Source organism: Rothia sp. L_38 (genome assembly GCF_050689125.1).
Taxonomy (GTDB): Bacteria; Actinomycetota; Actinomycetes; order Actinomycetales; family Micrococcaceae; genus Rothia.
The window spans coordinates 1-56,801 of sequence record NZ_JBOEQD010000013.1; the positions used below are offsets into that span (position 1 = coordinate 1).

Annotated in this window: 52 protein-coding genes and 5 tRNA genes (1 of these 57 running past the window's edge); 20 read left to right on the top strand and 37 right to left on the bottom strand. The window is 59.8% G+C overall.

The genetic code is table 11. From position 1 onward, the window contains the following. Positions 1-25: 25 nt before the first annotated feature. The 9 genes from rplA to ACRCJM_RS09970 all read right to left on the bottom strand — a co-directional run bounded on the left by rplA (position 26) and on the right by ACRCJM_RS09970 (position 7,433). Complete coding sequence (gene rplA / locus ACRCJM_RS09930; protein WP_185174246.1) at positions 26-718, bottom strand: 50S ribosomal protein L1; 693 nt, start codon at positions 716-718, stop codon at positions 26-28. A gap of 141 nt (positions 719-859) precedes the next feature. Further along, complete coding sequence (rplK, locus tag ACRCJM_RS09935) at positions 860-1,291, bottom strand: 50S ribosomal protein L11 (RefSeq protein WP_283490448.1); 432 nt, start codon at positions 1,289-1,291, stop codon at positions 860-862. A 189-nt stretch (positions 1,292-1,480) separates the two neighbouring features. Further along, on the bottom strand, positions 1,481-3,481 hold the full coding sequence (locus tag ACRCJM_RS09940; protein WP_237184876.1) for an ABC transporter ATP-binding protein/permease: 2,001 nt from the start codon (positions 3,479-3,481) through the stop codon (positions 1,481-1,483). Continuing rightward, complete coding sequence (locus tag ACRCJM_RS09945; protein WP_237184877.1) at positions 3,478-4,482, bottom strand: hypothetical protein; 1,005 nt, start codon at positions 4,480-4,482, stop codon at positions 3,478-3,480. Before ACRCJM_RS09945 ends, ACRCJM_RS09940 begins: the two co-directional genes overlap by 4 nt. A gap of 135 nt (positions 4,483-4,617) precedes the next feature. Then, a complete protein-coding gene (locus ACRCJM_RS09950; RefSeq protein ID WP_237184878.1) occupies positions 4,618-5,478 on the bottom strand; it encodes a hypothetical protein in 861 nt (286 codons plus the stop codon). Between the two features lie 135 nt (positions 5,479-5,613). Next, a complete protein-coding gene (locus tag ACRCJM_RS09955) occupies positions 5,614-6,039 on the bottom strand; it encodes a peptidase inhibitor family I36 protein (RefSeq protein ID WP_431464782.1) in 426 nt (141 codons plus the stop codon). Positions 6,040-6,154: 115 nt separating this feature from the next. Then, positions 6,155-6,901 carry a transcription termination/antitermination protein NusG gene (gene nusG / locus ACRCJM_RS09960; protein ID WP_431464783.1) on the bottom strand — a complete coding sequence of 249 codons (747 nt, stop codon included), beginning with the start codon at positions 6,899-6,901 and terminating at the stop codon, positions 6,155-6,157. 101 nt (positions 6,902-7,002) lie between these two features. Further along, entirely contained in the window at positions 7,003-7,266 is a 264-nt protein-coding gene (secE, locus tag ACRCJM_RS09965) for a preprotein translocase subunit SecE (protein WP_237194772.1), read from the bottom strand. Between the two features lie 94 nt (positions 7,267-7,360). After that, positions 7,361-7,433, bottom strand: a tRNA-Trp gene (locus tag ACRCJM_RS09970). Positions 7,434-7,684: 251 nt separating this feature from the next. On the opposite strand from ACRCJM_RS09970, the gene ACRCJM_RS09975 reads away from it, so the two are divergent. Next, complete coding sequence (locus tag ACRCJM_RS09975) at positions 7,685-8,887, top strand: pyridoxal phosphate-dependent aminotransferase (protein WP_431464784.1); 1,203 nt, start codon at positions 7,685-7,687, stop codon at positions 8,885-8,887. A 497-nt stretch (positions 8,888-9,384) separates the two neighbouring features. After that, complete coding sequence (locus ACRCJM_RS09980; RefSeq protein WP_237184882.1) at positions 9,385-10,416, top strand: 6-phosphofructokinase; 1,032 nt, start codon at positions 9,385-9,387, stop codon at positions 10,414-10,416. Between the two features lie 122 nt (positions 10,417-10,538). Here ACRCJM_RS09980 and ACRCJM_RS09985 read toward each other — a convergent pair whose 3' ends face one another. The 3 genes from ACRCJM_RS09985 to ACRCJM_RS09995 all read right to left on the bottom strand — a co-directional run bounded on the left by ACRCJM_RS09985 (position 10,539) and on the right by ACRCJM_RS09995 (position 13,458). Further along, positions 10,539-11,681: a YgfZ/GcvT domain-containing protein gene (locus tag ACRCJM_RS09985; RefSeq protein WP_431464785.1), complete on the bottom strand. Its 1,143-nt coding sequence runs from the start codon at positions 11,679-11,681 to the stop codon at positions 10,539-10,541. Then, entirely contained in the window at positions 11,681-12,346 is a 666-nt protein-coding gene (locus tag ACRCJM_RS09990; RefSeq protein ID WP_237184887.1) for an FABP family protein, read from the bottom strand. The genes ACRCJM_RS09985 and ACRCJM_RS09990 overlap by 1 nt, the downstream gene beginning before the upstream one ends. Positions 12,347-12,705: 359 nt before the next feature. Beyond that, a complete protein-coding gene (locus ACRCJM_RS09995) occupies positions 12,706-13,458 on the bottom strand; it encodes a hypothetical protein (protein WP_431464786.1) in 753 nt (250 codons plus the stop codon). Positions 13,459-13,607: 149 nt separating this feature from the next. On the opposite strand from ACRCJM_RS09995, the gene ACRCJM_RS10000 reads away from it, so the two are divergent. The 6 genes from ACRCJM_RS10000 (at position 13,608) to ACRCJM_RS10025 (ending at position 20,165) form a co-directional block, all read left to right on the top strand. After that, on the top strand, positions 13,608-14,294 hold the full coding sequence (locus tag ACRCJM_RS10000; RefSeq protein WP_431464838.1) for a response regulator transcription factor: 687 nt from the start codon (positions 13,608-13,610) through the stop codon (positions 14,292-14,294). 35 nt (positions 14,295-14,329) lie between these two features. After that, positions 14,330-15,301, top strand: a complete 972-nt coding sequence (gene mshD, locus ACRCJM_RS10005) for a mycothiol synthase (protein ID WP_431464787.1) — start codon at positions 14,330-14,332, stop codon at positions 15,299-15,301. Positions 15,302-15,336: 35 nt separating this feature from the next. After that, entirely contained in the window at positions 15,337-17,565 is a 2,229-nt protein-coding gene (locus tag ACRCJM_RS10010) for an RNA degradosome polyphosphate kinase (RefSeq protein ID WP_431464788.1), read from the top strand. 126 nt (positions 17,566-17,691) lie between these two features. Continuing rightward, positions 17,692-18,693 (top strand): NUDIX hydrolase, encoded by a 1,002-nt coding sequence (locus tag ACRCJM_RS10015; protein ID WP_237199094.1) that lies wholly within the window; start codon positions 17,692-17,694, stop codon positions 18,691-18,693. Positions 18,694-18,700: 7 nt separating this feature from the next. Next, entirely contained in the window at positions 18,701-19,522 is an 822-nt protein-coding gene (locus ACRCJM_RS10020) for a thymidylate synthase (RefSeq protein ID WP_431464789.1), read from the top strand. Positions 19,523-19,538: 16 nt separating this feature from the next. Beyond that, positions 19,539-20,165 (top strand): dihydrofolate reductase, encoded by a 627-nt coding sequence (locus ACRCJM_RS10025; protein ID WP_431464790.1) that lies wholly within the window; start codon positions 19,539-19,541, stop codon positions 20,163-20,165. Here the strand turns inward: ACRCJM_RS10025 and ACRCJM_RS10030 are convergent. Next, the gene (locus ACRCJM_RS10030; RefSeq protein WP_237194803.1) at positions 20,153-21,439 is read right to left on the bottom strand and encodes a HipA domain-containing protein; all 1,287 of its coding nucleotides are present in this window, start codon (positions 21,437-21,439) and stop codon (positions 20,153-20,155) included. The two genes, ACRCJM_RS10025 and ACRCJM_RS10030, sit on opposite strands and share 13 nt — an antisense overlap. Further along, positions 21,436-21,675, bottom strand: a complete 240-nt coding sequence (locus ACRCJM_RS10035; RefSeq protein ID WP_237184912.1) for a helix-turn-helix domain-containing protein — start codon at positions 21,673-21,675, stop codon at positions 21,436-21,438. The genes ACRCJM_RS10030 and ACRCJM_RS10035 overlap by 4 nt, the downstream gene beginning before the upstream one ends. A gap of 140 nt (positions 21,676-21,815) precedes the next feature. Between ACRCJM_RS10035 and asd the strand changes: the two genes are divergently transcribed. Then, positions 21,816-22,955 (top strand): aspartate-semialdehyde dehydrogenase, encoded by a 1,140-nt coding sequence (gene asd, locus ACRCJM_RS10040; protein ID WP_431464791.1) that lies wholly within the window; start codon positions 21,816-21,818, stop codon positions 22,953-22,955. A 9-nt stretch (positions 22,956-22,964) separates the two neighbouring features. Further along, on the top strand, positions 22,965-23,390 hold the full coding sequence (locus tag ACRCJM_RS10045) for a GntR family transcriptional regulator (protein WP_237184926.1): 426 nt from the start codon (positions 22,965-22,967) through the stop codon (positions 23,388-23,390). On the opposite strand, the gene ACRCJM_RS10050 is transcribed toward ACRCJM_RS10045, so the two are convergent. The 12 genes from ACRCJM_RS10050 to ACRCJM_RS10105 form a co-directional block, all read right to left on the bottom strand. Beyond that, positions 23,387-23,944: a PIN domain-containing protein gene (locus tag ACRCJM_RS10050; RefSeq protein ID WP_431464792.1), complete on the bottom strand. Its 558-nt coding sequence runs from the start codon at positions 23,942-23,944 to the stop codon at positions 23,387-23,389. The genes ACRCJM_RS10045 and ACRCJM_RS10050 overlap by 4 nt on opposite strands. After that, on the bottom strand, positions 23,944-24,453 hold the full coding sequence (locus ACRCJM_RS10055) for a helix-turn-helix domain-containing protein (protein ID WP_431464793.1): 510 nt from the start codon (positions 24,451-24,453) through the stop codon (positions 23,944-23,946). Before ACRCJM_RS10055 ends, ACRCJM_RS10050 begins: the two co-directional genes overlap by 1 nt. A gap of 36 nt (positions 24,454-24,489) precedes the next feature. After that, the gene (locus ACRCJM_RS10060) at positions 24,490-24,891 is read right to left on the bottom strand and encodes a PGPGW domain-containing protein (RefSeq protein ID WP_431464794.1); all 402 of its coding nucleotides are present in this window, start codon (positions 24,889-24,891) and stop codon (positions 24,490-24,492) included. A gap of 12 nt (positions 24,892-24,903) precedes the next feature. Next, positions 24,904-25,995 carry a UDP-N-acetylmuramate dehydrogenase gene (locus ACRCJM_RS10065; protein WP_431464795.1) on the bottom strand — a complete coding sequence of 364 codons (1,092 nt, stop codon included), beginning with the start codon at positions 25,993-25,995 and terminating at the stop codon, positions 24,904-24,906. A 101-nt stretch (positions 25,996-26,096) separates the two neighbouring features. Beyond that, on the bottom strand, positions 26,097-27,326 hold the full coding sequence (locus ACRCJM_RS10070; RefSeq protein WP_431464796.1) for an MFS transporter: 1,230 nt from the start codon (positions 27,324-27,326) through the stop codon (positions 26,097-26,099). 146 nt (positions 27,327-27,472) lie between these two features. After that, positions 27,473-27,934, bottom strand: coding sequence for a MaoC family dehydratase (locus ACRCJM_RS10075; protein ID WP_431464797.1), 462 nt, complete (start codon positions 27,932-27,934; stop codon positions 27,473-27,475). A 3-nt stretch (positions 27,935-27,937) separates the two neighbouring features. Beyond that, positions 27,938-28,384 (bottom strand): FAS1-like dehydratase domain-containing protein, encoded by a 447-nt coding sequence (locus tag ACRCJM_RS10080; RefSeq protein WP_431464798.1) that lies wholly within the window; start codon positions 28,382-28,384, stop codon positions 27,938-27,940. A gap of 55 nt (positions 28,385-28,439) precedes the next feature. Next, positions 28,440-28,511, bottom strand: a tRNA-Thr gene (locus tag ACRCJM_RS10085). Position 28,512: 1 nt separating this feature from the next. Next, positions 28,513-28,586, bottom strand: a tRNA-Met gene (locus ACRCJM_RS10090). A 26-nt stretch (positions 28,587-28,612) separates the two neighbouring features. Next, positions 28,613-28,684 (bottom strand) — tRNA-Thr (locus ACRCJM_RS10095). 80 nt (positions 28,685-28,764) lie between these two features. After that, positions 28,765-30,753 carry a DEAD/DEAH box helicase gene (locus tag ACRCJM_RS10100; protein WP_431464799.1) on the bottom strand — a complete coding sequence of 663 codons (1,989 nt, stop codon included), beginning with the start codon at positions 30,751-30,753 and terminating at the stop codon, positions 28,765-28,767. 314 nt (positions 30,754-31,067) lie between these two features. Next, positions 31,068-32,672, bottom strand: a complete 1,605-nt coding sequence (locus tag ACRCJM_RS10105) for a DUF2079 domain-containing protein (RefSeq protein WP_431464800.1) — start codon at positions 32,670-32,672, stop codon at positions 31,068-31,070. A gap of 117 nt (positions 32,673-32,789) precedes the next feature. On the opposite strand from ACRCJM_RS10105, the gene ACRCJM_RS10110 reads away from it, so the two are divergent. After that, a complete protein-coding gene (locus tag ACRCJM_RS10110; RefSeq protein WP_431464801.1) occupies positions 32,790-33,788 on the top strand; it encodes a DNA-3-methyladenine glycosylase family protein in 999 nt (332 codons plus the stop codon). 62 nt (positions 33,789-33,850) lie between these two features. On the opposite strand, the gene ACRCJM_RS10115 is transcribed toward ACRCJM_RS10110, so the two are convergent. The 3 genes from ACRCJM_RS10115 to ACRCJM_RS10125 form a co-directional block, all read right to left on the bottom strand. Further along, on the bottom strand, positions 33,851-34,231 hold the full coding sequence (locus tag ACRCJM_RS10115; RefSeq protein WP_135012472.1) for a thioredoxin family protein: 381 nt from the start codon (positions 34,229-34,231) through the stop codon (positions 33,851-33,853). Positions 34,232-34,353: 122 nt separating this feature from the next. Continuing rightward, positions 34,354-34,435 (bottom strand) — tRNA-Tyr (locus ACRCJM_RS10120). Positions 34,436-34,589: 154 nt separating this feature from the next. Then, the gene (locus ACRCJM_RS10125; protein WP_431464802.1) at positions 34,590-35,000 is read right to left on the bottom strand and encodes a hypothetical protein; all 411 of its coding nucleotides are present in this window, start codon (positions 34,998-35,000) and stop codon (positions 34,590-34,592) included. A 182-nt stretch (positions 35,001-35,182) separates the two neighbouring features. Between ACRCJM_RS10125 and ACRCJM_RS10130 the strand changes: the two genes are divergently transcribed. Continuing rightward, positions 35,183-35,674, top strand: coding sequence for a YajQ family cyclic di-GMP-binding protein (locus ACRCJM_RS10130; RefSeq protein WP_237184942.1), 492 nt, complete (start codon positions 35,183-35,185; stop codon positions 35,672-35,674). 125 nt (positions 35,675-35,799) lie between these two features. Here ACRCJM_RS10130 and htpX read toward each other — a convergent pair whose 3' ends face one another. Both htpX and ACRCJM_RS10140 read right to left on the bottom strand, forming a co-directional pair. Continuing rightward, entirely contained in the window at positions 35,800-36,693 is an 894-nt protein-coding gene (htpX, locus tag ACRCJM_RS10135) for a zinc metalloprotease HtpX (RefSeq protein WP_431464803.1), read from the bottom strand. 128 nt (positions 36,694-36,821) lie between these two features. Further along, complete coding sequence (locus tag ACRCJM_RS10140; RefSeq protein ID WP_431464804.1) at positions 36,822-39,884, bottom strand: sigma-70 family RNA polymerase sigma factor; 3,063 nt, start codon at positions 39,882-39,884, stop codon at positions 36,822-36,824. 950 nt (positions 39,885-40,834) lie between these two features. On the opposite strand from ACRCJM_RS10140, the gene ACRCJM_RS10145 reads away from it, so the two are divergent. Together ACRCJM_RS10145 and ACRCJM_RS10150 are read left to right on the top strand one after the other, a co-directional pair. After that, positions 40,835-41,383, top strand: coding sequence for a Fur family transcriptional regulator (locus tag ACRCJM_RS10145; protein WP_431464839.1), 549 nt, complete (start codon positions 40,835-40,837; stop codon positions 41,381-41,383). Between the two features lie 85 nt (positions 41,384-41,468). Then, positions 41,469-42,971 (top strand): catalase, encoded by a 1,503-nt coding sequence (locus tag ACRCJM_RS10150; RefSeq protein ID WP_431464805.1) that lies wholly within the window; start codon positions 41,469-41,471, stop codon positions 42,969-42,971. Between the two features lie 136 nt (positions 42,972-43,107). Here the strand turns inward: ACRCJM_RS10150 and ACRCJM_RS10155 are convergent, their stop codons facing one another. Together ACRCJM_RS10155 and ACRCJM_RS10160 are read right to left on the bottom strand one after the other, a co-directional pair. After that, positions 43,108-45,564 (bottom strand): MMPL family transporter, encoded by a 2,457-nt coding sequence (locus tag ACRCJM_RS10155; RefSeq protein ID WP_431464806.1) that lies wholly within the window; start codon positions 45,562-45,564, stop codon positions 43,108-43,110. A gap of 31 nt (positions 45,565-45,595) precedes the next feature. Then, on the bottom strand, positions 45,596-46,903 hold the full coding sequence (locus tag ACRCJM_RS10160; RefSeq protein ID WP_431464807.1) for an SseB family protein: 1,308 nt from the start codon (positions 46,901-46,903) through the stop codon (positions 45,596-45,598). A gap of 244 nt (positions 46,904-47,147) precedes the next feature. Between ACRCJM_RS10160 and ACRCJM_RS10165 the strand changes: the two genes are divergently transcribed. Together ACRCJM_RS10165 and rarD are read left to right on the top strand one after the other, a co-directional pair. Next, positions 47,148-48,527, top strand: a complete 1,380-nt coding sequence (locus tag ACRCJM_RS10165) for a DUF6882 domain-containing protein (RefSeq protein ID WP_431464808.1) — start codon at positions 47,148-47,150, stop codon at positions 48,525-48,527. Between the two features lie 163 nt (positions 48,528-48,690). Next, positions 48,691-49,653: an EamA family transporter RarD gene (gene rarD, locus ACRCJM_RS10170; RefSeq protein ID WP_431464809.1), complete on the top strand. Its 963-nt coding sequence runs from the start codon at positions 48,691-48,693 to the stop codon at positions 49,651-49,653. An 81-nt stretch (positions 49,654-49,734) separates the two neighbouring features. Here the strand turns inward: rarD and ACRCJM_RS10175 are convergent, their stop codons facing one another. The 3 genes from ACRCJM_RS10175 to ACRCJM_RS10185 all read right to left on the bottom strand — a co-directional run bounded on the left by ACRCJM_RS10175 (position 49,735) and on the right by ACRCJM_RS10185 (position 52,233). Beyond that, positions 49,735-50,496, bottom strand: coding sequence for an amino acid ABC transporter ATP-binding protein (locus tag ACRCJM_RS10175; protein ID WP_431464810.1), 762 nt, complete (start codon positions 50,494-50,496; stop codon positions 49,735-49,737). A 30-nt stretch (positions 50,497-50,526) separates the two neighbouring features. Beyond that, complete coding sequence (locus ACRCJM_RS10180) at positions 50,527-51,321, bottom strand: amino acid ABC transporter permease (protein WP_431464811.1); 795 nt, start codon at positions 51,319-51,321, stop codon at positions 50,527-50,529. 141 nt (positions 51,322-51,462) lie between these two features. Continuing rightward, positions 51,463-52,233, bottom strand: a complete 771-nt coding sequence (locus ACRCJM_RS10185) for an ABC transporter substrate-binding protein (RefSeq protein ID WP_431464812.1) — start codon at positions 52,231-52,233, stop codon at positions 51,463-51,465. 123 nt (positions 52,234-52,356) lie between these two features. On the opposite strand from ACRCJM_RS10185, the gene ACRCJM_RS10190 reads away from it, so the two are divergent. From ACRCJM_RS10190 to ACRCJM_RS10205, 4 genes are all read left to right on the top strand, one after another. Continuing rightward, on the top strand, positions 52,357-53,091 hold the full coding sequence (locus ACRCJM_RS10190; RefSeq protein WP_431464840.1) for a demethylmenaquinone methyltransferase: 735 nt from the start codon (positions 52,357-52,359) through the stop codon (positions 53,089-53,091). 99 nt (positions 53,092-53,190) lie between these two features. Beyond that, positions 53,191-54,231, top strand: a complete 1,041-nt coding sequence (locus tag ACRCJM_RS10195; RefSeq protein ID WP_237204809.1) for a polyprenyl synthetase family protein — start codon at positions 53,191-53,193, stop codon at positions 54,229-54,231. 140 nt (positions 54,232-54,371) lie between these two features. Beyond that, complete coding sequence (locus ACRCJM_RS10200; RefSeq protein ID WP_377129962.1) at positions 54,372-55,988, top strand: sodium-dependent transporter; 1,617 nt, start codon at positions 54,372-54,374, stop codon at positions 55,986-55,988. 1 nt (position 55,989) lies between these two features. Further along, entirely contained in the window at positions 55,990-56,154 is a 165-nt protein-coding gene (locus ACRCJM_RS10205) for a methionine/alanine import family NSS transporter small subunit (protein WP_431464813.1), read from the top strand. A 282-nt stretch (positions 56,155-56,436) separates the two neighbouring features. Here ACRCJM_RS10205 and menD read toward each other — a convergent pair whose 3' ends face one another. Continuing rightward, positions 56,437-56,801: the end of a 2-succinyl-5-enolpyruvyl-6-hydroxy-3-cyclohexene-1-carboxylic-acid synthase gene (gene menD / locus ACRCJM_RS10210; protein WP_431464814.1), read on the bottom strand. It continues 1,363 nt past the right edge of the window; 365 of the gene's 1,728 nt are visible here — the last part of the coding sequence; the start codon falls outside the window, past its right edge; it ends in the stop codon at positions 56,437-56,439.

Sequence of the window (56,801 nt, forward strand, 5' to 3'; positions counted from 1 at the left end):
GTTTAACCGTTAGGGTCTAAGAAACTTAGGCTACGGTTGAGGGGTCAACGGGAACGCCAGGACCGAAAGTGGTGGCGATGGTTGCCTTTGAGATGTAACGGCCCTTAGCTGATGAGGGCTTGAGGCGGTTAACCTCTTCGAGAGCTGCTTCGAAGTTCTCGGTCAGCTGCTCAGCGGTGAAGGAAGCCTTACCGATGATGAAGTGCAGGTTTGAGTTGCGGTCAACGCGGAAGTCGATCTTACCGCCCTTGATGTCTGCAACTGCCTTAGCAACGTCCATGGTGACGGTGCCGGTCTTGGGGTTGGGCATGAGGTTACGGGGACCCAGAACCTTACCCAGACGGCCAACCTTGCCCATCATGTCGGGGGTTGCAACTGCTGCGTCGAAGTCGGTCCAGCCGCCAGCGATCTTTGCGATCAGGTCGTCTGAGCCAACGAAGTCGGCGCCAGCTGCTTCTGCTGCTTCAGCCTTTTCACCGGCTGCGATAACGACGACGCGGGCGGTCTTACCGGTGCCATTGGGCAGGTTGACGGTACCGCGTACCATCTGGTCTGCCTTACGGGGGTCAACGCCGAGTCGCAGTGCGACCTCAACGGTTGAGTTGGGCTTGTCTGCCGCGATGTCCTTTGCTACTGCAATAGCCTCGGCGGGTGCGTAGAGCTTGTCCGCTTCAATCTTGGCTACAGCTGCCTGGTACGCCTTGCTGCGCTTTGCCATCTGCTTTTCTCCTTTGCAGGTGTGGTCTTTGGTGAGCCGCGCTCGGCTCTGCCACATGCCTCCCGGGTGGGAGACTCTAACAATTGTCTTTGGGTGAGGTGTGAACCTCGGTTCCCCTGTTGTTTCAGGGGTGGAAGGGTTTTAGCCTTCGACTGTGATGCCCATGGAGCGGGCGGTGCCGGCGATGATCTTCGCTGCGGCGTCGATGTCGTTAGCGTTGAGGTCTTCCATCTTGGTCTGGGCGATTTCCTTGACCTGATCCATGGTCAGTGAGCCGACCTTCTGGGTGTGGGGAACGCCGGAGCCCTTAGCAACGCCAGCTGCCTTCTTGATGAGCTGAGCTGCGGGAGGGGTCTTGGTGATGAAGGTGAAGGAGCGGTCCTCGTAGACGGTGATTTCTACGGGGATGATGTTGCCGCGCTGGGATTCGGTGGCTGCGTTGTAGGCCTTGCAGAATTCCATGATGTTGACGCCGTGCGCACCGAGTGCGGGGCCAACGGGGGGCGCGGGGTTAGCGGCGCCTGCCTGGATCTGCAGCTTGATGAGGCCTGCGACCTTCTTCTTGGGAGCCATTTGTGTTTGGTCCTTTTCTTAGCTGGTGGACCGGCACACAGGAGTATGTACCGGGCGGTGGTGCTGCCATGGCGGCGGCTGCACCGTGTAGGGGCACACCGGCGTGGGTGCGCACATACAGTCTTCTATCTTAGTACGGTCTGGGCTTTAAAGCTATTGCGGGGCGGACGCCCGCCCCTGGGTGTTTGCTCACAGGCGGGTAAGGGATTCGATAGGGTCGATTCGGGCGGCTTTGCGGGCCGGGTAGATTCCGGCCAGAAGGCCTAGGACTAGGCCAACTCCCACCCCCAGGCCGATTACTGCCGGGCTGATGATGGGGGTCCAGGAGTTGAAGAGGCTGATGAGGGCAATGGCGTTGATGGAGAAAAGCACGCCGGCAAAGGAACCCAAAAGGCTGGTAATGATAGTTTCAACCGCCAGTTGCAGGGTAATACCCGCCGGTTTGGTACCAATGGCTAGGCGCAAACCTATTTCTTGGCGGCGTTCCATAACCCCTACCAGGAAGGTATTCATGGTACCCACCGCACCGATGACCAGGGTAATGAGCGACATGGCGATCAGCAGAGTTTTCTGTTGCTCGTCTACAGCATTTTTAAGGGTTTCGGGTGCAGGCGGGATAGTGGCGCTGTAGGCAGAAGGCTTATTGGGCGACACCGCATAAGGGGCTTCTTGGCCCACCTGCTGGGCGGCACCCGGTTGAACGCTCAGCACGATGTCGAGGGATTTACTGTCGGGATAGGAGTCAGTGTTGAAGGGAAGGTAGATGGCTCCGTAGTAGGAACCTGAGGCGCTGTTCTCGGTGACTACCCCGATTACCGTCACTGGGTTTCCGTCCAGGTAAATCACTAGGCCCTCTTGCCAGTTCACGCCGAGCTTTTTGAGCAGGCTCTCGCCCACCACGGCTACAGTCTCACCGCGTTCGTTGTGCCCACTATCAAAGAGACGGCCCTGGACCAGGTTTTGTTCCTGCACAGCAAAGACTGTTTCTTGGGCGGCAATGACCGGGGCAGATATATTTTCTTCGCTGTGAAGGGTGGAGCGAACGCCCATGACCTCGTTAATGACGCGGTAGGCAGATTGCCCGGTCACACCGTTAATATCGGCTAGTTTCTGGTAGCCGGGGCTATCCACTAGGCTCTGAGCTTGCTGGGCGGTCAGGGCTTCTTGCCCGCTGTAGTGCAGGGTGACTTTCTTAGCCTGGTAGATGTCAAAGGCATCGGAAATCTGCCCGGCGATGGTGTTGGAGAGCCCCACTGTCAGGGTCAGCGCCGCAACACCCAGAGCCACACCCAGCATGGTGAAGAGGTTACGGCGCAGGCGAGAAAAGGTAGCCTGCCAGGCCTCAACCAGCGCGGGTTTGACCCAGGGGAAACGGGGTATGCCCTCTACCGCCGCATCCCGAAAAATATCGGGTTCCTGCTCGGCCTCTGGGCTAGGGTCAGCAACCGCAGGTAACCTGCTCTGTTCCGTAGCTTGTTCTCGGACTGTAGGAGGTTGTTCCATCGAGCGGGTTTCTTCAATAATCAGACCGTCTTCTATGTAGAAGCTTCGGTCACAGCGGGCGGCAATGGCAGGGTCATGGGTGACGACCAGGGTAGCTTGGTCTTCGCCAGTGACCTCGCGCAATAGGTCCATGACCTCTTGTGAGCGTTTCTGGTCCAGGGCACCTGTTGGTTCATCGCATAGGAGAACGGTGGGTCGGGTCACTACGGCGCGGGCAATAGCTACCCGCTGTTTCTCACCGCCGGAGAGGGTTTCTATACGGGCAGTTGCCCTGTGCGTTAGCCCCAGCCTGTCAATAACTTCGCTAGCCCTGCGGCGACGCTCTGCTTTGGGTACGCCCTGGTAGAGCAGGGGTAGTTCTACGTTTTCCGTGACGTTCTTGTGGGCAATCAGGTGGAAGGACTGAAAGACGAACCCTACCTGGGAGAGCCGGACATCGGCCAGCCGTTTGGCCTCCATCTCGGAGATATCGGTTCCACCCAGAGTGTAGCTACCGGAACTGGCCCGGGCCAGGAGCCCTAGGATATTGAGCAGGGTACTTTTACCCGAGCCGGAGGTGCCTAGCAGGGCAGCCATTTCTCCGGCCTGAATGGTCAGGTTAATCCCGTGCAGAATCTCCAGTGGGTTCTCGGCGGTGCCAAATTGCTGGCGAATCTCGCGAGTTTCGATCAGGGGCTGGGGGCTCATGATGTACCGGTGGAGATCACAACCTGGCTACCTTCGGTCAGCCCGGTGCTGGGGTCTGCTTCAATCATGCTGTAGCCGTTAGCACTAAAAGTGACGCGCACGGTGATATCCCGTGTTTCAGTGCCCTCTTGGAGTTTGACGATGCTCCCCTGCCCCGTGGTGAAGAGAGCGCTGGAAGGAACAACCAGCCCGGCCTGGGGCGATGAGTCCAGAATCAGCTCAGCGTTGAAACGATTCAGCCCGCCCAAATCGCTCTCGGGCACCTGAACGGCAACGTACTTAGTACCGGTATCAGTTCCAGTCTGTGTGTTAGGGACGGCCGGTGCCTCTGAACCTGAACCTGCATTGGCTCCGGTGCTTGTCTTTTCGCTCTTGACTTCTACGAGATAGGTTACTGTGGCACCGGTATTGAGGCGGAGCCTCTGACCGGTGGCAGCGTCTGGGCTCAGAGTGCCGGTCGCTGGTTTGCAGGCGAGTTCTTTCTGCCCGGAACTCAACAGGGCAAGCGCCTCAAAGCTGACGTCCCCGGTTGAGCGGGGCTTAGATATAACGGTTGCGTGGTTGTTAAGCACAATAAAGGAACTTGCCGGGATTGCCTCCTCTTTGCTCAGGGGCTTGTAGCCGAAGCTGGTGTAGAGAACTCCCAGCGCCCGGTAAGTTTCCTCGGTGACGGTATCTATGTCAGCGCCAACCCGTGGGAGCTGGTAGCCCAGGGCTACCAGTGCATCGTTGAGGAGCTTGGCGTCGGGCCCTTGGGCGTCCAGGGTGAGGTCGCGGTAGAGGGAGAAGCCACCCAGGAGGGTAAAGACCGGTGCGCCGTTAACCTCGGCGACCAAGCTCCCGTTGCCCAACTCTTCGCCCTGGACGATGTCCACGCTGGTGTACTGGGCACCGGGAGCAGCGTTAGTGACAGTGAGCTCGCGCTGGTCGGTGTAGTCAACCGAGCAGACTAGTGGAAGAATGTTCTCGAGGGTTCGGTTTTCTACACTAGCGGTAATCACGCTAGCTTCTGGCGTTTGTGCTTCAGCGGCTTTCTGCTCGCTAGTTTTAAAGGAAGAGGCTATATATACCGTCGCTCCGGTAACTACCATACAGAGTAAGGTCAGTAAAACCCAAATTTTTTTGTTCACCATATCTTATGATTTGCTCAGAATCTCGGGAGCATTTTTCTCCGCTATCCGTTTAGCTTGGGTGAGCTGGTCAATAACGCCCTCATTATCAGTTAAGAAGGTAGTCAAGTAAGCATTGAGAATATCTTCAGTGATTTCCTCATAGTTTACTTTCTGCCGGCATTTAGCATCGTAAATAGCTAATTGATGTGAATCCATGCTAGTGTCCACCGAGGCTAGGTCTGGTGTTTGTATTTCGATACTATAGTTGTCTTTCATACAGGCCGACCACCGCTGATTTAATTCCTCCTGTTTCGAATCCATCTGAGCTGCGCCTATATAAGGCAGCGGAAGGTTTTGGATACCGCTTTCAAAAAGAACTCCAGCCTCAGCGCTCCCAAAGACAGCCTCATAAGACTGAGCCAGACACCCGTCGGCAGCAATCGCCCCTGGAACTCCGTCAACGCTGATGCCTCCGTTTTCAGGGTTGCCCATATAGGCAGCCCAGGTTGCATCATCTATATCGGGGTTGTTCTGTTCTAAGGTAGTAGAAGCTTTTTGGTAGCCGTGCTCTTGAGCATCTTCCACGCTCAGGGGTCGTGGTGAGAGGTCTAATCTGATGTCGTAACGTTCAGAGGTAGATCGCAGACTCCAGCTATACCCCTGAGCTTGTAGGCACTGAGCTACCGTTACTTCTTTAGCTTGCTGGGCGGCAGGACTCATGCTGAATAGAGTATTTATTTTCTCTATCGCTTGTGAATCAACCTGAGTAGCAGGAGCAATTCCACTCTCATACTGTTCCGCTTCGGTACTTGTAGCTTCGTTAGCGGAACAACCAGAGAGTACCAGCATAGCCACACCCATGAAATAGCTGATACGAGGCCTCATCTTGTCTTCCTTTTGACATGCAGAGTCGCCAAACCTATTAAACCTATTAAAATTGTCATTCTAGAATAAATATTTTATTTACGACAAGGGCAGTAGTGTTAAAATTTATGTTCATCCTCCTGCCCTCGCTAAGCTTTAGACCATCACAATGAAATCCGCCATATTATTAAATGAGGGTTTGACACCATATCTAAGGTCTGACTCATACCAGCCAGGAGGGAGTTTCTGAGCAATAAAACGCGACCCATTACGCCATTCGCCAATTCCCATCGTTGCCCATCGGTTGGCATTAATCCAAGAGGTAGTATTATCATGCTGAGCTGAGTTCACATTTGCATATTGCGAGTAGCCGCTAATATCTTGCCGCTCACCAGTAAACCAGTTACCAGTGAATAAACATACCGTTGAAGTAGGGCAACCATAGACACCTGCATTGGCAGAATCAGCCCCCGGCCCTAAAAGTAAACCAATACCAAGAGCAGTAGTAGCAGCTAGAGCTGCTCCCTTGCTAACTGTAGCTAAAGACATTTGTCTTCTCTCTTTCAAATCATAGTTAGGCACCTTTACCCAACGAAAGAAGCATAACACAGCACATTTTTTGCAATCAATCCCCTTACCCAAAAAATCGCCCCCTACCCAAAGGTAAGGAGCAATTCCTTGTATAGTCCACAGAGGGCTACATCTTGGTGACCTGTGAGAAGTTCAGGGTCACGGGGGTCTCGCGTTCGAAGACGGAAATCAGCACAACCATTGATGAGGCCGCGGCGTTGATCTCTGAGATAGTTGCGGGCATGCCTTCGAAGGGGCCTTCCTTAACGGTGACGGCCTCGCCAATCTCAAAGCCGGTCTCAACAGCGGGGGCAGTCTTAGGAGCGGCGCCTGCTTCTGCCTGCTCAGCTTCAAAGACGGGAGCCAGCATGTCGACGACCTCATCGAGGCGCAGGGGAACCGGGTTGTAGGCGTCCTGCCCAACGAAGCCGGTCACACCGGGGGTGTGGCGCACAACGCCCCAGCTCTCGTCGGTCAGGTTCATACGCACCAGAGCGTAGCCGGGGACGCGCACACGGCGAACCAGCTTCTTGGTGGTGTTCTTAACTTCCATGACCTCTTCCATGGGGACCTGAACCTCGAAGATGTCATCTTCAGCGTTCATGGTCTGGGCACGGGATTCGAGGTTAGCCTTGACCTTGTTCTCGTAGCCAGCGTAGGTGTGAATGACGAACCATTCACCTTCCTGGCGGCGCAGCTTAGCCTTGAACTCTTCGAGAGGGTCAACGGCGGGCTCGCCAGCTTCTTCAGCTTCAGTGACTTCTTCGACGACCTCAGCGGCTGCTACTTCAACAGCCTCGTGGCCCTCTTCGGTTGCCTGCTCTGCAGGTTCTACGACCTCTTCGGTTTCAGGTGCAACTTCCTGCTCGGACACGCTTTCCTGCTTTCGTCATTGGGGTTTACTTGAAGGCGCGCACGCCCTACATACACAAAAGATTCTACGGGTTAGGCCGCCGTCGGCCTAGCTTCGTGCTTCTAGTTGATGCCGTTACCAAAAATCCAGAAGGCTCCCTGACCGAAAACGTAATCTAGGCCCGAGATGAAGAGCATCATAAAAGCAACGAAGAAAAGAACAATAATCACATACTGCACCAGTTCTTTACCGGTGGGAGTGGTGACTTTTTTGAGTTCTGCGATAACTTCGCGTAAGAACTGGAAAATGCGGCCGAAGAAGCCCAGCTTCTTCTCTGCGCCTGGTTCTTCAGAATCGGCGGTCCTGGCGGCGATTGATTTAGCCATGGTAGGCCCGCCCCTTTCTAGACTCATCATGAATTTCTAGACTCATCATGAACATGAACTGTTCGATTGACAAATAAACCTGTGAGGCTTGAAGCAGGGCGGACAGGACTCGAACCTGCAACCTGCGGTTTTGGAGACCGCTGCTCTACCAATTGAGCCACCGCCCTTTGAAGGTTATCCCTTCAAGGAGGCTTGAGACCCTTGCGGGCACAAACCTAAAGCTGTTCGGTTGCGAACAACGTTATCTACTGTAGAACATATTTTTTGCTTTGGCAATTTGGTGCGCGCCAGCCCCTCTCCCAGCTGCCGTCCGACCTATGATTTAAGGGGTAGGTGCCAGCTGCCGCGCTGGTGTCCGCGCCCTTCATTTGCCCCACCCCGACGGTCCTGCCCGCAGGACGGAAGCGAGAACCTCCCCATGACTGCCCGCGTATCACGCCGCATCGGCGCTATCGCCCCCTCGGCCACCCTGGTCGTTGACGCTAAAGCTAAGGCCCTGAAGGCACAAGGACGCCCGGTGATTGGCTTCGGTGCGGGCGAGCCTGACTTCCCCACCCCCGACTACATCGTGGACGCTGCCCGTAAGGCTCTCGACGACCCCGCTAACTTCCGCTACACCCAGGCCGCAGGCCTGCCCGCCCTCAAGCAGGCAATCGTTGAGAAGACCAAGCGCGATTCCGGCATCGATATCGACGCCTCCCAGGTTATCGTGACCAACGGCGGCAAGCAGGCCGTCTATCAGGCCTTTGCCACCGTCATTGACGAGGGCGACGATGTGCTGCTGCCCGCCCCCTACTGGACCACTTACCCCGAGGCTATCCGCCTGGCTGGCGGCAACCCCATCGAGGTCTTCGCGGGAGCCGACAAGGAATACAAGGTCACCCCCGACATGCTGGAGGCAGCCTACACCCCCGCCACCAAGGCTCTGATTTTTGTGTCCCCCTCTAACCCCACCGGTGCGGTCTACACCCCCGAAGAAACCAAGGCTATTGGCGAGTGGGCACTAGAGAAGGGCATCATCGTGCTCACCGACGAAATCTACGAGCACCTCACCTACGACGACGTACCCTTCACCTCCATCGTCAAGGCCGTACCCGCCCTGGCTGAGAACACCGTTATTCTCAACGGCGTTGCTAAGACCTACGCCATGACCGGCTGGCGCGTGGGCTGGATGATTGCCCCGGCTGATATCACCAAGGCAGCGACTAACCTACAGTCCCATATGACCTCCAACGTCAACAACGTCGCCCAGCTGGCAGCGCTTGAAGCCGTCTCGGGTTCCCTTGACGCCGTTAACGAAATGCACAAGGCCTTCGACCGCCGCCGCAAGACCATCGTTGAGGGTCTCAACGCTATTGAGGGCGTCCACTGCCCCACCCCCAAGGGCGCCTTCTACGCCTACGCCGACGTCACCGGCCTGCTGGGCAAGACCATTGCGGGTAAGACCCCGCAGACCTCCGCTGAGCTTGCCGAAATCATTCTGGAAGAAGCCGAAGTAGCAGTTGTTCCCGGTGAGGCCTTCGGCCCCTCCGGCTACCTGCGCCTCTCCTACGCCCTGGGCGATGAAGACCTCGCCGAGGGCCTGGCTCGCATGCAGAAGCTGCTGGCAACCGCAGAGTAGTTTGCCTGATTCGGGCATACCCCAGCGGTACGCAGGACGCCCCTTTGCCGACTAACCTTCTTGCTGGTTCGCTGGCGCTCACAAGCAATTCATGCCAGCCCCAGCCAGTCGGCTCCAGGGGCGTCCTGCGCACCCCATGGAGGCACCAAGTAAGCGCGGCATATGAACCGCAAGCAAGCTGGCTCGGCGGCTGGCGTGAATCGCACCTGAGCGAAGCGAAGCTGCGAGAGGGTCGCTTGCGAAGGTTCATATGCCGCGCTATCTGTAATATCCGGAGTGCCAGAAACTAGAATCCCTCCCGCCCCTAAAGTCGCATTTGACTCTTACTCAGCGACCCAAAACATACAGCGCAACCTACCCCACAGCTACCCAACGCAACCCCTCTTTACTACAATAGAAACCAACAAAGACCCACACTTTGGACTGCCTAAACGGGCAGAAACCCAACAGGGTCACCACCATCATTCCCCACCAGGAATAACACAAGGAGTTTCTCCATGAAGATCGGTCTGCTCACCTCCGGCGGCGACTGCCCCGGCCTGAACGCTGTTATCCGTGGCGCTGTGCTCAATGGCGTCAAGACCTACGGCGACGAGTTCGTTGGCTTCCGCGACGGTTGGCGCGGTGTTGTTGAAGGCGACTTCATGGATCTGCCCCGCACCAAGGTTCGCGGCCTGGCTCGTACCGGTGGCACCATCCTGGGTACGTCCCGCACTAACCCCTTCGATGGTCCTAAGGGTGGCCCCGAGAACATCGAGATCATGATGGAGCGCAACGGTATCGACGCTATTGTCGCTATCGGCGGCGAGGGTACCCTGGCTGGTGCTAAGCGCCTGGCTGACGCGGGTCTGCCCGTGGTTGGTGTTCCCAAGACCATTGATAACGACCTGCAGGCAACCGACTACACCTTCGGTTTCGATACCGCAGTTTCTATCGCAACCGATGCCCTGGACCGTCTGCGCACCACCGGTGAGTCCCACCACCGCGCCATGGTTGCTGAGGTCATGGGCCGTCACGTTGGTTGGATTGCCCTGCACTCCGGTATGTCCGGCGGCGCTCACGCTATTCTGATTCCCGAGGTTAAGGTCTCGATGGAAGAGGTTTCTGGCTGGGTCAAGGAAGTTCACGACCGCGGCCGCTCCCCCCTGATTGTTGTTGCTGAGGGCTTCATCCCCGAGGGCTTCGACGATGTGATGGCTGGTAAGGGCCAGGAGAAGGACGGCCGCCCCCGCCTGGGCGGTATCGGCGACTGGGTTGCGCAGGAGATTGAGCGCATCACCGGCATTGAAACCCGTAACACCACCCTGGGCCACATTCAGCGCGGTGGCGCCCCCACCGGCTTTGACCGCGTGCTCTCTACCCGTCTGGGCATCCAGGTTGTCGATATGATTCACGACAAGGAGTGGGGCAAGATGGTTGCCCTGCAGGGCACCGAGATTAAGCGCGTTGACTTTGCTGAGGCCCTTAACGGCCTGAAGACCGTTCCGGTCCACCGCTACGAAGAGGCTAAGGTTCTCTTCGGCCGCTAGGCCACACGCCTCACACTAGAAACGACTGCCTCCCCAAGGATTCTTGGGGAGGCAGTCATTTTTATGGGCACTTGTTTTACCGTGTCTGTGCCGTATCTACCGTGGTGTGGGCTCAGAGAACTCTAGCGCAGAAAGTCCCCCATGTTCCGGCGTCCTGCCACCTGGCCGGCGTCCGGAGCGACAATCACGGTCTGGGCGGCGGCGTACTGGCTGGTTGCGGGGTTGCCGTCGGCGTCCGTATCTCCCCCGTCCACCACGCGCAGGGTGGCGGTGGGGTCAACCGAGCGCTTCAGGACGGCCAGGGCGATAGGCCCAGCCTCGTGGTGCAGGGACACCGAGGTCACGGTGCCCACCTTCTTCTCACCGTTCATCACGGCAGAACCGGCAGCGGGCAGGGTGTGCTCGGAGCCGTCCAGGTCAAGGAAGGTCAGGCGGCGGGGCGGGTGCCCCAGGTTGTGCACGCGGGCCACGGTCTCCTGGCCCTTGTAGCAGCCCTTCTCCAGGTGCACGGCGGTACGCAGCAGGTCGAGCTCGTGGGGGATGGTCTTCTCATCGGAGTCCACGCTCACGCGCGGGCGCCAGGCCTCAATACGCAGAGCCTCAGCGGCCCAGACCCCGGCCAGCTGGGATCCCTCCACCGCATCGAGTAGGCGGTGGGCGGGCACGATGGTCAGGTAGCGCCGATAGGCGGACGCCGGGTGCTCATCTTCCCCAGCGGACGCGTAGGTGTAGCCCCCGGGGGCAATACCGGCGCCCCAGGGGTCAGTCCAGACGATACCGCCTGCCAGCACGGCGTCCGCCCCATCGACCTCGCGCGGGTCAAGGGTGGAACCCAGCACCGCGTGGGTTTCAGTACGGTCGGTAATCTCAACGCGCAGCATGAACTTCATGCGGTTCAAATACTCGACCAGGGGCGCAGCCTGGTCCCGTTCGGTGATCAGCCAGACCGCGCCGTCCTTCTCAACAGCAAAAGCAGAGAACTCGATGCGGCCCTGCGGGGTCAGCAGAAGAAGCTCGGTAGAGTCCCCCTCCCCCAGCCCGGCTAGGACCTGGCTTGAGAGGGTGGTCAGCCAGCTCAGGCGGTCCTCGCCCGCAACCGTTACCACGCCCAGGTTGGAGTGGTCAACCAGGGCAAGCCGGGTACGGCGGGCCAGGGCCCGCTGCTCAGCAACCGGGTCGCCGTAGTGGGCAGCGACCCCGGCGTCCGCCCCGGACGCCGCAAAAGCACCCGGGCGAGACAGCAGGGGACTACGGTAGGCAGTCACTACTGGTCACCTGCAAGGTTTTCGCCGCCGAACATGGTAGTGCCCAGGTCTTCACCGGTCATGGACGAGGTCTTACGCAGCTCAGCCGAAGCGTGCTTCTCAAGCTTGCGGGTTTCGGGGTTAGCGGTTTCCCAGTCCCACATGAGGTTGCCGTTGACCAGGCCCCAGAGGCGTACAGAACCGGCGTAGTCCTTAGTGATGTCATCCTTAAGCATGTTGCCGGTCTGCATACGCACCACCGGGCCCTTAATCATGCCCACGTAGTTTTCGGTCAGACCGCCGGGGTGGGCGATGGTCGCCAGCAGGTTGAAGCCGCCGTCCTCGTTGCGCAGGGACTCAACGGACTCGGCATCCTGGTGCACGGGAACCACATCAGCAGGCACCAGACCGGGGCCGACGTCGCCGTCCACCTGGGGGCGGTCAATCTGCCAGAATCCGGTCTCAACGGTGATGGTGCGAAGCTTCTGGCCCTGGTCATCAAGCAGGAAGCTCTCGGCGCGGTATTCAATGAAGGGCAGACCGTCCTGGCTGAAGGTAATAATCTGCCCGAAGGGAGTTGATTCTGCCCCCTCGTACCAGAGGGAGCCGGTACCCTCCCAGGTGCCCAGCAGCCAGGAGAAGGGTACGAGTTCGGGGGTAAGGTTGGTGGGAATTTCAATAGCCATACATACCAGTGTAATCGGCAAGCCTGTCTGAGGAGAGGGGCAGTTATGAGCAGCGGGGCGCCCCTCTGACGACTAACCTTCTCGCAGGCTCGCAAAGCTCGCACGCGATTCATGCCAGCCCCAGCCAGTCGTCTGCCGGGGCGCCCCCGCTGCTCCCTTCACCTTAGGCGCCCGAAACATAAAGAAAACCGGCCCTCGCGCAACAGTGCGCGGGGCCGGTGCTGAGAAGCCTGTGGGTTGCTTACTTCTGGCCACGGAAGAGGCCGGTGAGTACGAAACCGATGCAGGTGAAGATAGCCAGACCTGCCAGGCCCAGAAGGACGAGGAAGAAAATTTCAAGTGCAAGAATACTCATACCGCTACCCTACCACGCGAGTGAGGAAAGTCGCACACACATAGGCGATGACGCCGATAAATGCTACGGGTGTTACGCCCAGGGTGACAGCGCCACGGCGGGGCCCTTCCTTGGGGCCTGCCGAGACAACCCGGATGCCGATAAGTCCCAGCAGCAGACCGACGGCCAGGCCGATGGTGATGACGGGGTAGGCGGTTTCAACGTCCCTGGCCAGGATGGCTAGACCCACCCAGCCTGCCACAGAGACTGAGGCCAGCACACCCGAGACGCAGCTGATGACCGACTCCAGGCGCCCCACAGCGCCTTCGCCGCGGGCAAGTTCTGCCATGAAGCTTGCGACCACGCCCACCGCTGCGATAGCGGGCAGGAAGGCCAGGGGGGAACTGCCGGGGTTGAGCCAAGAGTAGAGCAAGGAGGCTACGCCCGATACCAGCACGATGACGGAGTGGGAGGTAATGCGGCGGCGTCCGCGCAGTTCGGCGATGCCGGTGGCTGCGGGCCAGCCGCCGGCGATGAGAAGGACGGCGCCCAGCCCGGTGAGTGCTGCGAGGTCGGGTGAGGTAGCTGCGGTGATGACCAGGGCTATAAGGGTGACGAGGGCGGAGAACGCCACCAGCGTGTAGCGAGAACGGCGGGTTGTGCCGATGCGCCCGATGGGCCCTTCGTAGACGGTTTTCTGCCTGGCCCGGCGGAGCTTGGTGAGCTCGGGGACGAAGGTGCGGATAGCTCGGGTGTGGGTGGGGTCTTTAGTCGTCACTCTGGGGTTTCATCTCGCTGTGTGGTGGGCCGGTGGTGTGGGTTCCGGGCTTCTTCTTATCTTCCCGTATTACGAACCTGTTTATCAACGTCTGTGGCCTGCGTTTTATACTGGTGCTTGAGTTGACCTGTTCTAGGGAGTGTATGAGCGTGCTGCATATTGTCGTATTGAGTGATTCTGCGACCGATGGCGCCGATGTCACTCAGTCGCTGGGGTTGTTGGCTCATCAGATATCTGTTCTTCCTCTGGGCGCTGCGCCGTCGATGGTGCAGGCCGCTGGGCCCGACGTGGTCTTGGTGGATGCCCGTGAGCAGTTGGTTGCGGCCCGTAACTGTGCCCAGTTGTTGAAGGGGTCTGGTTTTACTACGCCGCTGTTGATGGTGCTTACCGAGGGCGGTATGGCTGCGGTGGCGCCGCACTGGATGGTGGACGATATCGTGCTTGAGTCGGTGGGCCCGGCTGAGCTTGAGGCCCGTTTGAGGTTGCTGACGGCGCATGTGGCTGAGGAGGCTGAGCCTGAGAGCACGGTGATTCGGGCCGGTGGTATCACGGTCGATGAGGCCTCGTATTCGGCGCGTTTGCAGGGGTCGCCCCTGAACCTGACCTATAAAGAGTTTGAGTTGCTGAAGTTTTTGGTGCAGCACCCCGGGCGGGTTTTTACGCGTGCCCAGCTTCTCTCTGAAGTGTGGGGTTATGACTACTACGGTGGTACGCGCACGGTTGATGTGCATATTCGTCGTCTGCGGTCGAAGCTGGGCCCTGACCATGAGCAGTTGATTACGACGGTTCGCAATGTGGGGTATAGCTTTAACTCGGCGCGGTCGGATTCTAGGTAGGCTTAGAGGAGCTGCGATGTGTGTAGGAGGCGCGTGTGGTCTATGAAATTGTTTCACCCAAGGTTTCGGGTGTTGTGCTAGCTGATTTTGAGCGGTTGGCTGAGCTGGCCCGGCGGCAGGACGGCGCCTCCCCCTTCTCTGAGCAGACCTTTGTTGAGCTGCGCAAGGCAGCTGCGGGGGCGGACGCCGGTGTGCGGCTTTTTGAGGCCCGGCAGGCTGGTGCACCCCTAGGTTTCGCCGCCCTGGTGAGGGAGGGCGAGCTCTGGGTGCTGGAGGCCACTGTCGCCCCCGAGGCCCGTGGCCAGGGCCTTAGCTCGGCCCTGATAGGCGCGGCGGTTGAGGCTGCCGGTGATGAGCCGCTTCGGGCCTGGGTGCACGGTGGTTCTGATACGTCTAGCCCTGCCCTGCAGGCGGCAACCCACCTGGCCGATAAGCTGGGTTGGCGCCCTACCCGCGAACTCTACAAGCTGGGTCTGGCCCTGACCGACGAGGCGCGGGCGAGCGTCCGCGCCGCTGCCCAGGCCCGCCCCCTCCCCGCTGGCCTAACGCTGACCACCTATACCCCCGACCTGGCTGGGGCCTGGGTGCAGGTCAATGCCCAGGCCTTTGCCCACCACCCCGAGCAGGGGCGGCTAACCCTCGATGACCTTGCGGCCCGCACCGACTCTGACTGGTTCCGGGCAGAAGGGTTCTTCCTGGCTGTAGAAAAGGACGGGCAGCTGGCAGGCTTCCATTGGACCAAGATTCCTACCGGCCAGGGCGAGCACCCCGAAGGGGAAGTCTATGCGGTGGGCATCGCGCCCACCTGGCAGGGTAAGGGGCTGGGGAAGGCTCTGACCCTAGCCGGCATGGCCTATCTAGCCGGGGCTACCGACGAGTCCGGCACGCCCCTTGACCGCATCGTCCTCTATGTCGATGCCGACAACACCGCCGCTGTAGCCCTCTACCGCTCCCTCGGCTTTACCCCCCTCACCATCGACCGACAGTACGCACCTGCCCACCCCTAATCTTTACCACCGCCCCTCGCATTGAAAGGCACACCATGACCACTACACCGGCAGAAACCCCGGCCCACCCCCATATCAACGGCGATATTAACAAGCTCGAACGCGCCGAAACCCGCGTAGACCGTATCGACGTGGGCGAAAAAATCAAGCAGCCCAACCTCGAAGGCGATTTCGGCAGTGACCGCTTCCTCGACCGCGAAATCAGCTGGCTTGAGTTCAACACCCGCGTGCTCGAACTGGCCGAAGACCCCAACCTCTACCTGCTAGAGCGCCTGAACTTCCTCTCCATCGTCACCAGCAACCTGGACGAGTTCTTCATGGTGCGCGTGGCCGGCCTCAAGCGCCGTATCGCCACCGGCATCGCCGTGCCCTCAGCAGCCGGGCTCTCCCCCGAAGAACAGATGGAAGAAATCTCCGAGGCCGCCCATGCCCTGCAGGAGCGCCAGTACCGTGTCTTCCACGAGCAGGTCTACCCCGAGCTGGAAAAGGAAAACATCCGTATCGTCGGTTGGGCAGACCTCTCCTCCAGTGAGCAGGAGCGCCTCTCCCGTTTCTTCCGCGCCGAGCTCTTCCCCGTGCTCACCCCCCTGGCTGTTGACCCGGCCCACCCCTTCCCCTACATTTCTGGCCTGTCACTCAACCTGGCCGTCATCGTCCGCAACCCCCAGACCGGCAAGGAGCTCTTCGCCCGCCTCAAGGTGCCCGAAGCCATCGAGCGCATGGTGGCCGTTGACGGCGCCCGCGCGGTCAAGTCCTCCTCGGGCGAGGTCCGCTTCATCCCCCTTGAGGTCATTATCGCCGAGCACCTCGACATGCTCTTCCCCGGCATGGAGGTCGTGGAGCACCACGCCTTCCGCGTGACCCGCAACGAGGATCTTGAAGTTGAAGAAGACGACGCCGAGAACCTGCTCAAGGCCCTAGAAACCGAGCTGCTACGCCGCCGCTTCGGCCCCCCGGTGCGCCTGGAGGTTGAAGACACCATCAACCCCACCATCCTTGACCTGCTCGTTTCAGAGCTGCGTATCGACGAGCACGAGGTCTACAAGCTCCCCGCTCCCCTCGATTTGCGCGGCCTGTCCGATATCGCCAAGACCAACCGCCCGGCCCTGCACTACCCCAAGCACATCGCCCACACCTCCCGCTGGCTCAACGCCAACGAGACCTCCAAGGCAGCCGACGTCTTTACTGCAACCCGCGACCACGACGTCCTGCTGCACCACCCCTACGACTCCTTTGCCACCAGCGTACAGGCTTTCCTGGAGCAGGCCGCGTCCGACCCCGCCGTCCTCGCCATTAAGCAGACCCTCTACCGTACCTCCGGCGACTCCCCCATCGTGGACGCCCTCATCGAGGCAGCCGAAGCCGGCAAGCAGGTGCTGGCCCTGGTTGAGATTAAGGCCCGCTTCGACGAAGAGGCCAACATCAACTGGGCCCGCAAGCTCGAACGCGCGGGCGTGCACGTGGTCTACGGCATCGTGGGTCTCAAGACCCACTGCAAGCTCTCCCTGGTCGTGCGTAAAGAGGCGGACGGGCTGCGCCGCTACTGCCACATCGGCACCGGCAACTACCACCCCTCTACCGCCCGCTTCTACGAGGACCTCGGCCTTATCACCTGCGACCCGCAAATCGGTGAGGACGTCTCTCGTCTCTTCAACCAGCTCTCCGGCTACGCCCCCAAGACCACCTACAAGCAGCTACTGGTTGCCCCCCGCTCCCTGCGCTCGGGCCTGATTGACAACATCAACAAGGAAATCGAGCACAAGCGCGCGGGCCACGCCGCCAAGATTCAGATCAAGTGCAACTCCATGGTCGATGAGGCTATCATCGACTCCCTCTACCGCGCCTCCCAGGCAGGGGTTGAGGTCAACGTGGTCGTTCGCGGTATCTGTGCCCTGCGCCCCGGCGTCCCCGGTCTCTCCGAGAACATCAAGGTGCGTTCAGTCCTGGGCCGCTTCCTCGAGCACTCCCGCGTCTTCACCTTCGAAAACGCCGGGACCCCCAAGGTCTACATCGGTTCAGCAGACATGATGCACCGCAACCTCGATCGCCGTGTTGAAGCCCTGGTGCATGTGAAGGCAGAAGCCCACATCAAGTACCTGCTAGAGATGTTCGACAACTACCTCTCAGAGAAAACCAGCAACTGGCACCTGGGGTCAGACGGCACCTGGGAACGCCACCACCTGGCAGCCGACGGCTCACCCCTGCGCGATGTGCAGGCCTACTACCTGGCTAGTCGCGACCAGAAACGCAACAAGCGAGCCTAAGCCGGGCGCAGACGTCCGCGCCTTGTCCACCGCTCACAGCTAAGAGGCATAGAATGTCCTTGGGTTAACATTCGGTTAACTCAAGGACATTCTCAATGCCCGCCCCACCCCCACGGAGCTTCCCACATGCCGCACACCGAGACCTTCTACGCCGCCCACACCCACGACGGAGCGCTCTCGCTCAGCCGGGGCCCCCACAACCGGGCAGCTGTCAACGCAGCAGGCGCCATTATCTGGCGCTGGCACCACGACCAGGTGCAGGTCCTCATCATCCACCGCCCCCGCTACGATGACTGGTCCTGGCCCAAGGGCAAGCAGGACCCCGGCGAAACCCTGCCCGAAACCGCCATCCGGGAAATCCGCGAAGAGGTCGGGCTCAACGTCACCCTCGGCGCCCCTCTGGCGGTGACCGCCTACGAGGTCAAGGGCAAGCCCAAGGAGGTCTACTACTGGGCAGCCGAAGCGCCAGCCGGGCAAAAAGCCGTTGCTGACGAGGGCGAAGTGGACGAGCTGCGCTGGGTCACTCCCAAACAGGCCCGCACCATGCTCACCAACGCCACCGACAAAGAGCCCCTCGACGCCCTGCTGGCCTTGGCTCATGCGCAGAACCTGCGCACCCGCCCGGTGATTATCGTCCGCCATGCCAAGGCCAAACCGCGCGCCAGCTGGGCCGGGGCCGAAGGCGAGCGCTCACTTGCGGCTACCGGCAAGCGCCAGGCCCTGGCGGTAGGACGCCTGCTGGAGGCCTGGCAGCCCGAACGCATCGTTTCCTCTCCCTGGGTGCGCTGCATGCAAACGGTCTACCCCTATTCGAAGGCCTCTGGTATTTCCATCAAGGAGAAGCGGGCTCTGACCGAAGCCCACCATGCCCGGGCGCCCAAGCACGCCCGTAAGGTGGTCGAGTCCCTCTTTGAGAAGCGGGATAAGTCGGTCATACTCTGCACCCACCGCCCGGTGCTGCCCACCGTCCTTGAGGTTCTGGGCGAGCACCTGAATAAGCAGCTACGCCCCCATCTGCCCGTGCATGACCCTTACCTCAAGCCCGGGGAGATGTGGGTCTTGCAGGTGTCTGTGGCCCACCCCAAGACCGTGGTGTCGCTGGAACAAATTAAGCCTTTTGACGATTAAAGAAGATATGACTGTTATTCCTACCCCCTACGAAGACCTGCTGCGCGAGATTATGGCGACCGGCGACGAGAAAGCCGACCGCACCGGTACCGGCACCAGAAGCGTATTCGGCCGTCAGATGCGCTTTGACTTATCTGAGAGTTTTCCGCTGATCACCACCAAGAAGGTGCACTTCAAGTCGGTGGTTATTGAGCTTCTCTGGTTCCTGCGCGGGGAGTCAAACGTACGCTGGTTGCAGGAGCGCGGCGTGACGATCTGGGATGAGTGGGCGGACGAGGACGGCGAACTGGGCCCGGTCTACGGGGTGCAGTGGCGCTCCTGGCCGGCCGGTGACGGGCAGACCATCGATCAGATTGCCAAGGTGCTTGACTCGCTCAAGAACAACCCCGACTCCCGCCGTCATATTGTCTCTGCCTGGAACCCGGCTGAGGTTGACGACATGGCGCTGCCACCCTGCCATGCCCTCTTCCAGTTCTACGTGAAGACCCGGGAGGATGGCCAGAAGGAGCTCTCCTGCCAGCTCTACCAGCGGTCTGCCGATATGTTCCTGGGCGTGCCCTTCAACATTGCCTCCTATGCCCTGCTGACCCAGCTGATTGCTGAAGAGGTGGGTATGGTGCCCGGTGAGTTTGTCTGGACCGGCGGAGATTGCCACATCTACTCCAACCACTACGAGCAGGTCACCGAGCAGCTGTCGCGCAAGCCCTACCCCTACCCGCGCCTGCGCATTAAGAATAAGAAGCCCTCAATTTTTGACTACGAGTTTGAGGACTTTGAGCTGGTAGATTACCGCCATCACCCCCTCATTAAGGCCCCGATTGCGGTCTAGGGTCGAGGAGTTGAGCGTGAACGGTGAGCAGGTAAACGGCTCGGGTACCCTGCCCGAGCTAGCGGCTATCTGGACGCAGGCGGGCAACGGGGTGATTGGCCGCGACGGCGATATGCCCTGGTATGCCCCCGAGGACCTAGCCCATTTTAAGGCCTTGACCCTGGGCGCCCCGGTCATTATGGGTCGGGTAACCTGGGAGTCCATCCCTCCCCGCTTCCGCCCCCTACCGGGGCGGCTCAATCTTGTGATTACGCGTTCTGTCTCGCAGGTTGAAGAAAAGGACGGTGCTGTCTGGGCACCTTCTCTCGATACGGCTTTGGGGGCGGCGCAGAGTTTAGCTCCGGACGCCCCCACCTACTGGGTCATTGGCGGCGGCTCCCTCTACGCCGAGGCCCTACACCGTACCGACCTACCCGGAGTAGCGGGTGGGCAGGTAACCCGGGTGGAGCGCACCCTCTTTGAGGCTGAGATTCCAGGGGATACCTACGCCCCCGAGCTGGGGGCCGACTGGGCTGCAGAAGCCGAGGGCGCACCCGTCCGCTCAGATCGGGGCTATGCACTGACCGCCACCGGTGTGAAGCTCCCTCTCACCATACGGTTCCAGACCCTGCGCAAGACAAAGGCAGCAGGTCAGCGCCAATAGTTTGAAACAAAACGGGCAGGGGAAAGCCGCCCCAGACCGTCCACAATTTTGGCGGCTGCATCTTCCAAACCGTGCTCTTTACCTGTTTCCTCAAAAGCCTCTGGCAGGTAGCTAAGAATCTCTTCTACGAGCTCTTGGGCCCGTTGCCTCGGCAAGCCTAAACGCTGTCCCTCAAACACTAAACCTTCGTCAGAAATCTGAGTAAATCTATAGTTTTTCTTAATTCCCATTGGAAAATAAGCCAAGCTTTCATCCCCGATATGTGCAGCAGCAGAAATCAAATCGTACAACGGGGCAAGCTCACTCCCGCTCTCCCGATGCACCAAAGAATAGTTCTTGGCATGAGCATCTGTACCAACTACGCCTACGTTGAACACCAAGCCTTTAAAGAAGTCCTCTTGAAGACGTAAGCGATCCCCCGGCTTAGTTTTTTGGCGGAACAGTTGGCCTATCTCCCCAGCTCCAGGGCCACCATCACGATGCTGATACTTCTTCTCAGGCGGTATACCCAGTGCTTGCAACAGGTCTTCCTGGTGTACCCGGCGAACAGCATCGTCAAGGATATAACGGTCGTAGCGGGGAACAATAACCGCTGTTAAGCTACTTGTTCTACTCCGCCACAGTTCAGGATCAACAGCATTAAGCCCGCATTTAACGGCTACCTTCATTGTCAAGAACTCAGCAATATCGATATTCTCAACAAAATAATTATCTTCTGTTTTAACAGGCTTAATGATGTGGGTAGTGGCGATACCTGTTCCCGGCTGGACCCATTTACCCTCATGATTTCTGGTCAGTGATAGCTTTGGCTGGGCTCCTGCCACGCTAAATCGAAAAGCTTCAGAAGCAATCAGCGTTTTCCCGCGATAAAGCTCTCTACTTTCTTCTAGTAGTTCTTCAAAATCTGTTTCATTCAGCACGGGTTGCTGAGAAAGGTTAGCTCTCTGTGCATCGCTGCTGCCCTTGCCCGGCGGTAAAAGCTGAAGAGCGCCTGCAACGTCTTGCCCGTAGCGCTCAAGTAAACCAAAAATGGATCCTGCTGATACCCCTGCCGCACGCGCCATATTTTCTAAAGCTTGAGCATTATCGGGTAAAAGGCCTTTAAGGAACGGTAGCGCTACTTTATTTTTATGCGTCCGGTTTCGTTCAGGCATAGACAGGGAAAGGGGCACCGAACTTTCATATCCTGGGGAATAGGCAAAAGTGATTTGCCCATTTTTCTCCATGAATGTGCCACACAGTTCACCATCTAGGTAGGCATTGAGTTCGCTCATGATGCGGCCTTTACTTGAAGCTCTAGGTTTAGAGCCCAAAAAGCATCTAGTACCTTATAGAGCTCAACCGTTGGCTTACCTTGTTCAAGGTCAATGTACCATTTGCGGGATACGCCAATCTTGGCTGCCACTTCTTTTTGAGTAAGACCGAGCTCTTCTCGGCGGAGACGGACGACTTCTCCCACTTCTCCAGTGATGTGCAGGGTTCGTATACCGGTGGCATCTTGCTGTGTCATACCGCAAGTGTAACCGAACGACTACTTTTCCTAAAGTAATCGTACGGTTACTTTAAGTAAAGTCACCGTACGATTACACTTTCTCTCACCATGCGGTTCCAGACCCTGCGCAGAGAGCCCGTAAAAGCTAGACTGAAACCATGACTTTTACATCTGGTGATTCCGTAGGCTTTGTTGGTTACCGTGGCATGGTCGGCTCCGTGCTCATGAAGCGCATGCTCGAAGAAGGTGACTTCGAGGGTATCAACCCGGTCTTCTTCTCCACTTCCCAGGCCGGTTCAGCGGCCCCCACCTTCGGCGGGGCGCTGGAAGAGTCCATGCTCAGGGACGCCCACGATATCGACGAGCTCGCCAAGCTGCCCGTCATCGTGACCGCCCAGGGTGGCGACTACACCAAGGCAGTACACACCCAGCTGCGCGAGCGCGGCTGGAGCGGTCTCTGGATTGACGCAGCCTCAACCCTGCGCATGAACGATGACGCCGTCATCGTGCTTGACCCCATCAACCGCGACGTCATCGACCGCGGCCTGGAGTCAGGGGTTAAGGACTTCATCGGCGGTAACTGCACCGTCTCCTGCCTGCTCATGGGCCTGGGCGGCCTGTGGAAGCAGGGACTGGTCGAGTGGGGCACCTCCATGACCTACCAGGCAGCCTCCGGTGGCGGCGCCCGCCACATGCGCGAGGTGCTCAAGCAGTTCGGCGATATCAACGGCTACGTAGCAACCGAGCTGGACGACCCCGCGTCCGCCATCCTTGAGATCGACCGCAAGGTGCTGGAACTCCAGCGCTCCGGCGACCTCGACACCACCCAGTTCGGCGTTCCCCTGGCCGGTTCACTGATTCCCTGGATCGACTCTGACCTGGGCAACGGCCAGTCCCGCGAAGAGTGGAAGGCCGAGGCTGAGTCCAACAAGATTCTGGGCCTTGAGGGTGATGACCGCGTGGTTCTTGACGGCCTGTGCGTGCGTATTGCAACCATGCGCTCCCATTCCCAGGCTCTGACCCTAAAGCTCAAGGAAGACCTGACCGTTGAGGAAATCGAGAAGATTATCGATGAGGACAACGAGTGGTCAAAGGTTATCCCCAACACCAAGGACGCCACCGTCGAGGGGCTGACTCCCGTTGCGGCGTCCGGTACCCTGGATATCCCGGTGGGCCGCATCCGCAAGCTCAACATGGGCCCCCAGTACATCTCTGCTTTCACCGTGGGTGACCAGCTGCTGTGGGGCGCCGCAGAACCCGTGCGCCGCATGCTGAAGATTGCGACCGGCACCCTTTAGACTGGTGCCATGACAAAGAACGAGATGCCCCCGATTCACGACTCCCACGAGGAGCTGTGCGGGGGCATCCGTGCTTTAAATTTTAGGGTTGATAAGGGGTCGGACGTCCCGCCCTACTCCCAGCTGCGGCGGGCTATTATTGCGGCGCGGGCTTCCGGCGCTCTGGCGGCCGGTGACCGGCTACCGCCCATGCGGGCGCTGGCTGCCGAAACAGGACTGGCAGTAAACACGGTGGCTAAGGCCTACAAGGAGCTGGAAGCCGCCGGTGCCATTGAAACGCACGGCCGGGCCGGGTCCTTTATTACGGCCCTCGACTCAACCGCGCACAAGGCACAGACCCTAACCGAAAAGTACATTACAGCCATGCGCAAACTGGGCTTTGAGGACCAGCAGATTCACGAGACTCTGGACCATATGCTGGGGTTCGAAAGCTAGAACCCATTAGACTCAAGAGTCTCTGCAAACCTCACCAGCCCAATTTTTCTCAACCCCACCAGATACTCCGTGTGAGTTACCTCTGGGTTCTTCATGTCTCGCACAATGTCTTCAGCAATTTGTTTGATTCTCTGCGGTTTCAGTGCAAACCGGTCGCACAGAAAATCATCTGGGTGAACGGCCCTCACATCAAATGGAGCTAAAGTCTCTTCAGGGAAGTCTTTCAGATTAAAAGTAACGATAAAGTCAGCACGAGCTCGAACTGCTGTTGCTAAAACATGGCGATCTTTAGGGTCGTTACCCATCTGATGTATCAGCGATTCATACTCACAAACTTCTGCATCTGGGAAGTATTTCTGCATATTTCTCACACGCTTCTCAGCCTGCCCAGGCGTTCGCATGAACACTGTCTGCAAGTTACGTTCCACTTCCTCTAGAATCCCATGCGACCAGAGGGGTCTGTACTCTTTGGCATCTGCTAGGCGCAAAAGTAAGTCGCACGTTGGCATCGGTAGCAGTACACATGCATCGAGAACAGCAGATAGCCCAGACATTAAGATTTTCCTGACGACCTGCGAGTCTGCGCAAAGCTTGCAGGTAGGTCAAAGTAGCTACCGTCTGCCGATGATTCTTGCGTTTGTTCTTGGAGGAAAGCTTTACGCTCTCTTCGCTCTTTCTCTTCATACTGAATCAAGTCTGCGAGAAGCACACGGCGATGGCGGCCAACAGCAGTAAAGGGAATATCACCAGATTCGAGAATTTTTATGAGTGTTGGACGAGATATTTGGAGATAATCAGCAGCTTGCTGAGTGGTGAGCTTGGTATCGGTAGGCGTAATCGAAACAGCCTTGTTATGGGCTAAGGCATCAACGATGGTTGTTAGTGTGTCATATAAGAGGAAGGGAATGACCTGTTTTTTACCGTCTGGCGATAGCAGCGCAGGCTGAGCCCCCTCATCCTCACTAGAAGCGCTATGTAAGAAAGAAAAAAGTAGTTCTAAGTCTGCTTCATGAAAGGTGGAGGGTTCAAGAATAGAACGCTGATTATGCTGAGTGACGGTCATGCCACCACTATAGCACTATTCGAAATATTCGAAATGTTATAGTGTTTGCCTGTAGTGGCAGCCCGTTGGGCAGTAGTGGCTGCGGTTGCTGCGGCTAGCCCAGCGGGCGGCGGTGCGACGACGGTGGGCCCGATGCCGCTTAGCCTCTATCTGCCGCCAGATATTCAGTACCTTAGCTTTCGCCCACACGTTCAGGCGGTGGGCCCAGTGGAATTCGGTACCCCACAGGCTCATGCCCATGAAAATGAAAAGCCAGCCGGGGCCGGGCGTCACCAGCATGATAATACCGGCGACGATGCACAAAAAACCTAGCCCAATAATGAGCAGGCGGTAGATCAGGAGCAGGGCGGCGTGCCGCCCCATAAAGGCGCGAAAGCGCTCCATACGCCGGTGTAGGCGTCCGCCCTGCCCGCTCTCGATTTCTTTCTCTAGGCTCATGGCGCCCCTGCGTTAGAGAGTAAACCCAACGACCACAGGCTCAGGAACCAGGCGTACCCCGAAGCTTTCCTCAACCCCGGCTCGCACAGCGCGGGCGATGGCCGCGATATCGGCGGTCGAGGCACCACCGCGGTTGGTGATAGCCAGGGTGTGCTTGGTGGAGAGCGAAGCCCGGCCACCGGCAAGCTCCGCTGCTTCGCCCTCAAGGCCGAAGCCCTTATCGAACCCGGCATGCTGAATCAGCCAGGCGGCAGAGAGCTTGACCATGCCATCCAGAGGCTCACCGGCGGGGGTGGTTGCCGGGTAGCGAGGGGCATCCTCGGGCAGCTGGGCAGCGACGTCCTCACCCACAATCGGGTTGGTGAAGAAGGAACCGGTGGAGTAGGTGTCGCGATCGGCGGCATCTAGCACCATGCCCTTGCCTGCACGCAGGCGCAGCACGGTTTCGCGTACCAGGCGGGAGTCGGCGCGCTCCCCCACCTCAACACCCAGCTGGCGGGCCAGCTCCGCGTAGCGGACGGGGGCAGACTGGGAGCCATGTGGCAGCTGGAAATCAACGGTCAGCACCACATAGCGGGGGGAGCCGTTGACGGTGGATTGCTTGAGGATCGAGTCGCGGTAGGCGAACTTCAAGTCGGCGTTAGCGAAGGTCTTGTAGCCGCCGGTTTCGCGGTCCCAGGTGCGAACCGAGGCGATGGTGTGGGCGACCTCAGAGCCGTAGGCCCCCACGTTCTGCACGGGGGTGGCGCCCACGGTGCCGGGAATACCTGAGAGGGCCTCAATACCGGAGAGCTCGTTCTCTACGGCGTAGGCTACCAGGTCGTCCCAGGTGTGGCCTGCCTGCACGCGCAGGGTGGTGCCGCCGCAGGCGTAGTCGCTCACGGTTTCAATACCGGTTGAAGCGATGTGCACCACTGCCCCGTTAAAGCCCTCATCGGCTACCAGCAGGTTAGAGCCCCCGCCCACCACCAGCAGGTCTTCTCCTGCACGGTCGGCGGCGGTTACGGCATCAATAATCTCCTGCTCGCTGGTGGCCTCAACGAAGAGACGGGCGGGGCCACCCACAGCGGCAGTGGTCAGTTCACTTAAAAGCTTGTCAGTCACGGTGCCCATTCTACCGGCTCTGCCGGGGCGCCGCCTGCGAGCGTGCTCACCGGGCGCTGGGAGCTGGGAGCTGGGCGCGGACGTCCTGGCGGCTAACGCCCCTAGAGCTTTTCGATGTGGACGGTGCTGCCAGGCTTCTTGGGTTCCAGCTGGCTGGTGAGCAGTAGGGACACAACCACAAAAACCAGCACGGCTAGCAGGCCGTTGCGGATTCCAAAGTGCTCCCCCAACAGGCCCAGCAGGGGCGGGCCACCCAGGAAGGCTGCATAGCCGATAGTTGAGACAACGGAGACGCGGACGGCTGCCTTGAGCGGGTCGTCCGAGGCAGCTGACATGCCGGTCGGGAAGCCGAGGGAGGCTCCCAGGCCCCAGACCAGCAGGCCAACAAAGCCCAGGGGCACGGTAGGGGCGAAGATGAAGAGGGCCAGGCCGATAATGGCGAGCGAGCAGGTGGTGCGGAGCACCGGCACCCGGCCAAAGCGGTTGAGCAGGGCAGTGCCGCCAAAACGCCCCACCATCATGGCCACCACAAAGGTGAAGTAGCCCAGCGATCCGATGGTGTTGCTGGTGCCGTAGTCGTGGGTGAGGGCGAGCGCAACCCAGTCGTTGGCGGAGCCTTCGGCCAGTGCCATGCCGAGGACGAAGAGGCCGATGAGGATGGTGTGTTTGTCGCGCCAGGCGTCGCGCACCCGGTAGGAGCCGACGGCGGCAATGGCCTGGGTGTCGTCCTGGCCGTAGTTTTCGCTGTGGCAGAACTTGAGGGAGATAAGGACGAGGGCGGCAACGGCAAGGGCGAAGTAGAGCATATGGACGACGAAAGGCACGCCCAGGCGGGTGTCGAGGGTGCCGATAGCGGCCCCGACGACCGTGCCGATAGAGAAGAAGCCGTGCATGATGGGGGTGACGTAACGGCCCAGGGCCCGCTCGTTGGCTACGCCCTGTACGTTGGAGGCCACGTTGGAGACAGCTGATCCTAGACCTTGGAGCATGAGACCCAGCAGGGTCACAGGGACGCTGGTGAGGTGGACGCCCAGGCCGATGAGGATCATGCCGGTGACGGTGGTGGTGTAGGCGGCTGCGATACAGCGGATGGCGCCGAAGCGGGCCACGAAGGCACCTGAGAAGCTGACAGCGCAGAAGGAGCCGATGGTCATACCCAGCAGCAGTAAGCCCATGGGCCCGGAGCTCAGCCCCAGCCCGTTGGCCACATCGGGCAGGCGGGTGAGCAGGGCAGACACTACTAAACCGCTGGCAAAGAAAAGCCCCAGCACAGCCCTGTACCAGGTCTTAATCTGCCGGTCTGAAAGCTGGGTGCGGGGGTTATGTGCCATGGTGGGTAAGGTCAATTCTCTCGAAGTAAAGCTAAGAGGGCATGTCAGTGTGTTTGTGTCCTGCGGTCTATTCTAGTGGTCATGCACAGCAAGGCGCCCGCTCAATCTCTGAACGGGCGCCTTTGGTACGCAAGTTGGGGGGCGCGCTAAGCGAGCTTCACTAGAGCCTGGGCCTTCATCAGTACCTTCTGATCTTTGCCCTCACTGTCAGGGGCGGTGACGGTCAGATCGATACGGGCTGTGCGGGCATCCGCATCCAGGGCGCCGACCTTACCGGCAACCGAGATGACATTGCCGCCGGTAGCCGGGGAGGCAGCGTCCTTGGCATCGGGCACCGGCACAGGCTTAGAGAACCGGGTCTGGTAATCCACAACGGCACCGGCGTCCCCCACCCAGTCGGTCACCAGCTGCACGGCAGCGCCCATGGTGAACATGCCGTGGGCAATCACGCCAGGCAGACCCACGGCGGTCGCAAAGCGCTCGTTCCAGTGAATGGGGTTGAAGTCGCCGGACGCACCTGCATAGGCCACCAGGTCAGCCCGGGTGACGGGAACCTGGCGGGCACCAATCTCGGTGCCCTTCTCAAGCGAATCAAAAGAGATAGCCATGGGTTAGTCCTCCGCCCGAACCAGCAGTGATGAAATGCAGGTGGCGACCCTCTCGCCCTCTACGGTGGTAATTTCTTCGCGGGTGGTCAGCATAGCACCAGCTCCCATAACCCGCACGCTATCGACGTGCACCTCGGTCAGCAGCTCGTCCCCGGCCACAATCGGGCGGTGGTGGGTAAAACGCTGGTCGGCGTGCACTACACGGGAAAAATCAATACCAGCTTCGGGGTCAGTAATCAGGGCGGCGTCTGCCTTCTGAGCCAGAACAATGGCGAAGGTGGGCGGGGCAATCAGGTCACTGTAACCTGCGCTCTGGGCGGCCTGCACATCAAAGTGCAGAGGACTGGTGGCCTTCACGGCTGCAGCGAATTCACGGATTTTCTCTCGCCCCACCGAATAGGGTTCAGTGGCCGGGTAAACGCGGCCCACAATCTCTTGGTTAATAGCCATAGAGACCACTCTACAAACAAAAAACCTGCCAAGCTAATGCTTGACAGGTTATCTGAGCCCCGACCGGGAATCGATCCCGGGACCTCCATCTTACCAAGATGGCGCTCTACCACTGAGCTATCGGGGCGTAGCGGTGGACGGGCTCGATCCGTCGACCTCACGATTATGAGTCGTGCGCTCTAACCAGCTGAGCTACACCGCCACGTATGAACTTTTGGGCTCATACAGAGCCCCGACCGGGAATCGATCCCGGGACCTCCATCTTACCAAGATGGCGCTCTACCACTGAGCTATCGGGGCAACAGATACTAGCCTACGATACAACCTTTGGAAGACGCAAATCTAGAACCTGTTTTTTGGGGTGTTCTAGGGCACAGCCCTTAGAACTTCTTGCGGCCCTTCTTCTTGCCACCGAAGCCGCGGTCGTCACGGTCGAACTTCTTCTTGCCACCGAAGCCACGATCGTCACGGTCAAATTTCTTGCCGTCGAACTTCTTCTTACCGCCGAAGTCCTTCTTGCCGAAGCCGCGGTCGTCACGGTCGAACTTGCGTCCGCCTCCGCCGCCCTTGGGGCCACGGTCGCGCTTGATGTTGATGAATTCGCCGGCTACCTGGGTGTCGCGCAGGCGATCGAAGAAGTCACCGGGCAGCTCGTTCTCGGGCAGGGAGACGATGGTGAAGTGCTGACGGATGTCGATTGCTCCGACCTGCTTACCCTTGATGCCGCCTTCGTTGGTGAGGGCACCGACGATAGCTGCGGGTGAGACATGGGAGGAGCGGCCTACGTTGAGCTTGTAGTCAACCATGCCCTCCTCGGACTGGCGGCGGCCGCCGCGGGGCTTGTCGTCGCGGTCGAAGTCACGGTCGCGGTCGCGGTCGCGCTTCTTGCTCTTGGGTTCGGGCATTTCTTCGGCTAGGAAGGGGCGGCCCTGCTGGGCGATGACGGCCAGAGCTGCTGCGATTTCTTCGCCTTCAACATCGTGCTCAACAGCGTAGGCGTCGATGAGTTCGCGGAAGAAGCTGAGGTCTTCAGTCTCGATGGTGTCGGTGATCTGCTGGGCAAACTTCTGCTTGCGGTTGCTGTTGACGTCCTCAACGGTGGGCATGTGCATCTGCTCGACCTGCTGGCGGGTGGCCTTCTCAATCTGACGCAGCATGTACTTTTCGCGCGGGGTCATGAAGAGGATGGCTTCACCGGCACGACCCGCACGACCGGTACGGCCGATACGGTGCACGTAGGATTCGGTGTCGTGGGGAATATCGAAGTTGACGACCAGGGAGATGCGCTCAACGTCGAGGCCGCGGGCGGCGACGTCGGTGGCGACCAGAATGTCGATGCGGCCATCGCGCAGGGCTTCGACGGTGCGTTCGCGCTGGTTCTGGGGGATATCGCCGTTGATGGCGGCAGCCTGGTAGCCGCGGGCCTTGAGCTTGTCGGCGACTTCTTCGGTTTCCTTCTTGGTGCGGACGAAGGCGATGATGCCGTCGTAGTCTTCAACCTCAAGCACACGGGTCATTGCCTCGAGCTTGTGGGAGTGCATGACCTGCATATAGCGCTGGCGGATGTTGGCGCTGGTGGTGGTCTTTGACTTGACGCGGACCTCTGCGGGGTCGTTGAGGTACTGCTCAGCGATTTTGCGGATGGTCTTGGGCATGGTTGCTGAGAAGAGGGCAACCTGCTTGGAGTCGGGGGTATCTGCCAGGATCTGCTCTACATCTTCGGCGAAGCCCATGCGGAGCATTTCGTCGGCTTCGTCCAGTACCAGGTACTGCAGGTTGGAGAGGTCCAGGGAGCCCTTTTTCAGGTGGTCGATGACGCGGCCGGGGGTACCGACAACGACCTGGGCGCCGCGCTTGAGGCCTGCCAGCTGGGGGCCGTAGGGTGAGCCGCCGTAGACGGGCAGCACGGTGAAGTCGGGCATTTCGGTTGCGTAGGACGAGAAGGCTTCGGCAACCTGCAGGGCCAGTTCGCGGGTGGGGGCTAGGACGAGTACCTGGGTGTCTTTGGAGACGCCGTTGATGTCGGCCAGTTCTGCCAGGGTTGAGAGAGCGGGCAGGGCGAAGGCTGCGGTCTTACCGGTACCGGTCTGGGCCAGGCCGACGACGTCGCGGCCTTCAAGCAGCAGGGGGATGGTTTCAGCCTGAATGGGTGAGGGCTTTTCGTAGCCGACCTTTTCAAGAGCTGCCAGCACGCGGGCGTCCAGACCCAGGTCGGTGAATCGGATGCCGCCGTCCTCGTCCTTTTCTGCCTGCTGAGCGGGGGTGTCTACAACCGGTTCCTGGAAGATAGCGTCGGTTGCGGTGTCTGCGTTAACGGCAGTATTTTCAGTCAATGTTGTCCTCATCGAGTGGGGTTTCAGCACTCTCATCGTGGGAGGTGCTGTACGGGGTGTCCCCGTGGAATGCTCGCGAGGGGCCTCAATGATCAGAGGTCTTCGGTTCGTGGGCGCTGGCTAACGAAGGGTGCGCGCTTGGGCGAGCTGATTACACATCAGGTTCTCTAGTCGAAGGTTCAACGGTCTGCTTAGCCTAAGTATGTTCGTTGAACGCGCGTGGCCCTGTGGTTGTGTGCCAGTAGCGGGCGTGGGCGCTGAAGAGAAATGGTCGGGGGTTCCCGAGTCTTACGTTTTCAACTCTACCCTAGTTTTAGCCTTTTGGGCCCGGGTGGTGATAGAGGGTACAGCTAATTGGTGCGGACGGCGATGTCTATGGTGCCAACGGTGCGGTAGTGCACGTAGGTGGCGGTGCCGTAGCGGCCGGTGGCGTAGTCAACCGCGCTGGTCGGTGGATTGCCGCCCCAGGCGCTGCCCAGCTTGTCGACGAGCACGTAGTCGGGGCCGGGTTCCCCGGAGTGGCCGATCCAGTAGGCGGTGTGGTGGGGCACCAGGTAGGTGAGGACGGAGAGGTCCGCCGCCACAGTGGATCCATCGGGGATGGCGGCAACGGCTTCTGCCTTCATCTGGTCTGTGGTGGAAAGCTCGGTAGTGGCGAAGTCCGGGTCAGCCAGCTGGGCCAGAGGCTGGTTTGGTAGCAGCCCAAGACTGACGATGAGGGCGAGCGCGGGCAGAACCGTAGCGGCCCGGTGGCGCAGGGTGGTGAAAGCGGCGCGGACGATTCGCCCCGCAGGTGCTGCCCCGAGCCGGTAGGCGGGGACGCTGGTGCGGGCGGCTGCTCGGGCCAGCACGTCGAGCAGGGCGGCAAAGACGATGGGCATGAGTACCAGGTTGTAGTGCCAGGTGGGTTCCCAGTAGCCCTCTTGGGGTGAGAGGAAGCGCCAGATGAGGGTGGGGGCGGCGATCAGGGCAAGAGGGCTGGTGGTCCAGGCCAGGACGCCGGTCAGCAGCAGTAGGCCAAGGGTGGCGGTTTTTTGCCAGGGGTAAAAAAGCTGGGCTAGGGCGCCGAGGGGGTTACCGATAGCTGCTGCGACGTCGAGCTTATCGGAGTAGTCGAAGACACCACCGGTGTTGAAGAAGGGCAGGATAAGGCCGATGGCCAGCAGGGGCCAGACCAGCCCCCAGAGAGCTAGCAGGCTGGCTTCGGCCACGGCAGGGGTGTTGACCCAGGAGCGCAACAGGATGCGGTAGCGTTCGTGGCGGGGGCTTACCGGAGCGGACGCCGAGGGAAAAGCGATGCTGCTTGCGGTGGAGAACCAGCCGGTGCGGGCCAGGACCACCAGCCCGATAAGGAGAACCGTAATACCGACGTCCTCTTTGACGGAAACCAGGGGTGCTGCCCAGTAGATAGAGCGACGCAGGAGGGGGGCGGGGGTGTCCGCCAGGCGGGTGAGAGCCAGGTAGCCCAGACTCATGACCAGCAGCGGCAGGGCGAAGGCAACCTCGTGGAACTGGACAGCAACGGCCTGCTGGATGCCGAAGCTCAGGGCATAGGCAGTTCCAAGAGCCAGGGCTGCCCAGAGCGCCAGGACGCGCTGGGCAAAGCGCACCAGCAGGTAGACCGACAGGGCAACCAGCCCGTTTTGCACGTAGAGCAGGGTGGCGGGGCTTGGCCAGACCCAGTAGAAGGGGGTTAGGAGCACGGTGACGGGGTGGAAGTGATCCCCTAGCAGGTTGAACCCCTCCCCCTTGATGGGCACAATCGGGGTCTGCCCGGCGGCATATGCCTTAGCCAGCTGAGAGAAGATACCCAGGTCCCAGGAAGGTATGACGTAGTGCCGCCAGTGCAACCAGGAGTAGACGCTGTAGAGGGCGAATACAGCCAGGGCGAGAGCCGCTGCGCTGGTGCGGGCTCTACGGGGGTGGGCTTCTGCGGGCAGTAGGGAGGAGCTCATACGTCTTCTTTATCAGGGGACGGGGCCTGCCACGGGCTGTGTGGCTCTTGTACGAGTATAGACAAGTGCAGGGCAGCTCTGCGGGGTAGGGCGTGCGGGTATGAGACGATGGGGAGCATGTTGCGAGCGCATTTTGTTCTGGAGCCGACCCACCGGGTTCACCTGGGCCAGACCTTTGCCACCCTGCAACGAGGTACTTTTGATCCCCTGTTTCGGCAGGTGAGGGGCCCTGCTGGCCCTGTTTTTTGGGCGACTGCCCGCGAAGCTGGGGTGGGGCTGCTTGTTCGTTTTGCCAGGACGCACCCCGCCGACCTGCGCGCCCCGATTGAGGTAACGATTTGGGCAGGTGACAACTCCCCTAGCGGTACATCACCAGCGTCCGCCTTGGAAGCTTTTGCGGCACGCGTGCCGGGCTGGGTGGGTGAGCAGGACCGGTGGGCCGGCTTCTACGCCTCAGAAGCCTGGGGGCAGCTACCCGCTAGACTGGTGCGGGCCCGGGCCGATGCACCAGGGCTGCGGCTACCCTCTATTGGCCTGCTCTCGCAGAACCTGCTCCTAGCCATTACCGAGCAGAGGGTAACCGGTATCGAAGCTATGGGCGGCATGAGGGCCCTGCTCCGCCAGTATGGGGACCCGGCCCCTGCCACCGGTCACCCCGATCAGCCGCCGGGGCTGATTATCTTTCCCCAGGCGTCCGTCTTTGCCCAGATTCCTGACTGGGCCTACCACCGCGCCGGCTTTGACCGCTCCCGCTCATCTGCCATGGTGCACTATGCGAACCGGGCTGAGTCCTTCGAACGGTTTGCCTCCCAGCACAGCGTGAGCGAACTCGCCCGGGCACTGAACTCGGTTCCCGGTATTGGCCCCTGGACCATCGCAGAAACCCTGCAACGCTACTGCGGCCACCCCGACGCCGTCAGCGTGGGCGACTACCACCTTGCCCACCACGTCACCTACGCCTTCGATGGTACCCGCGGCGATGACGCCCGCATGGTAGAGCTACTTGCTCCCTATGCCGGGCACCGCCAGCGGGTTGTGGCCCTCATCAAGGCCGCCGGGATCAGCGAACCGCGCCGCGGCCCCCGGTATGCCCCGCAGGATATGCGCTCCTTCTAAGACAAAGTCGCCCTCCCCAGTTAGGGGGAGGGCGACTTATATAAAGAAAGTTAGTAGTGGCCTTAGGCCTGCTCAGCCTGGGCTGCTTCAGCCTCTGCAACCTGCTTGTGCACCTCGGCCATGTCCAGACCCTTGACAGCGTCGATGATCTGGTCGAACTGCTGGGCGTTCAGAGCGCCGGGCTGGGAGAAGACGAGAACGCCCTCGCGGAATCCCATGATGGTGGGGATAGAGGTGATACCTGCTGCGGCGGCCAGCTGCTGCTGGTCTTCGGTGTCGACCTTGCCGAAGGTAATATCGGCGTGCTTTTCAGAAGCAGCTTCGAAGATGGGGCCGAACTGCTTGCAGGGGCCGCACCAATCGGCCCAGAAGTCGAGGAAGAGAATGTCTGAGTTTTCGACGTTCTGGGTCAGGTTTTCCTGGGTAATTTCAATGGTTGCCATGAGAAACACGCTACCGGTTTTATCGGGGCTTGTCTAAAGACTGTGGCCGGTTTCTCTGATAATGAAGCTAGCTCACCAGGGGAATAAAAAATCCCGCCTCGTGTGAGGCGGGATTTTCGCTGTGGCAGATGAGGGATTTGAACCCCCGTAGGCAATGCCAGCTGATTTACAGTCAGCCCCCTTTGGCCGCTCGGGTAATCTGCCGTATTCAATTTCTTGAATGTGTTCGTTTGAGCGAACAGTAGAATACTTTACACACTTTTAGGCAGCTTGCCAAACCAAAAGTAGCTTTTGTTGCAAAGACCACTTAAGTGGGCCGACCGGCGCGCTATGAGAGCGGACGCCGGTCGGGGCCATGTTAGTTAGACGCAGAGCTTGCCGCCAGGGCTTCTTGCTCTAGCAGGAGCGATATTTCAAGGTTTTCCAGGTAGGCATAGGCCTGGTCAGGGGTGCACATGCCACCGCGAATTTCACGGGAAAGGTTTTCTTTCACACCCTCGAATCTGGCAACCAAACCCGAATTGTGAAGGGTCTGGCCGAGACCGCGAGCGAAATCAAAGGACTGATCGCCCTGATGCTCCTCATCTGTCATGGGTTCCGCTGCCTGAGCGGAGGCAAAACCGTCCGCCGCCAAATCTGCAAGGAGAGCTTCGTAAGCTCGTTGCATGGTTTCGTCAGTTACAGCTAGTACCTGGTTCGCTGCCGGAGTGGTTCCTGAGCCGGGCTGTACACCGGCTGCAGCGTGGGCAGCTGTCTTTTTTTCAGCCATAACTTTATCTTTCCAAACCAAGATGAACTTTAGCTGAGAATGGTGTCACAGTTTCATAACGATTGGGATAACCTGCACAATCTAGGCGCAACAGGGTACCTTTGTAGGTAAGCTCCCCTCCCCCGCTCCGGGGCGCCGGGGCATGGTCACCTAATCAAGATAAGCAAAAGAGGTAAATACCCGTGGCAAGCGATTCATCATTCGACGTTGTTTCAAAGGTCGACAAGCAGGAAGTTTCTAACGCCCTCAACCAGGCCCAGAAGGAAGTAGCCCAGCGCTACGACTTCCGCGGTGTCGGCGCTGAAATTGATTTCTCCGGCGAAAAGATCCTGATTAAGGCCAACTCCGAGGAGCGCGCCCTGGCCGTGCTCGATGTCTTCCAGTCCAAGCTGGTCAAGCGCGGCATCTCGCTCAAGTCCCTGGATTCCGGCGACCCCTACGCTTCTGGCAAGGAATACCGCATTGAGTCCTCTATCAAGGAGGGTATCGCCCAGGACCAGGCCAAGAAAATCTCTAAGCTCATTCGCGAAGAGGGCCCCAAGTCGGTCAAGGCTACCATTCAGGGCGATGAGCTGCGCGTAACCTCCAAGTCCCGCGATGACCTGCAGGACGTCATTGCCCTACTCAAGGGCGCCGACCTTGAGGTTGACCTGCAGTTCGTCAACTACCGCTAGGCACCTGCCCCATAGGGGCGTCCGCACCTAGATATAAGGCTCCCCACCTGCCCGGGCAGGTGGGGAGCTCTTCTTTAACCTGTTCAGATTTGTACGGTCAACTTTCAGTCAGCGTGACCTGAAGTCTAGAGCTGCCCGTTCTGACGAGCCATATTTTCGAGTCGGGCGATACGGTCAGCCATGGGCGGGTGGGTGGCCATCAGGTTCTTAACTGAACCGCCGCCGCGGAAGGGGTTAGCAATCATCATGGAGGCAGCGCCTGCGGTCTGGCGGTTCTCGGGGTTCATGGGGTAGCGTGACACCCCGTTTTCCAGCTTGTGCAGGGCGGACGCTAGCGCCAGCGGGTCGCCGGTGAGGCGGGCGCCGTCCTCGTCGGCATCATATTCGCGGGTGCGGCTAATGGCCATTTGCATGACGGCCGAGGCCAGGGGCGCTAGGAAGGCAATGAGCAGGGTGAAGATGAGGCCGCCACCGCGGTTTTCTTCGCGGTTACCTCCAAACATGGCGCCGAAGGTAGCGAACTGGGCGATAGTACCGATGACGGAGGCGATAGCGGCAGCAATTGAACCGGTCAGAATATCGCGGTTGTAGACGTGCATGAGCTCATGACCAATCACACCGCGCATCTCGCGCTCGTCGAGCAGCTGCAGAATACCCTCGGTGCAGCAGACCGCGGCGTTCTGGGGGTTACGGCCGGTAGCGAAGGCGTTGGGGGTCATGGTCGGGGCAACGTAGAGTTTGGGCATGGGCTGGTTGGCCTTAGCTGAGAGCTCTTCAACGATGGCGTAGAGGCCGGGAATCTGCTCGCGGGTAACCGGGTAGGCGTTCATGGAGCGGATAGCGAGCTTGTCTGAGTTCCAGTAGGTGTAGGCGACCGTACCTACACCGATCAGGCCGAAGAGCACAATAAAGATTGAGCTTCGGGTGAAGTAGGCCAGGCCTGCACCAATGAGGAGCAGGAAACCTACCATCGACCCCAAGAGCAGGGCTGTTTTGAGGCCGTTGTTATGGCTGTGCATAAAAGAGTCCTTTCGTTGGGGCTTGATTACCAGAGTAGATGTTCTAGCTGGGATATCCCCGGTGTTCCGCTAGAGGCTTGAGAAAAGCGCCTGCTGTATCTCGTACGAGAAGCAGCAGGCGCTTTTATCTAGTAGCACGTGATGTCTTGAATCTTGCTGAGGCCGAGGTAGCCTTCGAGCAGGTAGGCGGCATACGGAGATTCGATAAGGACGGGCGGCAAGTAGGTGGCGAAACCGGAGGCCCAGTTGGCGCCTTCAGTGTCAGTGACGATAAAGGTGATCATGCACATCCGGTTATCTCCGATGGGCTGACCAATAGCGTCCCACGGTATCGATGCTATGAGCTGGTAGTAGTCAGCGCTTCCCTGCCAGGAATCATAGTCTGGAATTGTCGGCTCTACCGGAACGGTCGGGTCAACCGGGTCAGTTGGGTCAGTCGGTTCAACCGGAACAACCGGGTCAGCCGGTTCAACTGGCTCGACAGGATCAGTAGGCTCAATCGGAACAGTGGGGTCGGTAGGTTCAACTGGCTCTACCGGAGTGGTCGGGTCAGTCGGGTCAACAGGAACCGTGGGATCAACAGGCTCGACCGGAACAGTCGGTTCTACCGGAACCGTCGGGTCAACAGGGTCAGTCGGCTCGACCGGAACGGTTGGATCAACAGGCTCGACCGGAACAGTCGGGTCGGTCGGATTGACCGGGTCAGTCGGGTCAACGGGAACCGTGGGGTCGACAGGCTCAACCGGAACAATCGGGTCGGTCGGATTGACCGGGTCAGTCGGCTCAACGGGAAGCGTGGGGTCGACAGGCTCAACCGGGTCAGTAGGTTCAACCGGGTCAGTTGGGTTAACAGGGTCAGTCGGTTCAACGGGAACTGTCGGGTAGGTTGGTTCAACTGGCTCGACAGGATCAGTAGGCTCAACCGGAACGGTCGGGTCGGTAGGTTCAACTGGCTCGACAGGATCAGTAGGCTCAACCGGAACGGTCGGGTCGGTAGGTTCAACTGGCTCTACCGGAGTGGTCGGGTCAGTTGGGTCAACAGGTTCTACCGGATCAGTAGGTTCTACCGGAACGGTCGGTTCAACCGGGTCAACAGGATCTACCGGAACAGTAGGTTCAACGGGAACCGTGGGGTCAACAGGATCAACCGGGTCAGTCGTCTCAACGGGAAGCGTGGGGTCAATAGGCTCGGCCGGAACCGTTGGGTCAACTGGCTCAACCGGGTCAGTAGGTTCAACCGGAATAGTCGGGTCGGTCGGTTCAACTGGCTCGACCGGAGTGGTAGGATCAGTCGGCTCTACAGGGTTAACCGGAACGAACGGGCCAGCAGGCTCGGTCGGCTCAACAGGCTCAACCGGGTCAGTAGGTTCAACCGGAATAGTCGGTTCAACAGGCTCAACTGGGTCGACAGGGTCAACCGGTTCAGTCGGTTCAACAGGATCGGTCGGTTCAACAGGATCGGTCGGTTCAACAGGTTCAGCCGGATCTGTAGGTTCACTAGGAACCACCGGTTCAACCGGAGCCACCGGCTCTACCGGACTTTCAGGTTCTACAGGAACAACCGGGGCGACCGGCTCAACCGGTGCCTCAGGCTCGGTAGGCGCGGTCGGCTCAGTAGGAACCACAGGAGCTTCAGGCTCTGGTGTACTGGGCTCCACAGGGGCCACCGGCCCTACAGGATCAGTCGGCGCAACCGGCTCACCGGGTATAGCCGAATCCACCGGGGCAGAAGGAGCTACTGGAGCACTAGGCTCTACAGGATTAGCAGGTGCTTCAGGGGCGCCAGGCAGCTCAGGATTAGCATTGGGGACTTGCACTGCAACCGGCTCAGCAACGGGCGCAGCGTTCCCCTGCGAAGGGACAGATGGGTTGCCTGCCGACACAGCAGGTTCGGTTTCGCCACTACTAGCTGCCGGGGTAGCAACGTTACTGCCTTGGTCAGCATCGACCTGCTGGGAGGTAGCATTTTCTGAACCCGCTGCCTGGGCCAAAGAATTTGTGGGGCCCCCGCCGTTAGCGCTGTTATTCCCCTGCACTGCGGAAGGGCCGTTAGCAGCCACAGATGAGCGAAGGGTTTCAGCGGTCATACCGCTAGAAACATTCTGGGGCTCATTCACCAGGCTATCGGTGACTCCAGAATTTTCTTCATTTGCTTGAGCCTTCGGAGTCTGCAGCTGAGAGTCTGCGCTGATGACCGCCGACCCTGCCGAAGAATTATTGACCAGAGCCATGCCACCGGCAACCGCACCAATAGCGGTTACGACAGCGGCAGCACCCGCTAAAGCCTGGCTCCCGGGCGTCCAGCGTCCGCCCCCCAGCCCTGAGAAGAGACCGCTCTGAGCTCCAGCACCGGCGGCTGCCCCACCGGCTACGCCACCGGCAAGGAAGGGCAGCAGCACCTTGGAACCATCGGTAATAACGGGCACCAAGCCCGCCAGCACGGGGAAAACCCAAACGCGCATGGACTTGTTGATACCGGCCAGGGTCAGATATTCCGAGGTGCAATAGGAGCACACCGACAGATGCAGACGCAAGGCTTCGCTACGTTTTTTGGTCAGGGAGCCACGCACCATAGAGCTCAGGTGAGGTGAGTACTGGGCGCATTCGTCGGTCTTCGGCGCGTTCTGATGGGCCCGCAAGAAACCTTCGCGAAGGCTCTCACGAGCACGGGTTGCCAGCGCCGAAACAGCGTTGGCAGAGAGGTTCATGGTCTGGGCAACTTCGCGAGGCTTCTTATCTTCAACCTCGGTCATCCAGAGCACGGTCTGCCAACGTTCCGGCAAACCGGTAAAGGCACTGATGAGCTCATCGGACTCATGTAATTTCAAGACGGTTTCGTCCAGCGAACCCATTGACTCCAGGTGTTCCTCTTCACTAGGAACTTCCTTTTGAGCAATGAGCCCGTTTTCCGCTGCCAGGTGGGCGATAGTGGTGGCCAGGTACCCACCCATGAATGTTCGGGGGCCCTTACCGTTTTTGAGAGCCTGGAGCACACGCACAAAGGCTTCCGAGACGATGTCTTCTGAGAGGGTGTTGTTAGAGGTGTGCTTATAAGCAATGGCACGAGCCATTGACACGTAACGTTCATACAGAACGCCGAACGAATCTAGCTTGCCTTCGCGGACGTCCGAGAGCAACAGCTCGTCGGTGGGGCCGCCAGTAGCTGGTTGCGCGGTGTTGTGTGATTGCATGAAAATCCCTGGGTTTATGCGAGTTACCCCTAGTTAGAGTGGTGGGGCATTCTATTAGTCTATCGGGATTCTGCCGCGCGTGCAGTAGTTTGTGGAAAGAACAACAGCAGCCCGGCTCCTTACGGACTGCAGGAGCCGGGCTGATGTTGTCCCTAGCGGTAAAGCGGTGCGAGCCTCTCTACCCTCTGTTGAGTGACGGCGGCGCCCTTCCCTGGAGGCACCCCCGCTTGGCGGTGAGTGTGTAGCTTGTGCGCCACCACCCACGAACAGTGTTGGCACTTAGCGTTTCAGTGCCTGCGAAAGCATCTGAAAGTGTATTGGGTTGTGTATATTTGCCCGAGCACAGAACCCGCGAACGGCCCTGTGCGGTGGGGCTGCTTTGGCGTGTGGTGGGCAGAGCCGCTCGATAAGTTCCAGCAGCGGCGGCTCTGCACCTTAACACATCACAGTGTTGGCTCCCTGCCCGTTGGGCTGTTTTCCCCTAGTCCCAACGGAGGCGCCGTTGTGCTCGTCGAATCCCCACGATTGACGGGCACGTTTTATTCCCTTGTTCCCTGCCCTGCTTCCCATGGCAGTTTGGGGTGGTGCGCTACCAAGCCGATCATGAAAATCGGTAGACACACCCGACAGTTTTGCGCTGTCATAGATAAAGAGGCGGATAGACCTGTTTTATGACGCGAAAACGGGAAGTTTTTTAAAAAACTTTCCACCCACCCTCAAATATGGCCTTGACTAGGGAGTTTTCTCGGAAAAGTTTTTTAAAATTTATCACGATTCTCCGGTTTTGAAGGGCCCCAGCCCTCCTCACAGAGCAAAAGAGGGGAAGCAAGCATCCACTCCCCCAGGCGGGCCACCGTTCTACCTTCAGGTTTCCGTTTAGTCAGCCCTGACTCACAACCCAACCCCACCTTATTGTGAAAGACTCAGAATAAGGATATTATGGTGACATGATGTCAACAACGAGCAACCTCGGAGCAAGCGGGTGCAGCCACATCCCCGGCAGTACCAACACTCCCGCCAGTGCCCACCAAAAAGCCTGGTCAGCTCAGCTTCGATCTAAAGGTCGTCGCGTCACAAAACAGCGCCTATCTGTGCTTGCAGCTGTACACGAGAACCCGCACTCCACAGCAGACGCTGTTGTTACAGCCGTCCGCCAGGAGCTACCGGGAATCACCGTACAGTCGGTGTACGTCGTCCTCGCAGATCTCACCGACATCAACATGCTCCGCAAATTTGAACCACCGGGATCAGCAGGGCTCTACGAGACCCGCACCGGCGACAACCACCACCATGCCTACTGCATCCGCTGCGGCAGGGTCGAAGACGTGGATTGTGCCGTCGGGGCAGCCCCCTGCCTGACCCCCAGCGATTTTCACGGCATGGCTTTACTCAGCGCCGACGTACTCTACCGAGGTATCTGCGCAAACTGCCAAAACGCCGACGAAAAAGAAGTGGCCCTCGCCCAGCAGGCAGCTGCCCATCAGGCTCTGACCAGCTAGAGCAAAAGCCATCACCCTCTCCTGGCCCACTAGAACCGCCCCTAGAAGCCAGCAGAAAACAACCCCACACAGGAAAGTAGGAAAAATGAACAACCCGATTAAGCCCGGTTCATTTACCACCACCACCCAGGGTGCCCCCGTTGCCTCAGACAACGACTCCCTGACCGTAGGCAATGACGGCCCCATCGTCCTGCACGACACCTACACCGTCGAAAAGCTCGCCCAGTTCAACCGCGAGCGCGTTCCCGAGCGTGTCGTCCATGCTAAGGGTACCGGCGCCTTCGGCGTCTTTGAGACCACCGAGGACGTCTCCAAGTACACCCGCGCAGCCCTCTTCCAGCCCGGTGTTTCCACCGAGATGCTGATTCGTTTCTCCACCGTTGCCGGTGAACAGGGCTCACCCGACACCTGGCGCGACCCCCGCGGTTTTGCGGTCAAGTTCTACACCACCGAGGGCAACTACGACCTGGTAGGTAACAACACCCCCATCTTCTTCATCCGCGACGCCATCAAGTTCCCCGACTTCATTCACTCCCAGAAGCGTCTGCCCGGCAACGGCCTGCGCAACAACGACATGCAGTGGGACTTCTGGAGCCTGCGCACCGAATCAGCCCACCAGGTCACCTGGCTCATGGGCGACCGCGGTATTCCCGCTACCCTGCGCCACATGGACGGCTTCGGCTCACACACCTACCAGTGGATCAACGCTGAAGGTGAGCGTTTCTGGGTCAAGTACCACTTCAAGACCGACCAGGGCAACGACTTCCTGACCGGTGCCGACGCTGAGCGTATCGCTGGCGAGAACGCCGACTACCACCGTCAGGATCTCTACGAAGCTATCGAACGCGGCGAGTTCCCCTCATGGACTCTCTACGTTCAGGTCATGCCCTACGAGGACGCCAAGACCTACCGCTTCAACCCCTTCGACCTGACCAAGGTCTGGCCCCACGCCGACTACCCCCTGATCAAGGTGGGTAAGATGACCCTGAACAAGAACCCCGAGAACTTCTTCGCTCAGATCGAGCAGGCTACCTTCTCACCCTCTAACTTCGTTCCGGGTATTGCAGCTTCCCCCGACAAGATGCTGCTGGGCCGTATCTTCTCCTACCCCGATGCCCACCGCTACCGCGTTGGCACCAACTTCGCTGACCTGCCGGTCAACTACGCGAAGAACGCTGAAGTGAACAACTACAGCCAGGACGGCGCTATGCGCTACACCTTCAACAGCCCCGACACCCCCGTCTACGCCCCCAACACCTTCGGTGGCCCCCACGCTGACGCTGCCCGCGCCGGTGAGGGTTCTTGGGAAGCTGACGGCGCTCTGGTTCGCGCTGCTGCTACCCTGCACGCTGAGGACGACGACTTCGGCCAGGCTCGCACCCTCTACGCCGATGTCATGGATGATGCTGCTAAGGCTCGTCTGGTCGAGAACATCGCCGGCCACGTTGGTGCTGTTGTCTCTGACGAGATTCGTGAGCGTGCCTTCAAGTACTGGGATTCAGTCCACGAAGAGCTCGGTGCCCGCGTCCGTGAAGCCTACAAGCACAACAACGAGAAGAACGACGAGCCCACTCCCCAGACCACCTAAGGTCTGCGGTCGAGCCTAGCTTGTCGTGAAGAAGCCGCCCCCGGCGTCCTGATAGTCAAGGACGCCGGGGGCGGCTTTATTTGCTGCCGGCAGATGGAGCGAGGCCCCGGCGCTGTGCCGTATTAGGCAGCGCGCCTTATTCGGCGATGTGCTTGGGGGCGTCTTCTTCGTCGCGTTCCTTCTTCTCAAAGGGCCACCACCAGGCGGCTTCGCCCAGCAGGTACATGGTGGCCGGGATGAAGGTGGTGCGGATCAGGAAGGCGTCCATAGCAACGCCCAGGGCCAGGGCGAAGCCGATGGGGCGCACGGCGGTGAGGTGGGAGAAGATGAAGCCTGCGAAAACGGCGACCATGATGACGCCGCAGGCGGTCACAACGGCCCCGCCCTGCTTGTACCCCAGCACAACGGCGTCGCCTGCCGAGTGGCCCTGACGGTGGGCATCTCGCATGCCCGAGACGATGAAGATTTGGTAGTCCACCGAGAGGCCGAAGAGGATGCCGATCAGCAGGATGGGCAGGAAGGCCAGGATGGGGCCGGGCTGGGTGACGCCGAAGATGTCGGCGAGCCAGCCCCACTGGTAGACGGCGACGACGGCGCCGAAGGAGGCCAGGGTGGAGAGCAGGAAGCCGATGGTGGCCATGACCGGCACGATGATGGAGCGGAAGACAAAGGCCATGAGCACCAGGCAGAGGGCAATCACCACCCCGAGGTAGAGCGGGATAGAGCTTGAGATACGCTCTGAAATCTCGATGTTAGCCACGGTAGAGCCGGTCAGGCCGATAGTGGTTGCGGTGGCTTTTTCGGTGGCTTCGAGCTTGTCGTTCATGGAGTGAACGGTGGCGAGGGTGCTGTCTGCCGAGGGCCCTTCGGTGGGGAAGAAGGCCAGGATGGCGGTAGCGTTGTCGTCACTGGTAGCGACGATGGCGACGCTTTCAATTTTATTGTTTTTGAGGCGGTCGGCCACGTCGAGGGCTACGTCGCGCAGGCGGGCTTCGTCGCCGGGGACGGTGAGGGTCAGGCCCGCGATGATGGGGCCGTTGACGCCTTCACCGAACTTTTCGGAGATGGTCTGGTAGGCCTGGTAGGAGGTTGAGTCGGTGGCCTGGTAGGAACCGTCGGGTAAGCCCAGGCGGAGGGAGGTAGTGGGAATGATAGCCAGTACCAGCACGGCTACCGCTACGAAGGTCATGGCGAAGGGATGGCGGGTGACGAAGCCGCCCCAGCCCTTATAGGCCGCTTCGATTTCGGCGAAGGCTTCGCGGCGGTTGCGGGGTACCTGGATTTCCTGGGTGCGGGCCAGGTTGAGCTGGGTGAGTTCTTCTCGCTGGGCGCGGGTCAGCAGGCGGGTGCCCAGCAGGCTCAGGATGGCCGGTACCAGGGTCAGGGAGGAAGCCACGACCAGGGCTACGGCGAAGGCCCCGGCAAAGCCCATGATGGCCAGGAAGGGCAGGCCGGTGAGGCAGAGGGCTGAGAGGGCGATGATGTTGGTCATGCCGGCAAAGAGCACGGAGTGGCCCGCAGTCGAGTTGGCGGTGCCTACCGCATCGAGCACGTCGGCACCGTCGCGCAGTTCTTCGCGGAAGCGGTAGAGAATCAGCAGGGCATAATCGATGCCGACACCCAGGCCCAGCATGAGGGCGAGGACGGGGTCGGTTACGGTCATGCCGATAAAGGCGGTGCTGGTGTAGACCAGGGCAACGGCGGTACCGGCTCCAATCAGGGCAAGCACCAGGGGGAGACCCGCGGCGACGACCGCACCCAAGGTAATCAGCAGGACGATAAAGGCTACGACCAAGCCAATAATTTCTGAGATACCGAAGACGTCGCTGACATCCTGGTCGAGTTCGTAGCTGTAGTTGACAGTCAGGCCGGTGTCTTTGAGCGTATTAAAGGTGCTAAAGACCTCTTCCCGCACTGAGGTAGGCAGGGAGTTGCTGTCTTGGTTGAAGGCAATATTGACGATGGCTGCGGTGCCGTCTTCGCTGACCATGTTGGTGTCAGCTGCCGCGTCAAGCTCGCGCTGGGCTGCATCGACCTTATCCTGGTTTGACCGCAGGGTGGTGCGGGCTTCGACCAGGGTAGCTTCCTGGGCCGCCAGATCGGGGGCAAGAGCGGCGATTTCTTCCTGGCTGAGCCCCTGGGGTAGGGCGGCTTTCGCAGCGTCCAGCTGGGTCTGGCCTTCATCGATCTGGGTTTTGGCCTGTTCCAGCTGGGCTTTAGCGTCCTCCAGCTGGACGGAGGCCTGGCTCACCGTATCCGCCGCTACGAATGGGTCGAGGGATCCGGCGACTTCGGGTAGCTCATCAATGGTGGTGACAGCCTGGGCGATAGCCTGCTTCTGGGTGTCGGTAAATCCCCCGTCTGCCTCAAGCACTACATAGCCGCTGGAAATACCGTTTTCGGGTATCTTGGCCTGCAAGTCTTCCCGAACCGCCTCAAAGGACGCCCCCGGCATGGTGTAACTGGCTGTCGCACCTCGTGCTAGGGTCAGCGCCCCTACCCCAGCTAGGGTCAATAGCACCAGCCACAGCACAAGGGTGGTACGGGCATGACGAGCCGCAGTAAGGCCGAGCGTGCGCAGGGCACCGGTCATGGGGGAACTCCTGAGTAAGAGGCGGGGGGGGTTACTGTGATTCTACTACTGAGATGAGCTGGCGTACCTGTTCCATGGGTAGGGTGGCGTGGGGCGCCAGGGCGTTGATGCGTACAGCGCTACTATCACCTGTGGCAAAGAGTTTGAGGGCCTCAAGGGCCGGGGCGCTACGAACCACCAGGGTTGGGTCTAGAGCTGCCACCTCGGCAGCCGTTGTGAAGACCAGGGCCACATTTTCTTCGCTCTCGTCATCCTTCTTGAGAATAACGGGACGACCTGCCGGGTCGTCTGCCCGAACACCCAGAAGTAGCACCGAGGCTGGTGCAGTAAGGGACATGAGCAAATCATGCATGTTTTCCTCAATGAGGGCACGCTGGGCAGGCATGTTGTGCGGGGATCCAAGAACCCACTGGATTTGAGCCTTTTCGATGAAGCACTCGTGGTCGCTACCGGGGTCAAGGACCAACACGTCAATGCTCTGGTCATGCGCCACCTGTAAGAAGACTTTCATGGCATGCTCTACCACCAAACGAGGGTTGGGCTGGTTCTGGGCCTGAGCCGAGTAGGTCTGAGCCGGTTCGGTTGCCGTGTAGGCCGTCAAGGCCCGCATACCGTTGGCTAGGCGAAGCACCTGGTAGTTAAGCTGGGGGGTGCCCTCGGGTGTGACGGTACTCTGCGTGATATCCATCAGGAGGTTGCCCCCCAGGGCGGTACGGACGACATTCGCCAGGGACTGCTCGCTTCTGGCGGCTGCGAAGCCCGCCAGCGCCTCGGTGAGGTAGCGGTTCACGGGGCCTACCGGCAGAGCACCTTCCTCGCCTGCCTCAATAAAGCCTGTGCCCCGGCGTCCTGCCAGGCGTACAGCTGCCCAGTCCGGTACATGCTCGGGATCACGGGGGAAAAGTTCAAAGTGGGCGCGAATGTCGCGGGCACTCAGGCGCCCTTCGCCCTTCCAGTCCACCGGCTCGTGGGCCCGGTCATAGGACGCCCCAATCTGGTACTGGGGCTCAGGCCAGTTAGTTGCAGTAATCACCACAGATGCGGTGAACCAGGTCCCCTCCCCCTCGACAAAAGAGGCGTGCTGTAGCTGCTCAATAGCCGGTAGCACCGGGCTACCGGGTTTAATGGGGCCCACGGTGCCCACGTAGTCCTGCTCATCTCGAGATTCAGTCACACGCACAAAGACCGTCTCAGACAGGGGTTTGATATCAAGCACCAGTTCGTTCCAGCCGGGTTCAACCTTGACTGTGCCCAGCATCCAGCTGCCGATAGCGTTGAGGGCGTCTTGCACCAGAGCGGGGCGTTCAATCTCTAGGTAACGGGGCGAAGAGGGCGACATACTATATCCTGTAGGTTTGGGCGAAGCGAAACCCTGTAGGGCCCTGTCCGAAGAAGGGCCGAGGGTGCGAGTTATCTACCCTATTAAACCAAGAAACTACCCATCTCAGAGAAGAGCACACCCACCTTCTCACGGAGTGATTCTCCACCTAGTTTCAGGGAAGGGCCTGAATATGTCAGAAATTCAAGCTCTTACCGCGGCAAAAAGGTGCGGGAGCACGGCAAGAGTTGCTAGCCTTGACCGTATGACTACTACACTGCAGGATCTGATTGACGATTCAATCTTTATCTCCACCGAGTACCAGGCCCGCCTTGCTGAAATCAGCGGCGGCGCAGAATGGACGGTGGACTTCTCTGCACCGTCATTCACCCTCCAGTCTGATGCTTCCGTAAGCCTCACCCCCTACCTGCTGGGCACCGAATCTGAGAACCGCGGTTCCTGGATTTGGTCGTGGCAGGAGCTCGGTCACTTCCCCGACCGCGTCGTTTCGGCAGCAATCCAGGCGCGTGAAGGCGGAGCGAAGCACAGCATCTCTGAGCTCACCACCGACGAGCTCCCCCTCGATTCCGGGCTAGCCCGCAAGCTGACACTAGCGTCCAAGGCCCTCAGCGGCATCTACGCCCACTACCCCGTTACAGCCGGGGCAGGCGTCCGCGCCTGGATTCTGCTCGATGGCAGCCAGCTTGAACTTGAGGCTCCCACCGTTAACCGCATGGGCCAGGTCATGGCGCAGGCTCTGCAGACCGGTACCGCCGTCAACCACCTGCGGGCGGTCGATTCCTACGCCAAGCTGCGCGGTGCCCACATTGCCTGGGACACCGAAGCCACCGCGGTCATTACCGCTTCGGACGGCGCCCTGCGCCTCTGGTTCGACAACGGCAAGATTTCGGGTATTGAAGCTGCGGAGCCCCAGGTTGGTGCCGACGAGCTGGCCCGTCTGGCTCAGGCTGCCCGTGACCTGCGCGAGCAGCTGGCTGCTGAGCGTCAGGGCATTGAAGCTCTTGCAGCCCAGGAGGCCGCAAGCCAGGTCGCAGCCCGCGACGAGGCAGCCCGCCTGGCCGCTGAAGAAGCTGCCCGTGAGGACGAAGCTCGTGCCGAGGCTGCCCGCGCAGCTGAAGCTGAGGCTCTAGCTGCTGAACAGGCTGCCCTTGAAGCCCGCCAGGCTGACATTGCCGCCGCCGAAGAACGTGCCGCTGCAGAAGCCGCTGAGGCTGAGCGCCTCGAGAAGGAAAACGCCGAGCAGGCAGCTCGCGAAGAAGAGGTCGAAGGTACCACCACTACCGACCGCGTCTACCCCAACGCCGAGCAGCCCTACGACCGCGAACCTGCCGAAGATGCGCGCCCCGGCCGCGTCACCACCAGCGCTATCGCCGATGAGGATATCGTGCGCGATGAGCCCCCCCAGGCGGAAGAGCCCCAGGCCGGTTCCCTTGCTGCTGAGCAGGTTCTCGAAGAGGCTGAACAGGCTGCTAGCGACTACGAACTGGTTGACGAGCCTGCCCGTCCCGCCTCAGAGATCCGTGTGGCCGGTCAGGCTCCCGATTTGGAGGCTGAACGAGCAGAAGCTGCCACCAAGCCCAAGGAAGAAAAGAAGGGCTTCTTCAGCCGTTTCTTCGGCCTCTAAGCCCTTTCTCAAGCGAGCATCAGTGGCTACCCGGCACACCCCGGGTAGCCACTTTTGTCTCTGGCGGTAAGATAAGGAGGCCAGCCCCACTACGGGCATATGGCCGCAAGAGGCCTGGGCGCTAGCATACACTATGAGGGAATCAAGGAAGACAGCAGTGAACATGGCTAAAAACGAGCAGGTAGCTGGCGGCTTCTATGCCTTTTTCTGCTATCTCTTCTGGGGGCTCTTCCCCCTCTACTTCCTACTCGCTGCCCCTGCCGCTCCCCTGGAAATTGTGGCAGGCCGGGTGCTCTTTTCACTTCTCTTCTGTCTTGTTCTGTTACCTTTTACTCGGCAGGTCAAATCTCTCGTGACCGTCCTGGGCAACCTAGGCCAGGTGGGTCTGCTGTTGGTCGCCAGCCTGCTCATCTTTGGTAACTGGTTGCTCTATGTTATTGCCACCACCAGTAACAACGTCATGGAAGCCTCCCTGGGTTACTACATCAACCCCATCGTCTCTGTAGCCCTGGGCGTAGTTTTTCTGGGCGAGCGCCTGCGCCCCCTTCAGTGGGCTGGTATCGGGATAGCGGTGCTGGCTGTGCTGGTCATGATGGTCTTCTACGGTTCAGTGCCCTGGCTAGGGTTAGGGCTGGCTTTTACCTTTGGTTTCTATGGCCTAGTGAAAAAACGGGTCGGGGCGGTGCCTGCGCTGGTATCGCTCACTCTGGAGACCCTTCTGCTCACCCCGCTGGCAGCTGTGCTCATGTGGTACTTTGCCCGCAGTGGCCAGCTCACCCTGCTGGCGGAGGGGCCGGCCCATTTCTGGATTCTGGCTGCCAGCGGCGTCATCACTGCTGTTCCCTTGCTCCTCTTTGCCGGTGCTGCTGCCCGTATCCCCCTGTCTGTCCTGGGGATGGTGCAGTATGTAGGCCCCACCCTGCAGTTCTTGCTGGCCCTCTTCGTCACCCAGGAGCACCTCTCAGCGGGGCGTTGGGCCGGTTTTGTGCTGATTTGGGTCGCTGCGGCTTTCTTTATCACCGATTCCCTGATGGCCCAGCGCAGGGCACGTGCCCAGCAGCCGTCCGCCCAGCTGATCTCCCCCGATACCAATACCGGTATGCTGCCCCAGGTTAAGGCTAACTAGGCCAGCTCCTACCAGAACAGCAACCCAGGCCCGCATGTAAGGGGCCTGGGCTGCTGTATATCCACTCGGATTTGAGGAAAGCTACTGGGCGGTGGGGTTAAGGACGCGCGAGAGGAAGAGCTGGGTGCGTTTGTGTTGGGGGTTGCCAATCACCTCATCTGATGAGCCTTCCTCAACGACGACGCCGCCGTCCATAAAGACCACGCGGTCAGCTACATCGTGTGCAAAAGCCATCTCGTGGGTTACCACAATCATGGTCATACCCTCGGCGGCGAGCTGGCGCATGATGGAAAGCACGTCGCCCACGGTCTCAGGGTCAAGAGCACTGGTGGGCTCGTCAAAGAGCATGAGGGCAGGGTTCATGGAGAGGGCACGGGCAATGGCTACGCGCTGCTGCTGGCCGCCGGAGAGCTGGTCGGGGTGACGCTCAGCCTTATCAGCCAGGCCTACCTTCTCAAGGTTAGCCAGGGCAATCTGCTTGGCCTCAGCCTTAGAGCGCTTGAGAACCTTGACCTGGGCAACGGTACAATTTTCCAGCACGGTCAGGTGGGGGAAGAGGTTGAACTGCTGGAAGACCATGCCCACGGAGCGGCGCATGGCATCGATATCAACATCGGGGTCGGTGACCGAATGGCCGGCCACCTCGATGCTGCCCGAGTTCGGGGTTTCCAGCAGGTTGACGCAGCGCAGCAGGGTAGACTTGCCCGAGCCGGAGGGGCCGATGAGGCAGACAACTTCGCCGGGGGCTACCGACATGTCGATGCCCTTGAGAACTTTTACCTCTCCGTAGGACTTATGCAGGTTAGTGATGGTGACGGACGCGGGTGCGGTCTGGATGGTCATGGCTGGTTCTTCCTGGGGTAGGTGGATGCTTTACTTGCGGGAGCGGGCCTTGGCGCGCTTTTCGAAGCGGCGGGCGAGGAAGCCCAGCGGGACGGTGATGATGAGGTAGCAGGCACCGGCAAGAACCAGCGGGGTCAGGCCCGCTCCGGAGCCCGAGATTCCTTCACGGCCGAACTTGGTCAGTTCGTACTGAGCCACCGACATACCGAGTAGGTAGACCAGGGAGGAGTCCTTGGTGAGCAGGATAATCTCGTTGGTGAGCGGGGGCAGGACGATGCGGAATGCCTGGGGGATGATGACGGTGACCATGGCGCGGGTGTGGCTCATGCCCAGGGAGCGGGCTGCCTCGTACTGCCCCTTGGGCACAGCTTCCAGACCTGCGCGCAGCACCTCACCGATGTAGGCCGCTGAGACCATACCCAGGGCCAGCATGACGGTGACGTAGTTGTTCAGGCGCAGACCAAAGGCCAGGGGAATACCGTAGCCAAAGGCAATGAAGACCAGCAGCGCGGGCAGGCCGCGGAAGAGCTCAATGTAGAGCGAGGCTAGCCACCGGTAGGGGGCAACTGATGAGATCTTCATCAGGGCCAGCAGGATACCGCCAGCCAGACCCACGACAAAGCCCAGAGCCGTATAAATCAGGGTGTTCTTGAGGGCAACCGTGATGATGCTGGGAAACTGCTGGGCGATAATCTCGGGATTAAAGGCCTTATCACGCAGGGTTCCCCAGTCAGCGACAAGGATAACGGCAAGTGCGATGATGGCCAGCAGGGCGTACTGGGCGTAGCGGGCGTAGGTTTGTTTCTGCCGGGTCGACAGGGCCATGGGTGGTTTTCCTTTGCTTGTGCCGGTTGCCCGGGCATAGGTCTTCGAGAACTAGATGAACGGGGAAGGGGGTAGGCTGCGCCTGCGCTAGCCTACCCCCGTTGGTGAGCTTGGGTTTATGCTACTACCCGTTGTCCGTGATTACTGGGATACGCCCAGGTATTTTTCGCGCAGATCTGCCAGGCGGCCGTCCTCTTCCATCTTCTGGAGGGTGGCGTTGGCTGCATCCAGCAGGGCGGTGTTCTCGGTGGCTACGGCACCGGCAATCTGCTCGCCGGTCTCAATTTCCTGCACAACGGAGAGGGAGGAATCTGAGGTCAGCATTTCAGAAAGGACGGTGATGTTGCCAACGATGGCATCGACCTGGCCGGTCTGCACTGCCTGCAGGAGCAGGCCGTTGTCTTCGTACTGGACGGTGTTAGCACCGGCATCCTGGGCGTACTTTTCACCGCTGGTAGCCTGCTGCACACCGATGTTGCGGCCGGAGAGGTCAGCGTCGCTCTTGATGTCGGAGCCAGCGGGAACCAGGATCGCCAGGTTGTCGTCGACGTAGGAGTCGGTGAAGTTCATGACGGTCTTGCGCTCATCGGTGATGGTGATGCCAGACAGGGCAATGTCGCACTGCTTGGAGGAAAGCGCTACACCGGACTGGATACCCTCGAAGCTGGTGGTGAACATGTCGGCTTCGACACCCAGGTCTGAGGCGATAGCTGCTGCGATATCGGCATCCAGGCCAACAATCTTGCCGTTTTCTTCGTATTCGAAAGGAGCGTAGGGAGGGTTGGTGCAGACGGTCAGTTTGCCCTCTGAAATCAGGGAAACGCCTGACTCGGTGGTGGTGCCGGTGCTAGATGAGCCACAGGCGGTGAGCATCAGGGCGGCTGCGGCGAGAGCGAAGGGAGCCTTCTTCATGGTGTACCTCGTATCTAAAACTGTGTAGGTGCGATGTGCTTTGAGGTTTATTCTGCACGCCTATGCGTAAAAATGCAAACCTATGCATGAATATTCATTATGAATTTTTTACACACGCCCAAGATGAGCTTTAGGCACAAACATGACAAAATAGGCAGGGTGAACCGAGCAGACCTTAACAAAAAGACCACCGACATCTCATCCATGTTCGATCAGGTAGCCGAACGCTACGACCTGATGAACGGCATCATGTCGCTGGGCCAACACATCTACTGGCGTAAGCAGACCGTTGCTGCGGTCGACGCCCACCCCGGCCAGAAGGTCCTTGACGTCGCCGCAGGAACCGGCACCTCGTCCGAACCCTTCGCCGACGCCGGTGTTAAGGTCATCGCCGCCGACCTCTCCGAGGGCATGCTGGCCGTAGGGCGCCGCCGCCGCCCCGACATCGAGTTCGTACAAGCGGACGTCACCGCCCTCCCCTTTGCCGACGAAGAGTTTGACGCCGTCACCATGAGCTACGGCCTGCGCAACGTCGCCGACTACCCCCAGGCCCTGCGCGAACTCTACCGCGTAACCAAGCCCGGCGGACGCATCGTCATCAACGAGTTCTCCACCCCCACCTTCGCGCCCTTCCGCGCGATCTACCGCAACTACATCATGAAGCTGATTCCGCCGGTTGCGCGCAAGGTCTCATCTAACCCCGAAAGCTACGAGTACCTGGCCGAATCCATCCTGGCCTGGCCCGCCCAGGACGAGCTGGCCCGCCACTTCACCGAAGCAGGCTGGCAGAACGTTCAGTATAAGAACCTGACCGGCGGCATTGTAGCCCTGCACCGCGCTTATAAGCCCGCGCAGTAAACCCGGTAGACTTACACCAGCAGCTTGCCGCGGCTCTGGACCGCAGCCACCCACCGAAGAAATGTGAAAGACACCGTGACTGAACCCACCAGCTCCCCTATGAGCGTTGAAGCGCTCATGCCCGAAGCTGACTTCAACCTGCCCAAGGGGTTTGAACTCATTGCGCAGGACGCTGAACTCGGCCCCAAGATTCTTGAGGCCCTTTCTGAGGTTGAGCAGCGCCTAGAACGCGCGGTTGCCCAGACCAATCACCTGGCAGACGTGGCCTCCCGCCACCTGCTTTCTGCCGGTGGCAAGCGGGTACGCCCCCTGCTTACCCTACTGGCAGCAGAGGCCGGTGGCGGCATCAACGACCGGGTCATCGACGCAGCTGTTGTCGTTGAGCTGACCCACCTGGCTACCCTCTACCACGACGACGTCATGGACGATGCCCCCAAGCGTCGCGGTGTAGATACCGCCCAGAACATCTGGGGCAACTCGGTCGCTATTCTGACCGGCGACCTCATCTTCTCCCGTGCCTCCCTGATTGTTTCCGAACTGGGTGGCCGCGCTCTAGCTGTTCAGGCCCAGACCTTTGAACGCCTGGTACTGGGTCAGCTCTTTGAGACCACCGGCCCCGAGAAAAACGAAGACATTCTCAGCCACTACATTAAGGTCATCGAGGGCAAGACCGGCTCCCTCATTGCAGCAGCAGGTTCCTACGGCACTATCCTGTCGGACTCCCCCGAGGCAACCGTGCAGATGCTGGCCCGCTACGGCGAATTGGTAGGCGTAGCCTTCCAGCTGGCCGACGACGTCATCGACGTCACCAGCTCGGGGGCGGCGTCCGGCAAGACCCCCGGCACCGACCTGCGCGAGGGCGTCCCCACCCTGCCCACCATCCTGCTCGACCGGGCTGCCGCAACCGGCGACCTTGAAGCCCAGCACGTCCAGCAGCTGATTCAGGGCGATCTCACCAGCGACGAGGCTCTAGCCGAAGCCGTTACAGCGCTCTCAGCCCACCCGGTCACCGCAGAAGCCTGGGAGATTGCCTACCAGTGGGCTGATGACGCTATCGCAGCCATCGAGCCCCTACCCGACTCAGTCGTCAAAGAAGCGCTCAAATCTTTCGCTCACGCCGTCGTCCACCGCGACGCCTAGAGCTAATCCCGGCGGGAAACCGCCGGGATTTTTTTGCCCAATTTTCCATCCACTATTTGAGATTTATTTATCACTTGCTAGTCTGAACCCACATACTACAAAAGATTCATTCACACGTTAGCCTGCGGAGGACTACTCACATGAGTTCAAACCCCACCTCAGCGCCCAAGAAACGAGAAGGCTTCTCAAGCCGCAAGGTCTTCATCTTTGCAGCTATCGGTTCAGCCGTTGGTCTCGGTAACATCTGGCGCTTCCCCTACGTCGCCTACGATAACGGCGGCGGCGCCTTCATGATCCCCTACCTGGTCGCCCTGCTCACCGCGGGTCTGCCCTTCCTCTTCTTTGACTACGTCATCGGTCACCGCGCCCGCGCATCCTCTCCCCTGGCCTTCCGCCGCCTGAACCGCAAGACCGAGTTCATCGGCTGGTGGCACATGGGCATTAACTTCATCATCGCTATCTACTACGCAGCGATTCTTGCCTGGGCTGCCCGCTACTTCATCTACTCCTTCACCCACGCCTGGGGTGACGATCCGCAGACCTTCTTCTTCGCGGACGTCCTGCAGCTAGCTGACCCCGTAGCCCTCACCTTCGACTTCGTCCCCGGCATCCTCTACCCCCTGATCGGCATCTGGGTGCTTCTGGCCCTCATCATGTCCCTGGGCGTGCAGAAGGGTGTAGGCCTGGCTAACGTCTTCTTCATCCCCGTGCTGGTCATCATGTTCCTGGTCATGGTCGGCTACTCCCTGACCCTGGACGGCGCAATGACCGGCCTCGATGCCCTCTTCACCCCCGACTGGGCCGCTCTGACCGAGCCCGGTGTCTGGGTTGCAGCCTACGGCCAGATCTTCTTCTCCCTGTCCATCGGCTTCGGCATCATGATTACCTACGCCTCCTACCTGAAGAACAAGACCAACCTGACCGGCTCCGGCGCGGTTGTGGGCTTCGCTAACTCCTCCTTCGAGCTGCTGGCCGGTATCGGCGTCTTCGCAGCCCTGGGCTTCATGGCAACCGCCGCTGGCACCCAGGTCTCCGAGGTAGCAACCTCAGGTATTGGCCTGGCCTTCATCGCCTTCCCCACCATCATCTCCCAGGCCCCCGGCGGCACCCTGATCGGTGTGCTCTTCTTCGGCTCCCTGCTCTTTGCAGGCTTCACCTCCATGATCTCCATCGTCGAGGTTATCGTTGCCGGTGTTGAAGACAAGTTCAACCTGGGCCGTGTGCGCTCCACCCTGCTGGTCATCGCCCCCATCGCGGTAATCTCAACCCTGCTCATGGCCACCACCTCCGGCCTCTACGTCCTGGATATCCTGGATAACTTCGTCAACCAGTTCGGCATCCTCGCCGCAGGCCTGGTCTCCATCTTCGTAGTTGCCTACCTGCTACGCGCCCTGCCGATCTTCCGCGACCACCTCAACGAGCGTTCGTCCTGGAAGATGGGCAAGCTCTGGATGATCCTGCTGGCAGGCGTCACCCCCCTTATCCTGGGCTACTCCCTGATCAACACCTTCATCGGCCTGATCAACGAACCCTACGAGGGCTACCCCGACCAGATGCTCAACATCTTCGGCTGGGGCATGGTCATCGCCCTGCTGGTCGTAGCCATCATCATCTCCATGCTGCCCTGGTCTAAGACCTCCCGCGCAGCGCTGACTCCCCCGGCTCCCCCGATTGCCGGCGGCAAGGTCGTCCACGGCCACGTAGACGCCACTGCCCAGTCGGCAGCCCAGTCAGCCACCGAAAAGGAAGGTGCCTAGCATGAGCTCCATCGCCATCGTTATGCTGATTGTCTCCATCGCCCTCATCTGGGGCGGCCTGGGCCTGGCCCTGGTTCACCTCTCCCGCAACCCCGACGATTCGGGTAGCGAGGTAGAGACCGACGAGACCGCAGTTCCCTGGGCCTCCGAAACCGCCCAGAAGTAACCGGCTCTCCGCAGAGAAAAGCCCCTCCACACGCGGGTGTGGAGGGGCTTTTTAGAGCTCTCGATGCTGCTTATGAAGGAAAGGTAGGCTCGCGCTGGATGGAGCCCAGCAGATTCCGAGCGCGCGAGGAAATAAATCTGCGGGCGGAATAGGCGTAAGCCTGACCCTCACGCCCCGCCTGACGGCGGATTTCGTTCGCTCTTGTGTGCTCGCGCGCTCGCACTCGCTCACTTCATCGAGCCAGCAGCTTCGCTGCGAGCCTACCTTTCCTTGTCTAAGACCCTACGGCCGCACCACCCTGACGCTGATCCCGTTCTCGCCCCAGGCTGCTGCGAGTTCTTCGAGCTGGGCGGTGTGCGGGGTGGTGAAGAAGCGGCGGACGGCCGGGGCGAATTTCTCGTGCTGGGCTAGTTGGCCGTGTTCCAGGGTTGAGAAGATTCCGCCGCCCCGGTCGTCGTAGACCAGCACATCGAGGTTGGGTTTGCGTTCGAGGGGGCCGATGTTGAGGGAGCCGGTGTCGTGCAGGAAGGTGAGGTCTCCGACGAGCACGCGTACCGGGCGGTTGAGGGCCAGGGAGATTCCGGACGCGGTGGCGATGGTGCCGTCGATACCGGCTAGTCCGCGGTTGGCAAAGACCAGGGGTGAGG

Coding starts and splice junctions, on each gene's coding strand:
- rplA (WP_185174246.1), bottom strand. CDS start 718: ATGGCAAAGCGCAGCAAGGCGTACCAGGCAGCTGTAGCCAAGATTGAA.
- rplK (WP_283490448.1), bottom strand. CDS start 1,291: ATGGCTCCCAAGAAGAAGGTCGCAGGCCTCATCAAGCTGCAGATCCAG.
- ACRCJM_RS09940 (WP_237184876.1), bottom strand. CDS start 3,481: ATGAGCCCCCAGCCCCTGATCGAAACTCGCGAGATTCGCCAGCAATTT.
- ACRCJM_RS09950 (WP_237184878.1), bottom strand. CDS start 5,478: ATGAGGCCTCGTATCAGCTATTTCATGGGTGTGGCTATGCTGGTACTC.
- secE (WP_237194772.1), bottom strand. CDS start 7,266: ATGGCTAAATCAATCGCCGCCAGGACCGCCGATTCTGAAGAACCAGGC.
- ACRCJM_RS09975 (WP_431464784.1), top strand. CDS start 7,685: ATGACTGCCCGCGTATCACGCCGCATCGGCGCTATCGCCCCCTCGGCC.
- ACRCJM_RS09980 (WP_237184882.1), top strand. CDS start 9,385: ATGAAGATCGGTCTGCTCACCTCCGGCGGCGACTGCCCCGGCCTGAAC.
- ACRCJM_RS09990 (WP_237184887.1), bottom strand. CDS start 12,346: ATGGCTATTGAAATTCCCACCAACCTTACCCCCGAACTCGTACCCTTC.
- ACRCJM_RS10010 (WP_431464788.1), top strand. CDS start 15,337: ATGACCACTACACCGGCAGAAACCCCGGCCCACCCCCATATCAACGGC.
- ACRCJM_RS10015 (WP_237199094.1), top strand. CDS start 17,692: ATGCCGCACACCGAGACCTTCTACGCCGCCCACACCCACGACGGAGCG.
- ACRCJM_RS10020 (WP_431464789.1), top strand. CDS start 18,701: ATGACTGTTATTCCTACCCCCTACGAAGACCTGCTGCGCGAGATTATG.
- ACRCJM_RS10030 (WP_237194803.1), bottom strand. CDS start 21,439: ATGAGCGAACTCAATGCCTACCTAGATGGTGAACTGTGTGGCACATTC.
- ACRCJM_RS10035 (WP_237184912.1), bottom strand. CDS start 21,675: ATGACACAGCAAGATGCCACCGGTATACGAACCCTGCACATCACTGGA.
- asd (WP_431464791.1), top strand. CDS start 21,816: ATGACTTTTACATCTGGTGATTCCGTAGGCTTTGTTGGTTACCGTGGC.
- ACRCJM_RS10045 (WP_237184926.1), top strand. CDS start 22,965: ATGACAAAGAACGAGATGCCCCCGATTCACGACTCCCACGAGGAGCTG.
- ACRCJM_RS10050 (WP_431464792.1), bottom strand. CDS start 23,944: ATGTCTGGGCTATCTGCTGTTCTCGATGCATGTGTACTGCTACCGATG.
- ACRCJM_RS10055 (WP_431464793.1), bottom strand. CDS start 24,453: ATGACCGTCACTCAGCATAATCAGCGTTCTATTCTTGAACCCTCCACC.
- ACRCJM_RS10060 (WP_431464794.1), bottom strand. CDS start 24,891: ATGAGCCTAGAGAAAGAAATCGAGAGCGGGCAGGGCGGACGCCTACAC.
- ACRCJM_RS10070 (WP_431464796.1), bottom strand. CDS start 27,326: ATGGCACATAACCCCCGCACCCAGCTTTCAGACCGGCAGATTAAGACC.
- ACRCJM_RS10075 (WP_431464797.1), bottom strand. CDS start 27,934: ATGGCTATCTCTTTTGATTCGCTTGAGAAGGGCACCGAGATTGGTGCC.
- ACRCJM_RS10080 (WP_431464798.1), bottom strand. CDS start 28,384: ATGGCTATTAACCAAGAGATTGTGGGCCGCGTTTACCCGGCCACTGAA.
- ACRCJM_RS10100 (WP_431464799.1), bottom strand. CDS start 30,753: ATGAGAGTGCTGAAACCCCACTCGATGAGGACAACATTGACTGAAAAT.
- ACRCJM_RS10105 (WP_431464800.1), bottom strand. CDS start 32,672: ATGAGCTCCTCCCTACTGCCCGCAGAAGCCCACCCCCGTAGAGCCCGC.
- ACRCJM_RS10110 (WP_431464801.1), top strand. CDS start 32,790: ATGTTGCGAGCGCATTTTGTTCTGGAGCCGACCCACCGGGTTCACCTG.
- ACRCJM_RS10115 (WP_135012472.1), bottom strand. CDS start 34,231: ATGGCAACCATTGAAATTACCCAGGAAAACCTGACCCAGAACGTCGAA.
- ACRCJM_RS10125 (WP_431464802.1), bottom strand. CDS start 35,000: ATGGCTGAAAAAAAGACAGCTGCCCACGCTGCAGCCGGTGTACAGCCC.
- htpX (WP_431464803.1), bottom strand. CDS start 36,693: ATGCACAGCCATAACAACGGCCTCAAAACAGCCCTGCTCTTGGGGTCG.
- ACRCJM_RS10140 (WP_431464804.1), bottom strand. CDS start 39,884: ATGCAATCACACAACACCGCGCAACCAGCTACTGGCGGCCCCACCGAC.
- ACRCJM_RS10145 (WP_431464839.1), top strand. CDS start 40,835: ATGTCAACAACGAGCAACCTCGGAGCAAGCGGGTGCAGCCACATCCCC.
- ACRCJM_RS10150 (WP_431464805.1), top strand. CDS start 41,469: ATGAACAACCCGATTAAGCCCGGTTCATTTACCACCACCACCCAGGGT.
- ACRCJM_RS10155 (WP_431464806.1), bottom strand. CDS start 45,564: ATGACCGGTGCCCTGCGCACGCTCGGCCTTACTGCGGCTCGTCATGCC.
- ACRCJM_RS10160 (WP_431464807.1), bottom strand. CDS start 46,903: ATGTCGCCCTCTTCGCCCCGTTACCTAGAGATTGAACGCCCCGCTCTG.
- ACRCJM_RS10165 (WP_431464808.1), top strand. CDS start 47,148: ATGACTACTACACTGCAGGATCTGATTGACGATTCAATCTTTATCTCC.
- rarD (WP_431464809.1), top strand. CDS start 48,691: ATGGCTAAAAACGAGCAGGTAGCTGGCGGCTTCTATGCCTTTTTCTGC.
- ACRCJM_RS10175 (WP_431464810.1), bottom strand. CDS start 50,496: ATGACCATCCAGACCGCACCCGCGTCCGTCACCATCACTAACCTGCAT.
- ACRCJM_RS10180 (WP_431464811.1), bottom strand. CDS start 51,321: ATGGCCCTGTCGACCCGGCAGAAACAAACCTACGCCCGCTACGCCCAG.
- ACRCJM_RS10185 (WP_431464812.1), bottom strand. CDS start 52,233: ATGAAGAAGGCTCCCTTCGCTCTCGCCGCAGCCGCCCTGATGCTCACC.
- ACRCJM_RS10190 (WP_431464840.1), top strand. CDS start 52,357: ATGAGCTTTAGGCACAAACATGACAAAATAGGCAGGGTGAACCGAGCA.
- ACRCJM_RS10195 (WP_237204809.1), top strand. CDS start 53,191: ATGAGCGTTGAAGCGCTCATGCCCGAAGCTGACTTCAACCTGCCCAAG.
- ACRCJM_RS10200 (WP_377129962.1), top strand. CDS start 54,372: ATGAGTTCAAACCCCACCTCAGCGCCCAAGAAACGAGAAGGCTTCTCA.
- ACRCJM_RS10205 (WP_431464813.1), top strand. CDS start 55,990: ATGAGCTCCATCGCCATCGTTATGCTGATTGTCTCCATCGCCCTCATC.